The following is a 55,769-nucleotide window of genomic DNA, read 5'->3' as shown; positions in this document are numbered from 1 at the left end:
GGGCGGCGGCGCGCTTGGGCGAACCGACCGCCAGCGGCACCAGCTGGCCGTTGCGGATCTGGCCGATCACCGGCGCGATCGGCGAGAAGTAGTAGTCGACGCGGCCGGCCATGACTTCACTCACGGCTTCGGCCGAGCCCTTGAAGGGGATGTTCTGGGCATCGATCTTCGCGGCCAGCTTGAACTTCTCGGCGTTCAGGTGGGTGGCGCTGCCCTGGCCGGCGGAGGCGAAGTTCATGCTGCCCGGCTTGCTGCGGGCGGCGGCCAGCAGGTCGGCCAGGGTCTTGATGTTCTTGGCCGGCGAGATCACCAGGACGTTGGGGGTGCTGGAGATCGGCGTGACGCCCGCGAAATCGCCCAGCGTGTCGAACGGCAGCTTGGCGAAGGTGTGCGGGCTCACCGTGTGCGACGACGAGTGGATCATGATCGTGTAGCCGTCCGGGGCAGCCTGCGCCACCGCCGCCTGCCCGATGGTGCCGCTGGCGCCGCCACGGTTGTCGATGACCAGCTGCTGGCCCATGCTCTGGCCCATCTTGTCGGCGATCGCCCTCGCGATGATGTCCGTGGTGCTGCCGGCGGCGAACGGAACGATCACGCGGATCGGCTTGTTCGGGTAGGCGCCTTGCGCCATGGCGGCCAGGGGCGCGAGCAGGGCCAGCGAGAGGGTGAGGGCGCGGCGGGTCGGGTGCATCGTTGTCTCCTTGTGTTGGATCGTCTCAATTCACTGCCTGGTGAATTATAGGCAGCGGGCTCTGGCCCGCAAGCTCTGCGGTGGCGCGTTGGCGCCTCAGTCCCTCAGGACATACCCGAGGATGACGTCGCACATGTGGGACAGCCTTTCTTGGCGCGCCTTCGCCGCCATCAGGTCGCGGCCGAAGATGGCCGACAGGGTGTGGTTGTTCGAGAGGTAGAAGTAGGAGAGGCCGGCGATCGAGATGTACAGCTGGACCGGGTCGACGCCGCCGCGGAAGCTGCCGTCCTTCCTGCCGCGCTCCAGGATCTGCGCGAGCAGCTCGATCAGCGGCGAGTTGAGCTCGCGGGCCCGTCGCGACTCCTGCAGGTGCCGGGCCCGGTGGAGATTGGCGCTGTTCAGCAGGGTCAGGAACTCGGGATGTTCGAGGTAGTAGCTCCAGGTGAACTCCACCAGCCGGCGCAGTGCGTCCGCTGGCGTGAGCTCCTGCAGGTTCAGCTGCTGTTCGGCCTCCCGGATGTCGCGGTACGACTGCTCCAGCACCGCCTGGAACAGCTTCTCCTTGTCCTCGAAGTAGTAGTAGATCAGCCGCTTGTTCAGGCCGGCCCGCTCCGCGATGCGGTCCATGCGCGCGCCGCCCAGGCCGAAGAGGGCGAACTCGTCGCGGGCCGCCGCTAAGATCGTGCCCTGGGAGCGGTCGGCGTCGCGCAGCCGCTCCTCGGCGGCCGGTGCAGGTTCCCGTCGGGTGCCTCGGGTCATGGCCGAATAATTCACTGAATGGTTAATTAAGTCAAGGTCGCCATGTCAGCTCCACGCGCTCCCCGGCTTGCCGGACATCTGATCGTCGAATGCCTGGTCGCGCAGGGCGTGACCCACGCCTTCGGCGTCCCCGGTGAAAGCTACCTTGCCGTGCTCGACGGCTTCCACGCGTTCCGCGAGCAGATCCGCTTCGTGGTCAACCGGCAGGAAGGCGGAGCGGCCTTCATGGCCGAGGCGGTCGGCAAGATGACGGGCCGCCCTGGCGTCTGCTTCGTGACCCGCGGTCCCGGGGCGACCAACGCGTCCATCGGGGTGCACACCGCCTTCCAGGATTCGACGCCGATGGTGCTGTTCGTCGGCGACGTGGCGTCGGACCAGCGCGACCGCGAAGCCTTCCAGGAGGTCGAATACACCAGCTTCTTCGGCCCCAGCACCAAAGGCATGGCCAAGCGGGTGGAGCGCATCGACGAAGCCGACCGGATTCCGGAATACATCGCCCGCGCGTTCGCCACTGCGATGAACGGCCGGCCCGGTCCGGTGGTGCTCGTCCTTCCCGAGGACATGCTCACCCGGATGACCAGCGCCGAGCCGCTGGCCCGCGTCGACCCTGCGGAGGCCTGGAGCGATCCCGGGTCGCTGCGCCGCCTGCGCGAGATGCTCCTGGCGGCCCAGCGCCCCTTCGTGATCGCGGGCGGGGGCGGCTGGACGCCGCAGGCCGCCCAGGCCCTGCAGCGCTTCGCCGAGAACTGGAAACTGCCGGTGGGCAACGCCTTCCGCTTCCAGGACACCTTCGACAACCACCATCCGCTCTACGCCGGCGACGTCGGCATCGGCATCAATCCCAAGCTGGCCGCGCGCATCAGGGAGAGCGACCTGGTGCTGGCCATCGGCCCGCGGCTGGGCGAGATGACCACCGGCGGCTACACGCTGCTGAAGGCGCCGCGCCCGACCCAGAAGCTCGTGCACATCCACGCCAGCGCGGAGGAGCTGCACCGCGTCTACCAGCCCGACCTCGCCATCAACGCGACGATGAACGCGGCGGCCCGCTCGCTCGAGGTCCTCGCGGCGCCGCCGGAAGTGCCGTGGCAGGCGTGGGCCGAGGCGGTGCATGCCGACTACGAGGGCAACCTGGTGCCGCAGCCGCTGCCCGGCGAGGTCGACATGCCGGCAATCGTGGCCCTGCTGCAGAAGCACTTGCCGCCCGACGCGGTGCTCACCAACGGTGCTGGCAACTTCGCCAGCTGGGTGCACCGCTTCTTCCGCCACCACGGCCTGGCCAAAGGGCACAAGACGCAGCTGGCTCCCACCGTGGGGTCCATGGGCTATGGCGTTCCGGCCGGCATCGCCGCCAACCTGGTGAGCGGGCGCACGGCCTTCACCATCGCGGGGGACGGCGACTTCCTCATGAACGGGCAGGAGCTGGCCACCGCCTCGCAGTTCGGGGCCAAGAGCATCATCGTCCTGCTGAACAACGGCATGTACGGGACGATCCGCATGCACCAGGAGCGCGAGTACCCGCAGCACGTGCACGGCACGCACCTGGCCAACCCCGATTTCGCGGCGCTCGCCCGTGCCTATGGCTACGAGGGGGTGCGCATCACGCGGACGGCCGAATTCGAGCCGGCCTTCCTGGCGGCGCTGGAACGGCGGCAGGGCACGCTCATCGAGGTGATGCTCGATCCGGAGGTCATCACGACCCGGGGCACGCTCGGCGCCATCCGCGAGGCGGCTCTCAAGCGCAAGTGATGCCGCGCGCCGGCCGGCCGCAGCGCCACCGCACCACGCGGGGGGAGAAATGAAAAAGGGCCGCTGATCGCGGCCCTTCCACTTGGCGCAGGCGCCGATTACTTGACGTGCTTGCCGATGAGGCCGGCCATCTCGAACATCGAGACCTGCGACTTGCCGAAGATGTCCTTCAGCTTGGCATCGGCGTTGACCATGCGCTTGTTGGTCTGGTCCTGCAGCTTGTTCTTCTTGATGTAGGCCCACAGCTTGCTGACCACTTCGGTGCGGGGCAGCGGCTGCGAACCGACCACGGCAGCCAGTTGCGGGCTGGGGGTCAGGGCCTTCATGAAGGCGGCGTTCGGGGTGCGCTTCTTGGCGGGAGCCTTCTTCGCAGCCGCCTTCTTGGCGGGAGCGGCCTTCTTCGCCACTGCCTTCTTTGCGGGAGCAGCCTTCTTGGCCGGTGCCGCCTTCTTCGCCGGCGCCTTCTTGGCGACAACCTTCTTCGCCGGAGCCGCCTTCTTGGCGGGCGCTTTTTTCGCCGCCGCTTTTTTCGCAGTTGCCATGACTATTTCCTTCTAGAAGTTGAGTGATCGCCAGAGGACAACGCGCATCCACTGGCAGAGCGGATGCTAATGGAGAAAAAACGCGTTTCCAAGGGGAAAACGGCTTTTTTCATTGGGGCGTGTTGTTTTTTTCGGGGTGGTTTGGCGCCTGTCGCGACGCCCTGCGCGGGCCCGTTTTCCCTCTGAGGATCAGCACGACGCCGAGCAGCACCACCGCACAGGCGGCCCATTCGGCGAGCGAGACGCGTTCGCCGCCGAAGCCGACGCCGAGCAGCAGCGCGATCACTGGGTTCACGAAGGCGTAGCTGGTGGCCACCGCAGGGGAGGCATGCCCGAGCAGGTACAGGTAGGCACTGAAGGCCACCAGCGATCCGGCACCCACCAGGTACAGCCACGCCAGCGACGCAGCCCTCGAGGGCGGCCACTGCGGCTGTTCACCCAGCACGAGAGAAACCAGCATCAACGCCGCGCCACCGCACAACATTTCGCTTGCGAAGCCGGCCGCGCCGGGCGCCAGCGGAAGGCGCGTGGCCGACAGCACCGACCCCAGGGACCAGGCGAGCGTGGCGCCGGCCATGCAAGCCAGTGCACCCGGGGCGGCCGCGAAGCTGGCGCCCTGCACGAGCAGCAGCACCCCACCGAGCCCCACCAGCATGCCGGCCAGCTCGAGCCGGCCGGGTCGCTCGCCCACGAGCAATCCCCACAGGCACACCAGGATGGGCACCACGGCGATGAAGGCGGCCACCAGCCCCGACCCGACGTGCTGCTCCGCGCTCGCCGTGAGGCCCATGCCGGCGCCGAGCATGAGGGTCCCGACGATGGCGGCGTTGCGCCAGTGCCGCCGTCCCGGCCAGGTGCCACCCCGCAGCAAGGTCCAGGTGAGCAGCAGGGCGCCGGCGGCCAGGAAGCGCGTTCCCATCTGGAAGAACGGCGGAAAGCTGGCCAGCGCCAGCCGGATCGCCAGGTAGGTGGATCCCCAGACGAGATAGCAGGCGAGCAGCGCGGGCACCACCAGATCGGTGCGGCGCCGGGAGAATGCGGGTTGGCGGGCGTCCATGGTCGGGCATCGTAGGTGGCGCGCCCGGTACGCGCCATGCAGAATTCACGGTCCGCCCGGTACACGGGCTTTGAAAATCAAGGTCATCTTCCATGGCAGCCGAAATTCCTGAAGTCGATGCCTACGACAGCCGGATCCTGGCCGAACTCCAGGCCGATGCCCGGATCAGCATGGCGGAACTTGGCCGCCGGGTGCATCTGAGCCAGCCTGCCGTCACCGAACGTGTGCGCAAGCTCGAGATGCAAGGCGTGATCCGGGGCTACCGGGCGGCCGTGGACCTGCAGCGACTGGGCTACGGCATCCGGGCGATCGTGCGGGTCGGCCGCGCCGACTACGCACGCGTCGTCAAGCTGATCGGGCAGACGCCCGAGGTGATCAATGCCTTCAACGTCACCGGCGAGGACAGCTGGATCCTGGAGATCGCCGTGATCGACGTCGAACACCTCGACGCGGTGGTCACCCGGTTCTGCCTGCTGGCCGACACGTCGACGTCGATCGTGCTGAACATGCCCCGCGAGCACGCGCCCGTGTCGCCGGCGCGCCGTGAGAACATCAGGCCCGCCATCCGAAAGGTCACCGGAAAATGAGCCAGCGCGACTTCAGCACCTGCGATCTCTGCGACGCCCGCGAGAACGATGCCCAGCCAGTCCTGTGGGTGCTCGCACCCGTGTTCCGCGACTTCGGCGCCGCACGACGCTTCGCCGGCCCGATCGCCACGGTGCGGTGCTTCGAGGACAACAGCCGCGTCAAGGAGGCGGTCGAGTCGCCTGGGCAGGGTCGAGTGCTGGTGGTCGACGGGGGAGGATCGGTGCGCCGCGCGCTCGTTGGCGGCAACCTTGCCGCGGCGGCGGCGCGCAACGGTTGGGCCGGTCTGGTGGTCGACGGCGCCGTGCGCGATGCCGCCGAACTCATGGCGGCCGGCGTCGGCGTGAAGGCGCTGGCCCTGATGCCGCAGCGCTCGGTCAAGCGCGACGAAGGGCAGCGCGACGTGCCGGTGACGATCCAGGGCACGGCCGTGCGGCCCGGCCAGTGGCTCTATGCGGACGAGGACGGGATCGTGGTCAGCGACCAGCCGCTGCTCTGACCGGCACCGTGGCGAGCAGCACGCCGGCCAGCGCCAGGGCAAAGGCGGCGAGCTGGCGGTGGCCGAAGGGTTCGCCGAGGGCCGCCACACCCACGGCGGCCGCGGTGACCGGCAGCATCACGGTGAACACGCCGCCCAGCGCGGCCGGAAGACCACGCAAGCCGGTCATCCACAGCCACACGCTCCAGACGCTGGCGGCCAGCGAGTAGAACAGCAGCAGCAGCCAGGTGCCGGGGGCGACGGCGCCGAAGTCGAAGTTGCGGGCCTGCCACAGCCCGAACGGCGTCATCAGGGCCAGGCCCCACAGGTTGACCAGGGCCGTGATGCGGCGTGGGCCCAGCGCACCGGTGAGCTTCTTGCCGATGACCGCATAGGACGCCTCACACACGACGGCCCCCACCACCAGGAGGTTGCCGACGAGGGACGGCGGGGCGCCATCGCGGGCCTTGCCGGTTGCAAGCAGGGCGATCCCGGCCACGGCGCAGCCAACGGCGCCCCACACGCGACCGGGAACGTGCTCTCGCAGGAAAGCCCAGCTGAGCACCGCCACGGCGGCCGGGATGGCCGCCATGATCACGCCCGCCGACACGGCGCTGGTCTGGCTCACGCCCGCGAGCATGCAGATGGAAAACAGGAAGTTGCCGAGGAACGACTCGAGGAAGAGCAGCCGGTGGGTCGCTCCCGTGATCGGGATCTCCGCCGGCGGAGGCCGCAACCAGTGCAGCATGGCCAGCGCGCCGATCGCGAACCGCAGCCACGCCAGCAGGAAGACCGGAAAGGTGGCGACCAGCGGTTTGGACAGTGCCACATAGCTGCCGACGAGCGACATGCTCAGGGCCAGGCAGGCGCAGGCGAGGAGGCGAGGGGAGGCGGTGGGCACGGTCGGCTGGCAAAAGCGCCGATCTTGCCGCAGTGGTCCTCCGCGTTTCACGGAAGCTAAACGTCGTTCCACGATGCGGGATCTCGCGATGCTGCGGCGCGCCATTTTTTCTCGATACGAGAAAAATGTTTTCTCATCGCGAAATGAACTAGCTAAGCGATTGATTTTCAAGAGAAACAAAATGGGTCTTCTATAAGACACAAGATCACATCAAGGTCTTGTAGAAGACTACAGTTGGTTCCAGCGGCAAGAACCTGCCGGCCCCCTCAACAACCTAGGAGTGAACGCCATGAGCAACTGGACCCACCTGACCCGCGACCAGCAGATCGCCCAGCTCGAGAAGGACTGGGCGGAGAATCCGCGCTGGAAGGGGATCAAGCGCGGCTACAGCGCCGCCGACGTGGTGCGCCTGCGCGGCTCGCTGCACATCGAGCACACCCTGGCCCGTCGCGGCGCCGAGAAGCTCTGGACCCTGATCAACACCGAGCCATTCGTCAACACGCTCGGCGCCCTGACCGGCAACCAGGCCATGCAGCAGGTCAAGGCCGGCCTGAAAGGCATCTACCTGTCCGGCTGGCAGGTGGCGGGCGATGCCAACAGCAACGGCGAGATGTACCCCGACCAGTCGCTGTACTCGGTCGATTCGGTGCCCAAGGTCGTCAAGAAGATCAACAGCACCTTCGCCCGCGCCGACCAGATCCAGTGGAGCGAAGGCAAGGGCCCGGGCGACGAGGGCTACATCGACTACTTCGCGCCCATCGTGGCCGACGCGGAAGCCGGCTTTGGCGGCGTGCTCAATGCGTTCGAGCTGATGAAGGCCATGATCGAGGCGGGTGCCGCCGGCGTCCACTTCGAGGACCAGCTCGCCTCGGTCAAGAAGTGCGGGCACATGGGCGGCAAGGTGCTGGTGCCGACCCGCGAGGCGGTGGCCAAGCTCGTGGCGGCGCGTCTGGCGGCCGACGTGATGGGCGTGCCCACGATCCTGCTCGCCCGCACCGATGCCGAGGCGGCAGACCTGGTCACCAGCGACGTCGACCCGATCGACCAGCCGTTCTGCACCGGCGAGCGCACAGTCGAGGGCTTCTACCGCACCAAGAAGGGCCTGGACCAGGCCATCAGTCGCGGCCTGGCGTATGCGGAGTACGCCGACCTGATCTGGTGCGAGACCGGAACGCCCGACCTGGCCTTCGCCAAGGCGTTCGCGGACGCGATCCACGCCAAGTTCCCGGGCAAACTGCTGGCCTACAACTGCTCGCCCTCGTTCAACTGGAAGAAGAACCTGGACGACGCCACGATCGCCAAGTTCCAGAAGGAGCTGGGCGCCATGGGCTACAAGTTCCAGTTCATCACCCTGGCCGGCTTCCACAGCCTCAACTACTCCATGTTCGAGCTCGCCTACGGCTATGCCCGCAACAACATGAGCGCCTTCGTCGAGCTGCAGCAGAAGGAGTTCGCGGCCGCCGACAAGGGCTTCACCGCCGTGAAGCACCAGCGCGAGGTGGGCACGGGCTACTTCGATGCCGTGACGACGACCATCGAAGCCAACGCCTCGACGGCAGCGCTGAAGGGCTCGACCGAGGATGAGCAGTTCTTCGACGAGAAGAAGGCCGCCTGATCGGACTGCACGCCCGGCCGGACGTTCCGAACGGCCGACGAGGGCCCGGGGGCTTGCGCCTGCGGGCCCTTTTCCGTTGCGGTGAGGGTTAGCATCGGACGCGCCTGCCGTCCGATTGCCGCGTGTCCGCTCCTGCCCGTCCCCCTGCATCCGATCGCCGTCCCAGGTCGCTGTGGATGGCGCCGGCGTTCGTGTTCGCCCTGGCCCTGGTGGTCACGGCGCTCCTGCTCGTCTCGACGACGCGGTCGATCCGTGCCAAGGACCAGGCGGCCTTCGAGACCGAGGCCACGCGCACGGCAGACGCGGCGCGTGAGCGAATCGAAACCACGGTGACCCTGCTGTACGGGGTGGCAGGGCTGTTCGCCGCCAGCGACCATGTCGGGCAGCAGCAGTTCTCGGCCTATGTGGGACAACTCGATCTGCGCCGGCGCTATCCGGGCATCCAGGGGATCGGCTGGAGTGCGCGCTTCATGCCGGCACAGGTGCCCGGTGCGGTGGCGCGTCGGCGGGCCGAAGGTCTTGGTGATTTCCATGTCTGGCCCGAGGAGCCGCGCGACGAGTACCACAGCATCCTCTACCTGGAGCCGCAGGACGCACGCAACGTGGCGGCGATCGGCTACGACATGTTCACCGACCCCGTCCGGCGTGCCGCCATGGCCAACGCGCGCGACGCCGCCCGGGCCGTGGCATCCGGCCAGGTGACACTGGTGCAGGAGATCAATGCGGGCAAGCAGAGCGGCTTCCTCATCTTCCTGCCCGTCTACCGCGGTCGCACGGCACCACCCGACCTGGAGGCCCGCCGTCGCAATCTGGCCGGCTTCGTCTACTCGCCGCTGCGCGCGGGCGATCTGCTGGAGGGCATCCGCGGCGCAGGAGCGCGGGAGCTCGACTACGAGCTGTACGACAGCGCGGAACTCGGCCCTGAATCCCTGCTGCGCTCCACGCGCGAAGCGGGCTCCCCCGTGCCCGAGTACTCGACCGTCCGCGAATTCAACGTCGCCGGCCGCCGCTGGCACATGCGGATGAGCAGCCGGCCCGCCTTCGAAGCGCTCTCGCAACGGCGGCTGGTGCCATGGCTCGGCGGCCTGTCGTTCGGCGCCAGCGTGTTGCTCGCCTGGGTCACCCTGGTGCAGGTCCGCGCGCGGCGCGATGCGGAACTGGCGTCGTCCGAACGCCGACGCAACGAGCTGGCCCTGCGTGCCAGCCAGGAGCAGGCGCTCGAGCGGGCGAGCCGACTGCAGCAGCTCTATGCGGAGCTGCGGGAAGGGGATCGGCGCAAGGATGAATTCCTGGCGATCCTGGCGCACGAATTGCGCAACCCGCTCGCGCCGATCCGCAACGCGCTCGAGATCCTGAACCGCACGCCGGACCCGGAACCGGCTCGACGGGCGCGCGACATCCTCGGGCGGCAGGTGCGCCACATGGTGCGGCTCATCGACGACCTGCTCGACGTCTCCCGCATCTCGCGCGGCAAGATCGTGCTGCAGCGCCAGTCTGTCGCCCTGGTCGCCGTGGTGGACGCCGCCGTCGAGACCAGCCGGCCCCTGATCGATGCACGCGGGCACCGCTTCACGGTGGTGCCGGTCGATCCGGACATCCACCTGCATGTCGACCCGACGCGCATCGGGCAGATTCTCACCAACCTGCTGAACAACGCGGCCCACTACACGCCGCCCGGCGGGAGGATCGACCTCGCGGCCCGTCAGGATGGCGACACCGTCCGCATCTCGGTGCGCGACAGCGGCGTTGGCATCGAGCCTTCGCGGCTGCAGCAGGTGTTCGGCCTGTTCGAGCAGGTCGATCGCCACGCGGGGGGCGGGGGCCTGGGCATCGGCCTGAACCTCTCGGCTGGCCTGGCGGCACTGCATGGGGGGCGCATCGAAGCGCACAGCGAGGGCCTCGGCCGGGGCTCCGAGTTCGTGCTGGTTCTGCCGCTGGCCAACGCAGCGGCAGCGGCCGGCACCGCAGACGCCCAGCACGGTCCGGGTGAGCAGGCCACGGTCGATCGGTGAGTTTGCACCCCGGCCACGGGACGGTTTGCCGGCCACGGGTTAAAATGGCCGCGTCTCACACCCACAAGAGCGAGAAAGGCAGCTTCGGTTATGACACCGCGAACTACTCCGGAAGGATTCACGGCCCTCTAGCGGCCGGGTAGTCGCGCATCCCGAACGGACCCAGATCCCAGCAAGAGCGCGGCGACAGGCCGCGCTTTTCGTTTGTCCCGCTGGAGTTGCATCCCATGATCCACATCACGCTTCCCGACGGCTCGCGCCGCGAGTACCCCGCCCCCGTCTCTGTGGCCGAGGTGGCCGCCTCCATTGGCCCGGGCCTGGCGAAGGCCGCCCTGGCCGGCAAGGTCGATGGAAAGGTGGTCGACACGGCCTACACCATCGACCATGACGCGCCCGTCTCCATCATCACGGCCAAGGACCCGGACGGCCTGGACGTGATCCGGCACTCGACCGCCCACCTGCTGGCATACGCCGTCAAGGAGCTGTTCCCCGACGCGCAGGTCACGATCGGCCCGGTGATCGAGAACGGGTTCTACTACGACTTCGCCTACAAGCGGCCCTTCACGCCCGAGGACTTGGCGGCCATCGAGAAGCGGATGGCCGAACTCGCCGCCAAGGACGAGCCGGTGCAGCGGCGGGTGCTCCCGCGCGACGAGGCGGTGGCGCACTTCAAGTCGATCGGCGAGAACTACAAGGCCGAGATCATTGCGAGCATCCCGTCCAACGAGGAGGTCTCGCTGTACCGCGAGGGCGGCTTCGAGGATCTGTGTCGTGGCCCGCATGTCCCCAGCACCGGAAAGCTCAAGCATTTCAAGCTGATGAAGGTGGCCGGCGCCTACTGGCGCGGCGACCACCGCAACGAGATGCTCCAGCGCATCTACGGGACGGCCTGGTCCACCAAGGAGGAGCTGCAGCAGTACCTCACGATGCTGGAGGAAGCCGAGAAGCGCGACCACCGCCGGCTCGGGCGCGAGCTCGACCTGTTCCACATCGACGATGTCGCGCCGGGCGTCGTGTTCTGGCACCCCAAAGGCTGGGCCATCTGGCAGCAGGTCGAGCAGTACATGCGCCAGGTCTACAAGGACACGGGCTACCAGGAAGTCAAGGGCCCGCAGATCCTCGACCGCAGCCTCTGGGAGAAGACGGGGCACTGGCAGAACTACCGCGAGAACATGTTCACCACGGAGAGCGAGAAGCGGGACTACGCGCTCAAGCCGATGAACTGCCCCGGGCATGTGCTGATCTTCAAGTCGCAGCTGCGCAGCTATCGCGACCTGCCGCTTCGCTATGGTGAGTTCGGGCAGTGCCACCGCAACGAGCCTTCGGGCGCGCTGCACGGGATCATGCGTGTGCGCGGGTTCACCCAGGATGATGGCCACGCGTTCTGCACCGAGGACCACATCCTCGAGGAGTGCGTCGCGTACACGGCCCAGCTGCAGAAGGTCTACCGCGACTTCGGCTTCACCGACATCCTGTACAAGGTCGCGACGCGGCCGGAGAACCGCGTCGGCTCCGACGAGCTGTGGGACAAGGCCGAGCATGCCTGCATGGAGGCGCTGCGCCGGTCCGGCGTCGCGTTCGTGGTCGCCCCCGGCGACGGCGCCTTCTACGGTCCGAAGATCGAGTACACGCTCAAGGACGCGCTGGGGCGGCAGTGGCAGTGCGGCACGATGCAGATCGATTTCAACACGGCCGAGCGTTTGGGCGCGGAGTACGTCACCGAGACCAGTGGCCGCGCCCATCCGGTGATGCTGCACCGGGCGATCGTCGGCAGTCTGGAGCGGTTCATCGGCATGCTCGTCGAGCACCATGCGGGCGCTTTGCCGGCGTGGCTCGCACCGGTGCAGGTCGCGGTGCTCAACATCACGGACGGCCAGGCCGACTACGCCCGCGAAGTGGCCAAAGCTCTGCAAAATCAAGGGCTTAGGGTCGAGCTGGATCTGCGCAACGAGAAAATCACGTATAAAATACGGGAGCATTCGTTGCAGAAGCTGCCCTACATCCTGGTCGTCGGCGACAAGGAAAGGGCGGCAGGTGCCGTCGCAGTGCGCGCCCGGGGCAATCAGGACCTCGGTGCGATGCCCCTCCAGGCGTTCTCCGAAAGGATCGCCAGGGACATCGCCAGCAAGAGCTGACCTTCCACGGAAGGTCTCTTGCCAGAGCGGGCTGGGGCGGCGTTGCTACTTTTTTTGTAGCTTACATGTCATTGAAGGATCGAGACCATCGCTACTGACTTTCGCGACCGCCGCCACCGCGAGGAACGCAAGCACCGCCTGAACCGGGAAATCATGGCCCCGGAAGTCCGCCTCTCCGGCCCCGAGAACGAGCCGCTGGGCATCGTGAGCCTCCAGGAAGCTCTGCGCATGGCAGGCGAACTCGACGTCGATCTGGTCGAGATTGCGGCCACCGCCAATCCGCCGGTGTGCCGGCTGATGGACTACGGCAAGTTCAAGTACCAGGAACAGAAGAAGGCGGCCGAGGCGAAGTCCAAGCAGACGGTCATCGAGATCAAGGAAATCAAGTTCCGCCCCGGCACCGACGACGGTGACTACAACATCAAGATGCGCAACATCAAGCGCTTTCTTGCCGAGGGCGACAAGTGCAAGATCACGCTGCGCTTTCGCGGCCGCGAGATCACGCACCAGGAGATCGGGATGGCGCTGCTGCAGCGCATCCGGGACGAGCTGGGCGACACCATCCTGGTGGAGCAGTTCCCCAAGCTCGAGGGGCGGCAGATGATCATGATGATCGCGCCGAGCCGCAAGAAGGCGGGAACTGGTCAGGCCAAGCCCGCCGCCGAGGCCGCAGGGACGGCCACGGCCTAGCAGGAGTTCACGGACACGCATCGGTTGGTCGCCGGGGCGGGTCCGGCGAGGGAAGGCTTCGGCCTTCCGGACCGTGGCGCAGGTCGCCACGACAGCGGCGGCTTCGAAGACGCCGCACAAGTGGCTCGGGGCCATCAAGACGCGAAGGATTCGCGGCGCCTCACGAGCACAAGAAGAGAAGGAGCAGTCACATGCCCAAGATGAAGACCAAGAGCGGCGCGAAGAAGCGTTTCCGCGTTCGTCCCGGCGGCACCGTCAAGCGGGGCCAGGCCTTCAAACGTCACATCCTGACCAAGAAGTCCACCAAGAACAAGCGCCACCTGCGCGGTGCGGTGACCGTCCACGAGACCAACATGGACTCGATGGCCGCCATGCTGCCGGGCCGGGGCCTCTGATCACCGACGAACAAGGAGAACACACATGCCTCGCGTCAAACGTGGTGTAACGGCACGCGCCCGCCACAAGAAGGTCCTCGCCCTCGCCAAGGGCTTCCGCGGTCGCCGCGGCAACGTCTTCCGCATCGCCAAGGAAGCGGTGATGAAGGCGGGCCAGTACGCCTACCGCGATCGCCGCGCCAAGAAGCGCGTCTTCCGCCAGCTGTGGATCGCCCGTATCAACGCCGCCGCGCGTGAATGCGGCCTGACCTACAGCCAGTTCGCCAACGGCATCCGCAAGGCCGGCATCGAGATCGACCGCAAGGTGCTGGCGGACATCGCCGTGCACGACAAGGCCGCTTTCGCCGGCATCGTGGAGCAGGTCAAGGCCAAGCTGGCGGCTTGACTCCCGGTGGGCGCCGCCAGCCGCGGCGCCCGGTGCAACCCACTGGAACAGGGCTAGGGCTGGCAGGCACTAGCCCTGTTTTTCTTCGCATGAGCAACGAACTGGATTCCATCGTCGACGCTGCGCGCCGTGCGTTTGCCGCGGCGGCGAACCCGGCCGACCTCGAGAACGCCAAGGCGCAATTCACCGGCAAGTCCGGCCGCATCACCGAGCTGATGAAGGGGATGGCGGCGCTGTCGGTCGAGGAGAAGAAGACCCGCGGCGCGGCAATCAACCTTGCCAAGCAGGCGATCGAGGCGGCGCTGGGCGAGCGACGGCAGGCCCTGGCCGACGCCGAGCTCGAACTGCAGCTCAAGGCCGAGGCGCTCGACGTCACGCTGCCCGGCCGGCTGCGCGAGCCGGGCGGATTGCATCCCGTGAGCCTGACGCTCGAGCGCATCGAGCAGATCTTCGCCAGCATGGGCTTCGACGTGGCCGACGGTCCCGAGGTCGAGAGCGACTGGCACAGCTTCACGTCGCTGAACAACCCGCCGAACCACCCGGCGCGCTCGATGCAGGACACGTTCTACGTCGACATCCAGGGTGAGGACGGCATCCACTACAACCTGCGGCCGCACACCAGCCCGATGCAGGTGCGCTATGCCCACCAGCACATCAAGAAGTTCGCCGACGCCGTGAAGGCGGGGCAGCCGATGCCGGAGATCCGCGTGATCGCCCCGGGCCGCACCTACCGGGTCGACAGCGACGCCACCCACTCGCCGATGTTCCACCAGTGCGAAGGCCTGTGGCTGGGCGAGAACGTGAGCTTCAAGGACCTGAAGGTCGTGTTCACCGACTTCTGCCGCACCTTCTTCGAGAGCGACGACCTGGCGCTGCGCTTCCGCCCGAGCTTCTTCCCGTTCACCGAGCCCAGCGCCGAGATCGACATCCAGTTCCAGAGCGGGCCGCTGGCGGGCCGCTGGCTGGAGGTGGCCGGCTCCGGCCAGGTGCACCCGACCGTGGTGCGCAACATGGGACTGGACCCCGAGAAGTTCATCGGTTTCGCCTTTGGCATGGGCCCGGACCGGCTGACCATGCTGCGCTACGGCGTGAACGACCTGCGGCTGTTCTTCGACGGCGACGTCCGTTTCCTGCGCCAGTTCCGCTAACCCGCCCGCCGACGACAAGCCATGCAATTTCCCGAATCCTGGCTGCGCGAGTTCTGCAACCCGCCGCTGTCCACGACCCAGATCGCCGACGTGCTCACCATGGGTGGGCTGGAGGTGGAAGACCTGCGCCCGGTGGCGCCCCCGTTCACCAAGGTGGTGGTCGGCGAGATCAAGGAAGCCGTCCAGCATCCGAACGCGGACCGCCTGCGCGTGTGCCAGGTGGACGTGGGGCAGGGCAGCCTGCTGAACATCGTCTGCGGGGCGCCCAACGCGCGCGCCGGCATCCGCGTGCCCTGCGCGCTGGTGGGGGCCGAGCTGCCGCCCGGCGAGGACGGCAAGCCGTTCGCCATCAAGCTGGGCAAGCTGCGCGGCGTGGAAAGCCAGGGCATGCTGTGCTCGGCGCGTGAACTGCAGTTGAGCGACGACCATGGCGGCCTGCTCGAACTGGCCGGCGACGCGCCGGTGGGGCGGGACGTGCGCGAAGTGCTGCGCCTGGACGACCACGTGTTCACGCTCAAGCTCACGCCGAACCTGGCGCACGCGCTGAGCGTCTATGGGGTCGCGCGCGAGCTCTCCGCGCTGACCGGCGCCCCCCTCAAGACGCCCTCGTTCCCGCCTGTGCAGCCCGTTCATGACGACCGCCTGCGGGTGCAGGTGAGCGCCCCCGACCTGTGCGGCCGCTTCTCGGGGCGCGTCGTGCGCAACGTCGACACCAAGGCCAAGACGCCGCAATGGATGGTCGACCGCCTGGCGCGTTGCGGGCAGCGCAGCGTCACTGCATTGGTGGACATCTCGAACTACGTGATGTTCGAGTACGGCCGGCCTTCGCACATCTTCGATCACGACAAGCTCCACGGGTCGCTCGACGTGCGCTGGGGCCGCGCCGGTGAACAGCTCAAGCTGCTGAACGGCACCACCATCGTGGTGGACGAGAAGGTCGGCGTGATCGCCGATGACCGCCAGGTCGAGTCGCTCGCGGGGATCATGGGCGGCGACGCCACCGCCGTTTCCGACGACACGCGCAACGTCTACGTCGAGGCCGCTTTCTGGTGGCCGCAGGCCGTGCAGGGTCGCTCGCGCCGCTACAACTTCTCCACCGACGCCGGGCACCGCTTCGAGCGTGGTGTCGATCCCAGCCTGACCGTCGAACACATCGAGCACATCACCCGCCTGATCGTGGACATCTGCGGCGGCGAAGCCGGGCCGATGGACGACCAGGTGCTGAACATGCCGCCGTCGCGGCCGGTGACCCTGCGCGTGGGCCGTGCGGCCCGGGTGATCGGCATGCCGGTGACCACGGTGCAATGCCTGGACGCGTTCCGGCGTCTGGGCCTGCCGGCGAAAGAGCAGGGCGAGGGCCTCATCGTGGTGACGCCGCCTGCCTACCGGTTCGACATCGCCATCGAGGAAGACCTCGTCGAGGAGGTCGCCCGGATCGTCGGCTACGAGAACCTGCCGACCACGCCGCCGCTGGCGCCGATCACCGCCAAGCTGCCGCCCGAATCCCGCCGGTCCCGGTTCGCGGTGCGGCGGCTGCTGGCCGCACTGGGCTACCAGGAGACGATCAATTTCAGCTTCGTCGAGGCGCAGTGGGAGAAGGACCTGGCGGGCAATGCCGACCCGATCCGCCTGCTGAACCCGATCGCCAGCCAGATGGGCGTGATGCGCTCGTCGCTCCTCGGGTCGCTGCTGCAGGTCCTGCGTTTCAATCTGGACCGCAAGGCCGAGCGGGTGAGGGTGTTCGAGCTGGGACGCGTGTTCATGCGTGACGCTTCGGTGGCCACCACCGACACGACGGTCCGGGGCGTTCGCCAGCCCATGCGCGTGGCGGGGCTGGCCTATGGCGACCCCGAGGGAGCGCAGTGGAGCCGCAAGTCGCCCGGCGCGGACTTCTTCGATGCCAAGGGCGACGTCGAGGCGCTGCTCTCGCCGCTGCGCGCCACGTTCGAGGCGGCACCGCACCCGGCGATGCACCCCGGCCGCTGCGCCCGCGTGCTGCTGGACGGCCGCGAAGTCGGCTTCGTCGGCGAACTGCATCCGCGCTGGCGCCAGGTCTGGGACTTGCCCCAGGCGCCCGTGCTGTTCGAGCTCGATCTCGACGTCGTCCTGTCGCGCGCAGTGCCGGTGTTCCAGCCCGTGCCGCGGTTCCAGCCGGCCGAGCGAGATCTGGCGGTGATCGTGGCCGACGGCGTCACGCATTCGCAACTGATGGCCGCGATCTCGGGCGCGGACACCGGTGGCCTGCTGCGCGACGCGACGCTGTTCGATGTCTACAAGCCCAAGCAGGCTGGTGCCGGGCTGGGTGCCGGCGAGAAGAGCATGGCCGTGCGCTTGACGCTCGCCAGCCCCGACGCGACACTGACCGACGACCAGATCGAAGGCGCTGTCGCCGCCGTGGTCGCGCGCATCGGCCAGCAGGTCGGCGGCCGCCTGAGGGGTTAGGAGGAACCCATGCTCACCACAACAACGAAGGACGAGGCCACGATGGAGTTCACGGTGGAAAGCCTGGAGACGCCGGCGCTGACCAAGGCGCAACTGGCGGAACTGCTGTTCGAGCAGATCGGGCTGAACAAGCGCGAATCCAAGGACATGATCGACGCCTTCTTCGACCTCGTGGCCGGCAGCCTGGTCGAGGGCAAGGACGTGAAGATCTCGGGCTTCGGCAACTTCCAGATCCGCACCAAGGCGCCGCGTCCGGGGCGCAATCCGCGCACCGGCGAGGCCATCCCGATCCAGGCGCGCCGGGTGGTGACCTTCCATGCCAGCCACAAGCTGAAGGAACAGATCCAGGGACACGGCAACGGCGAAGGCGGCGCCTGAAGGCCAGGACGGCAACGCCCTCTTTGCGCCGCGCCGGTCTTAGAGTAACCTTGGAACTTTCTCTCCTACAACATTGATTTCAGTGGAGAAAGCCCTCCCATCCATCCCGGCCAAGCGCTACTTCACCATCGGCGAAGTCAGCGATCTGTGCGGCGTGAAGCCGCACGTGCTGCGGTACTGGGAACAGGAATTCACGCAGCTTCGCCCGATGAAGCGGCGCGGCAACCGGCGCTACTACCAGCACCACGAGGTGTTGATGATCCGCCGGATCCGGGACCTGCTGTACGACCAGGGGTTCACGATCAGCGGTGCCCGCAACAAACTGCAGGAGCTGGTGCAACTGGAGCGGGACAAGCGCCGTGCCGGTGAAGTGATGCTGGATGGCGTCGAGGTGCTCGAGGTGGAGGACTCGCGTCTCGAAGATTCCCGCCTGGACGATTCGCGACTCGAGGATTCACGCCTGGAGGAGTTCGAGGACACCGTGAGCGAACCCGAACACAGCGCCATGTCCGAGAAGCTGCTGCTGCTGCGCCGCGAGCTGTTCGAAATTCGCGACCTGCTGTCCGCGGGGCACTGAACCGCAGGCTATAATCGCGGGCTCGGCGTGTAGCGCAGCCTGGTAGCGCACTTGCATGGGGTGCAAGGGGTCGCGAGTTCGAATCCCGCCACGCCGACCAACAAAGACGAATCCGGCCGGGTCCCGCAAGGGCCCGGCCGGATTTTTTTCACGGAGAGCCCCCTACAATGCCTGCCATGGCGACCGTGGTTTTCGCCGACCTGGTCGGCAGCACCGGCATTTTCGAGCGGCTCGGCGACGCAACGGCCGGGCGCTTTGTGACGCAGCTCACGGCCGATCTCGCCAGGACCTTCGAGGCCCACAACGGACGCGTGGTCAAGCTGCTCGGCGACGGCCTGTTCACCGTGTTCCCGCGTGAAGCCGACGCGCTTTCCGCCTGCATCGCCATCCAGAAGCATCTGGCCGACCGCCCGGTCCTGCCTGGAGGCAGCGGCCAGCCGGTGCAGATGCAGATCGGCGTGGAGTCCGGCGAGGTGGTGGAGATCGATGGCGATTGCTACGGCGATGCCGTCAACAGCGCTGCGCGGCTGGCCGATCTTGCCGGGGCCCAGCAGATCCTGGCGAGCCAGCGCGTGCGCGATGCGTTGCCGGCCGAACTGCAGCAATTGATGCGATCGCTCGGGCCCATGTACCTGCGCGGCAAGAGCGAAGCGACCGAGGTGTACCGCGTGCAGTGGCAACCGGAGCGCGACAGCGACGCCACGGTGATGGGCGCGAGCCTGTTCCGGGCCGACGCCAACGCCGAACTCGAGCTGGTCGGAGGCGGCCAGACTCTCCGGCTCGCGCCGCGGGGACAGCCGGTCACCCTGGGGCGCTCCATCACCGCTTCCTTGAGCCTGAACGACTCGCGCGTGTCGCGCGTTCACGCGACGATCGAATGGCGTGGCGGTCACTTCATCCTGAACGACCAGTCCAGCTTCGGCACCTGGGTCTACGTGGGCGGCGAGACCGCCACCCCGCTGGTCCTGCGTCGCACGGAGTGCTGGCTCGTGGGGCAGGGCCTCATCACCCTTGGCTGCGGCCGCGAGGTCAGCGACGCGCCGGTGGTCACGTTCCGGATCTGCCACTGAGGCGCCGGCGCCGGGGACCCCGGCAAGTGTCGGGCGCAGCCAACGCAGACGCCACCTGCATCGCGCCAAACACATCGGTCCGTTGCGCAACCCCATCGGGCAGCGACCCGGGGCATAGAATGTGTTTCCCGGGTAACAGGTCTTTGCCGTGAGTTTGAAGAAGCTTGGCCGCTATGAGCTGGTGCGCGTGCTCGGCAAAGGTGCCATGGGCATCGTGTACGAGGGCCGTGACCCGAACCTTGATCGCCGGGTGGCGATCAAGACGGTCAAGGTGGAGAACCTGTCCGACGAGGCGGCCGCCGAATACGAGGCGCGCTTCCGCACCGAGGCGCGGTCCGCCGCCCGCCTGCAGCACCCGAACATCGTCAGCGTCTACGACTCCGACCGCGACGGCGACACCGCGTTCCTGGTGATGGAGTACATCCAGGGCGACGACCTGAAGCACCACCTGGACAAGGGCGTGCGCTATTCGCTGCAGCAGGCGTTCGCGATCGTGCGCGACCTGTTGTCGGCTGTCGACTACGCCCATCGCCAAGGCATCGTCCACCGGGACATCAAGCCGGCCAACCTGCTGCTGGAACCCGATGGACGGGTGAAGCTCACCGACTTCGGCGTCGCCCGCATGCAGGACTCGGGCGAAGCCACGCGCACGCAGGGCAACATGGTCGGAACCCTGAAGTACATGTCGCCGGAGCAGGTGCAGGGCCAGAAGATCGACGCCCGGGCCGACCTGTTCTCGGTGGGTGTCGTGCTCTACCAGCTGCTCACCGACAAGCGGCCCTTCGATGGTGACAACGACTTCACCATCATCCACCAGATCATCGGACACACGCCTCCGCCGCCGAGCTCGTTCAATGCGCGGCTGCCGGCGGCGGTGGACGGTGTCGTGGCGCGCGCGCTTGCCAAGAACCGCGAAGACCGCTTCGCCACGGCGGGCGACTTCTCGAACGCGCTCCAGTCGGCGCTGCAACTGGCCGAGGACGCCACCATCCTGCCGCCGGTGAACCCCGCCCGCGCACGCGACGGGGCCGCCTTCACCGTGCCCCCGGGCAGCGGCAGCATCGCCGGCATGACCTCGGGCGGCACCGGCAGCGCCGTCACCCAGGAACTCGAGCTGGTCTACTGGAAGGACGTCAAGGAATCCACCGACCCCGACGAGCTGCGCGGCTTCCTGGCCCGTTTCCCGGAAGGCATCTATGCCGACCTCGCGCGCCGGCGCCTGCGGCGACTGGCCACCGATCCGGCGCACGACGACCCCGATGCCACGCGCCTGCCGGGTGAGATGACCACCCTCCCGCTGGCTCAGCCGCCCGCGCCTGCCGTGGCTCCGCCGCCTCTGCCCGCCACGGCGACCGAAGCGCCAAAGGCACCGCGCGCGCCCAAGGCGGCGCGGCCGGCCGATGCCGCACCGGCGGCGGCCAAGTCCGCCAGGCACGCCAGGAGCACCAGCACGGCGAAAGCGCCCCCGCGGGATGCCAAAGCGACCAGAAAACTGCCCATGGCGGTCCTGGCCGGGATCGCCCTGCTGGTGCTGGCAGGTGGCGGCGCCGCGCTGATGGCGTCGCGCAAGGGCGCCCCCGACGTGGCGGCAGCGGCCAGCCCGGCGGCGCCCCTCGTCGCCGCGCCATCCGCATCCGTCGCGGTGGCGCCGGCGCCCGTGCCGGTCGTGGCGGCCGCCGTGCCGGCCCCGACCCCGGCTCCGACCCCGGACAACGCAGCCGCTGCGGCGGCCAGCAAGCCGGCGGCGTCGATCGCCGCGGCAGCCTCCGCGCCGGCCGTGCGGATCGGCCAGGCACCACTTGCCGCCGCGTCCGCCGCGCGCAAGCCGCAGCCGGAGTCCAGGGCGAGACCGAAACCCTCGGCCGTGACGGCCGCCGCGGCCCCGGCGCCCGGCGCAGGCGAGGCTGCTGCGCAGGCGGCTGGCGCGGCAGCCGCGCAGCCAGTGGCGCAGGCGGACGACGCGCGCAACGGCGGCGGGCGTCTGGCATCCCCGTCCGAGACCTGCAAGGACAAGATGTTCATCGCCAAGCAGTACTGCCTCTACACCGAGTGCAACAAGCCCGGGTTCCAGAACTTCCCGGCCTGCGTCCGCCTGCGCGAAGAGGCCAAGATGCGCGAGACGAACAAGTACGGCAACTGAGCCCGCCGGGCGGGCCGTGCGGTCACCGCGGCGTCAGGTCACCTCGAGGTTGTGGACGCCGAACTGGCCACGGCGGCGATCCTCGAAATAGCACAGCAAGGTCTCGCGCACGGTCTTGAACGCGATCTCCTCCCATGGGATCTCGTTTTCGGTGAACAGCCTGGCCTCGATGGTCTCGTGTCCCGGCGCGAACCGGTCGCTGCGCAACCTGGCCAGGTAGAACAGGTGCACCTGCCCCACGCGGGGCACGCTCACCACGGTCAGCAGGCCCTGCATCTCGACGTCGGCGCCGGCTTCCTCGTCGGTTTCTCGTGCGGCGCCCTGGAGCGTGGTCTCGCCGAGTTCCATGAAGCCGGCCGGCAGCGTCCACTTGCCCCAGCGGGGCTCGATGTTGCGCTTGCACAGCAGCACCCTGTCGCCAAGGTAGGGAACGGTGCCCACGACGTTCAGCGGGTTCTCGTAGTGGATGGTGCCGCAGGCGGGGCAGACCGCGCGCTCGCGGATGTCGCCATCGTCCGGCACGCGGTAGACCACGCCCTGTCCGCAATTGCGGCAATGCTTGATGGGGGTGCGAAAGGGCATCACCCGAGTGTAAACAGGGCCTGCGGTCCGGCGCGGCCGGGCGCAGGATCCTGCGCCGGCGTCAGGCCTTGGTGCCCCTGGTGTGCTTCTCGATCAGGCCGCGGGCGCCTTCGAGGAGCTTGCGCCCGTCGAAACCGCGCTTGTTCATGTCCTCCACCCACTCGACCTCGATCTGGCGCGAGCGGCGGCGGAATTCCTGGGCCTCGGACGCGCTCACGGTGAAGACGTTGTTGCCCCGGTCGGCCGCGGCCTTGCGGCCGGCGACGTCGCCACCCTGCTGGACCTTGCCGAGCCAGGCCGAGGTGGCCATGCCCGAGTTGGCGTCGATCACCTTCTTCAGATCGGGTGGCAGCGAGTTGTACTTGGCCTTGTTCATCGCCATCACGAAGGTGGTGGTGTAGAGCGAGCCACCGGCCGGATCGAACTCGGCGTGGAACTTGGTCAGCTCGTGCACCTTGACCGACGGCACGACCTCCCAGGGAATGACGCAGCCCTGGATGGTGCCCTTGGACAGCGCATCCGGGATCTGCGGCAGCGGCATGCCCACCGGCGTGGCGCCCAGCGCCGCCACCAGCTTGGTCACCTGGCGCGTCGGGGCGCGCATCTTCAGGCCGCGCATGTCGTTGACCGTGCGCACCGGCTTCTCGGCGGTGTGGATCACCCCCGGCCCATGCACCTGCAACGCGATGACCTGCGTGTCCTTGAACTCGTCTGCCGCGAGCGTCTGCACGTAGTCCCAGTACGCCTTGGACGTCGCCTCGGCGTTGGTCATCATGAACGGCAGCTCGAACACCTCGACCCGCGGGAAGCGGCCGGCGGTGTTGCCCGGCAGGGTCCAGACCACGTCGACCACGCCGTCGCGCGCCTGGTCGTACAGCTGCACGGGAGTGCCGCCGAGCTGCATGGCGGGATAGCCCTCGAACTTGATGCGGCCGCCGGAGTCCTTCTCGACCTTGTCCATCCAGGTCTTGTGCATGTTCAGCCAGACGTTGGACTGCGGCGCCATGAAGGTGTGGAACTTCAGGGTGACGCTCTGCTGGGCGAAGCCGCCCAGGGCGGGCGTGGCGAGTGCCGCGGCGGCCGTGGACTTCAGGAGGGTGCGGCGCTGGATCATCGTGGGGAGCTCCGGAGGTGAACTCCGGAAGGTACTTCAGTGCCGAGCCTGCGCGCTTCGGTGCTTTCCCGCAAGACGCGGACGCGCCGTTCAGGACACGTACTTGACCAGCCAGAGCGAGATCGCCGGGAAGAACAGCAGCAGCAGCGTGCGCAGCGTGTCGCTCAGGAGGAAGGGCAGCACGCCGCGGTAGCTCTCGGCGATCGGCACGTCCCGGGCCATCCCGTTGACCACGTACACGTTCAGGCCGACCGGCGGCGCGAGCAGGCCGAACCCGACCGTCATCAGCACCATGATGCCGAACCAGATCGCCACCGATTCCCTGGGCAGGCCGAAGTCCAGGCCCATCACCATCGGGAAGAAGATCGGGATGGTCAACAGGATCATGCTGAGCTCGTCCATCACGGCGCCGAGCACGACGTAGAACAGCAGGATCGCCGAGACGACCATGAGGGGCGAGAGGCCCCAGCCGCCGACCACCGAGGCAAGCTGGTTCGGCACCTGCGTCAACGCCAGCGAGGCATTCATCAGGTCCGCCCCGATGAAGATCAGGAAGATCATGGCCGAGCTCTCGGCGGTCGCATAGAAGCACTGCTTGAACTTGGCCCAGGTGATCTCGCGCTTGATGAGCGCGGCCACGAAGGTGGACGCCGCCCCGACCGCGGCGCCTTCGGTGGGCGTGAACAGGCCGCCGTAGATCCCGCCGAACACCAGCAGGAAGATCAGCACGATCGGCACCACGCCGGACAGCGCCTCGGCCGTCAGGCGCGGCGCGTCGTCGGTGTCGGGCGCCTGGCCTGGGACCAGGCGCACGTAGATCGCGATGGCCACCATGTAGCCCACCATGGCGATCAGGCCCGGCACCATGGCGGCCGCGAACAGCTTGGCGATGTTCTGCTCGGCCAGGATGGCGTAGATGACCAGCGGCACCGAAGGCGGGATCAGGATGCCCAGCGTGCCGCCGGCTGCCAGCGTGCCGGTGGCCAGGCGGCCCGAATAGCCGTGGCGCTTCATTTCGGGCAGCGCCACCGAGGTGATGGTCGCCGCCGTCGCCACCGACGATCCGCAGATCGCCCCGAACGCCGCGCATGCCAGCACCGACGCCATGGCCAGGCCCCCCTTGAAGCGACCCATGACGGCGGCGGCGAAGGAGAACAGCGCCTTGCTGATGCCACCCTGGGTGGCGAAGTGCCCCATCAGGATGAACAGCGGAATGACCGACAGGTCATAGCTGGCGAAGCGCGCGAACGCCTGCGTGTTGAGGAAGCTCGCCAGCGGCAGCCAGCCGGTCTGCACCACATAGCCGATCGCGCCCGCAGCGAACATCGCCACCGAGATCGGCACGCGCACCGCCATCAGCACCAGCATGATGGCGAAGATGCCGAGCGTGAGCAGCAGCGGGCTCATGCGTGCGCCTCCGGTGCGTCGCCCAGTCCGAAGGCCGCCTGCCACAACCCGATCGCCGCGGTCAGCACGAAGCCGGGCACCATGGTGGCGTGCACGATCCACTCGGGGAACCCGAGGATCTGCGTTTCCGAGTGGCCGGCCAGCGCGCTCATCGCGCCCAGGGTGGTGCGCCAGGCGAGCAGGGCGAACACCACCGCGAGGAGCAGGCAGCCGAAGCGGTCGAGCAGGGCGTTGGTGCGGGCGCTGTTCCGGGCTGTGAAGAAGTCGACGATGATGTTCCCGTGCCGAACCTGGCACCACGGCATGAAGAGGGCGATGGCGGCCCCGGTCGCGACGCCCGTGAGTTCGAAGTCGCCGACCAGCGTCGTGCCCACCGTGTTGCGGCCGATCAGGCTGGCGCAGGTCATCAGGGTGATGCCTGTCAAGAGGATGCCGGCCAGGATGGCGCACAGCCTGGCAAGGAGGTCGAGCAGCTTCACACCGGCCTTTCTTCGGATTCTTGTCGGATGCCGCAAGCGGCCTGCGGCCGCTTCAGGTTGAGCGCCGCGCCCGCGCCGATGGCGGGGCGCGGCCGGCGTCAGGCGACGCGCACGCGCAGCGTCTCGAGCCCGTCGACCGCGCCCACCAGCGTGTCGCCGGCCACCACCGCAGCGACGCCCTCGGGCGTGCCGGTCATGATCAGGTCGCCGGGTGCGAGCTCCCAGGCCGCCGAGAGGTGCTCGATGATCTCGCCCAGGTTCCAGATCAGCTTGGAGACGTTGCTGCGCTGGCGGTCCTGGCCGTTCACCTGCAGCCAGATCGCGGCGTTCTCGATGTCACCGGCCTGCGCTGCGGGCGTGACCGGCCCGATCGGCGCGGACTGCTCGAACGACTTGCCGATCTCCCAGGGACGGCCCTGCTTCTTCATCTCGCCCTGCAGGTCGCGGCGCGTCATGTCCAGGCCCACGGCATAGCCCCAGATGTGCTTGCGCGCGTCGGCGGCCTTGATGTTCTTGCCGCCCATGCCGATGCAGGCCACCAGTTCGATCTCGTGGTGCAGGTCCCTGGTCAGGCTGGGGTAGGCGATGGTGCCGGTGTCCCCGGCGGCCACCGGCACGACGGCGTCGGCGGGCTTGAAGAAGAAGAACGGCGGCTCGCGGCCGGTGAAGCCCATCTCCTTGGCGTGCTCGACGTAGTTGCGGCCGACGCAGTAGACGCGGCGCACCGGGAACCGCTCGCCGCGGCCGACGACCGGCAGCGAAACCTGGGCCGGCGCAGTGATGACGAAACTCATGACAACCTTTCTTCTCTGTGGATGGCCAGTGCCTGGTGGACCGGCCGGTCGGAGTAGCTGAAGAGGACGCAGCCGGCCTGCGAACTCAGCCGCGCAGTGTGCCACGAGGGCACAACGAAATGGTCGCGTGGCGCGAAGTCGAACCGCCAGCGCTGCTCGCCCGCCTCGATCTCCACGCTGCCGGATCCTTCGACGACGCTGTAGACCGCGCCGTCGGTCTGGCGCCAGCCGCGGCCCGAGAAACCAGCCGGCAGCTTCTGCATGAAGGTCGCCATGGTGGGCATGGGGTAGCCGCCGGTGAGCGGGTTCACGTAGCGCAGCTTGACCCCGTCCCAGGCGTCCACCGGCGCATCACGTTCCAGCCGGTCGAGCGCCTCGCGGCTGCGCTCGTAGGGATAGCTGAAGATCGGCGAGGTGGCGCCGAACGGCGCGTCGTGGCGCACCGGCACCATGTTGTGGCCGAAGCGGGCCAGGCTCGTGCCCTCCGCCCGGGCCACCGCCTGCGAGCGCGACGTGTCGTTCTCGGCGAAGCCGGCGTCGAAGAATCGGATCGTGGGGATGTCCAGGCCGTCCAGCCAGACCACCGGGCCGTCGGCCTCGCTGCCGTGGTCATGGAACGTCCAGCTGGGCGTGATGATGAAGTCGCCGGGGCGCATCGTGGTGCGCTCGCCGTCCACCGCCGTGTAGGCGCCGCTGCCTTCGACGATGAAGCGCAAGGCGCTCTGCGTGTGGCGGTGGCTGGGCGCGACTTCGCCGGGCAGGATCAGCTGCAGGCCGGCATAGAGCGACTGGGTGACGGCCGATTGGCCGGGCAGGCCGGGGTTCTCGAGGATGAGCACCCGGCGCACCGCCTCCTCGGCGGTGATCGCCTGGCCGGCGCGCATCAGGAACGGGCGCACCTGGTCGTACGCCCAGTGCGCGGGCACGCACGGCGTGGCGGGTGTTTTCGGCACCAGCGCATGCAGCACCTCCCACAGCGGGGTGAGATGGTGCGGAGCCATGTCGCGGTAGAGCTGCTGCCGCGCGAGCAAGGTGGCATCGGGGCCGTTCATGCGGTCTCCTGGAGTGGACTCATGCTTCGTGGCCGAGGAACACGCCGCCGGCGGCAAGCCGCTCCTGCAGCGTGGCCACCGGGACATTCTCCGCGCTGCAGCCGCTGCCCAGCGCCAGGTCCGCTGCCGTGCCGGCCGCCTCGCCCATCACGAAGCAGGCGCCCGTGACCCGGGCGGCCGATTGCGCTTCGTGGCTCATCGAGGCGCAACGGCCGGCGATCCAGAGATTGTCCACGCCGACCGGCACGACCATGCGATAGGGCAGGTGGTTGAAGCCGCGGCTCTGCGGAATCGGCGGCCAGCGGAATTCGACGTCGCCGCGCAGGTGCAGCTCGAGTGGCCATCCGTTCACGCCCACCGTGTCGTCGAAGCTCGCGCAGCCCAGCACGTCGGCCTCCGTCAGCTGGTACAGCCCGTGCATGCGCCGCGTCTCGCGAATGCCCACCTGGGGCGCGATGTCGACGATGTAGGAGCGCTCGAAGCCCGGCACCTCCTTCAGGAATCCGGCCACCGAGGCGATCTGTCGCCGGCCGAGCAGCTCGGCCTGGGTCAGTTCGTCGGCGTCGGTGCCATCCATCGCGTTGCCCTGCGCATTGGCCAGCTGGGTGAGGTTGACGCGCCATTCGATGCCGCTCTTTTGCGGCCGCACGATCGGCGTCTTGCGCGGGAACCGGTAGCGGCCCTCGGCCTGCGCCTGCAGCATCAGCCCGGGGATCACCTCCCAGGCCTTGCCGGCCCGTTCGGGGTCGATCCCGTTCAGGCGGAACATGGTGGACGGATAGAGCATGTTGCCCGCGCCGTCGCCCTTGTCGAAGGGCACGCCGGCCCAGGCCGCGAGGTCGCCGTCGCCGGATGCGTCGATGAAGCTGCGGCCGATCACGGCGCGGCGCCCCGACCGGGTTTCCACCAGCAACGCGTGCACGTGTCGCGGCGCCGCCATCACGACCCCGACCGCCAGCGCGTGGAACAGCAGCTGCACGCCGGCACTGGCGACGAGTTCGTCGGCGGCGATCTTGTAGGCCGCCGTGTCGTAGGCCTGCGCGACGGTCTTGCCGAACAGGGCGTGGGGCGCATTCAGTCCGCCGAGCCGGTCGATGCGCTCCAGCAGCTCGCTCGCGACGCCGTGCACCACGCGCCGGATCTCGCCGTGGACGTTGGCGTGCAGCCCGCAGAAGTTGGTGACACCGGCAGCCGTGCCCATGCCGCCGAGGAAGCCGTAGCGCTCCACCAGCAGCGTCGACAGGCCCGCACGGGCGGCGGCGACGGCGGCAGCGATGCCGGCCGGCCCGCCGCCGAGCACCACGACGTCGTACTCGCCGTAGACCTCGGTCCGGCGCTCGGGTTCGGTGATCGTCGAATTCTTCATCAGCTTCATCAGAACAGGTGGTCCGGGTCGATGCCCTCGTACATCCATTTCAGGCCGGCGAATCCGGCCGACTCCTGGCCGCCCTGGAACATCCGGTTGCGCAGCTCGCGGGCCACGCCGCCGGCATGGTAGATGTCGCCGTAGAAGCGGGCGGTCAGCTGCACCCGCCCGGTGCGCAGGTACCGCGCCTGCTGGTACAGCCGGAACGCGGCCGGCCAGTCGCCCGCGGTGTGGCGGATCGCCTGGCCCAGCACCACGGCATCCTCGATGGCCTGGCCAGCGCCCTGGGCCAGGTACTGGAGCATGGGATGCGCCGCGTCGCCCAGCAGCGTGACCCGGCCGCGGCTCCAGTCGGCCACCGGTTCGCGGTCGCACAGCACCCACATCTTCCAGGTCTCGATCTTGCCGAGCAGTTCGCGCACCGGCGCGACAGCCTGCGCGAAGCGCTCGGTGAGTTCGGCCGTGTCGCCGAAGGTGTTCCAGCCCTCGTCGTACCGGTTGCTGTGGAACACCGCCACCAGGTTGAACAGCTCGCCCCGGCGCAGCGGGTAGTGCACCAGGTGCGTCTTCTCGCCGCCCCACAGCAGCACGTCGTCGCTCCACAGGTGCGGGGGCACGTCCTCGCGCCGCAGCACGGCCCGGTAGGCCACGTGTCCCGACACGCGCGGCTTCCCATCGCCGACGATGGCTTCGCGCGCGCGGCTCCAGAGCCCGTCGGCGCCAACCAGCGCCGCGCCCTCGATCGCCTCGCCATCGGCCAGGTGGACCTGCACGCCTGCCGCGTCCTGCGTGAAGCGCTCGATCCTGGCGCCCGTGCGCAGCGTCACCGTCGGCAGGCCGCGGCACGCGTCCAGCAACACCTGGTGCAGGTCGGCCCGGTAGATGACGCCATAGGGGAAGCCGTAGGTTGCGACCGCCGTTTCGCCGAGCGGCACCCGCACGACGCGCTCACCGGTGCGCACGTCGTTCATGCCCAGGCCGGGCGGGAAGTACGCCACCTGGTGGATGGCGTCGGTCAGCCCGAGGTGCCCGAACATCCGGAAGATGTTGGGTCCCAGCTGGATGCCGGCGCCGATCTCGCCGAAGGCCTGGGACTGCTCCAGCACCGTGACCGGCAGGCCCTGCCGGCCGAGGACGAAGGCCGCGGCCAGCCCGCCGATGCCGCCGCCGGCCACGATCACGGGAGAGGGATGGGGCATGGCGGGTGTCCGGGCGGTGCGAGTGGAAAACTAAGCATACATATGATCGGGTGCCGCCGCAACGGGGCCGACCCCGGAGCCGTGGCTACACTCGCGCCATGCCCAAGAGCTTCGACTTCCAGCAGGCGCCGGGCCACCTGATCCGCCGCGCCCACCAGGTGGCCGTGGCGGTGTTCATGGAGGAGACCGGCGCGCACGACGTCACGCCGGTGCAGTTCGCGATCCTGCATGCGCTCATCGACGATCCGGGCGAGGACCAGGTCACGCTGGCGGGCAAGGTGGCCTTCGATGCGGCCACCTTCGGCTCGGTCATCGGCCGGCTGGAAGCCAAGGGCTGGGTGCGCCGCGAGCCGGACCCGGACGACCGCCGTCGCAAGCTGCTGTGGGTGACGCCCGCGGGTGAACAGGCCGCTTCCGGCATGCGGCGCGCCGTGGCCCGGGCGCAAAGGCGCATCCTCGGGCCGCTCGAGCCGCACGAGCAGGACCAGCTCGTCGCGCTGCTCGGCAAGCTGGTCGACGGGCATGCCGCCGGACCCTGACCCGGCCTTGGCGTGGGAAACGTCCTGCAACGATCTTCGGCGGACCACGTCTTCCGACGCTCGACGGCAGGCGTTCAATGGAACCTTGCACTGAAAAGAGGACTGTCATGCTGCAACGCATTCAACACAAGCTGTCGTTCATCGCGCTGGGCGCCGCCATCCTGGCGAGCGGTTGCGCCAACATGAACATGCCGGAGGTGAGCCCCACGGCGCGCAACGCCGCCATCGGCGCCGGCATCGGCACGGTCGCCGGTGCGGCCATCGGACGCGATGCCAAGGGCGCGGCGATCGGCGCCGGACTGGGCGCGCTCGGTGGCTATGTCTGGTCGCAGCAGATGGAGCAGAAGAAGCAGGCGATGCAGCGGGCCACGGTCGGCACCGGCGTCGCGGTCACCCAGACGGCCGACAACCAGCTGAAGCTGAACATCCCGAACGACATCTCGTTCGACACCGGCCGGGCCGACATCAAGCCCAACCTGCGGCCGATCCTGGACCAGTTCGCCACCGGCCTGTCGAGCCAGCCCAACACGGAGGTGCGCATCATCGGCCACACCGACAGCACGGGCAACGACGCCATCAACGACCCGCTCTCGCAGCGCCGGGCCGATGCCACGCGGGACTACCTGGCGGCGCGCGGGGTCGACCCCCGGCGCATCCTCACCGCCGGGCGCGGCTCGCACGAACCGGTGGCCGAGAACAACAGCGACGCGGGCCGGGCCCAGAACCGGCGCGTGGAGATCTTCCTGGGCGAGCGCTCCAACGTGGCGGGCGGTGGCCAGGGCCAGGGCATTCCGGCCACCCAGGTGCGCTGAGCTCAGGTCTGCGTCGGCGGCAGGTCGACGGTGAGTCCGTCGACCGCCGCCGAGAGGTCGATCTGGCAGGACAGCCGGCTGTTCGGCCGCCGGGGCGACGCGGTGAATTCGAGCATGCCGAGTTCATCGCTGCCGGCCGGCGGCAGCGACGAGGCGAACGGCTCGCGCACGTAGACGTGGCAGGTGGCGCAGGTCAGCAGGCCGCCGCATTCGGCCTCGATGCCGTGCACGTTGGCGGCCACGGCCGCCTGCATCAGGCTCTGGCCCGGCTTGCAGGAGAGGGACATCGGCTGCTCGGCGCCGTGGGGCACCAGGTGGATCGTGATCATCGGTCTCAGATGCGCGAGAAGTACTCGCGGCGATGGAAGTCGGTCTTGTCCGGTGCTTGCTCGAACCGTGCCATCTCGGACCGCTTGACCGTCGTGAGGTAGTTGCAGAAGCCCGCGCCGAACCGCTCGGTCAGCAGGGCGTCGTCGTGCAGTGCCTCCAGCGCCTCCCCCAGGCCCGTGGGCAGGCGCAGCGCGGCGTCGCCGTACGGTGCCTCCGTGGCCCTGGGAGCGCGCAAGCCGCGCTCGATGCCGTCGAGCCCCGCATGCACCTGCGCAGCCATGTAGAGGTAGGGGTTGGCGGCCGGTTCGCCGATGCGGTTCTCGATGCGGGTGCCGCCGTCGCCGCACTGGCCGATCACCCGCAGCATCGCACCCCGGTTGTCGCGGCCCCACAGCACCGACTGCGGCGCCAGCGCATTCGGCCGGAAGCGGCCGAAGCCGTTGACCGTGGGCGTGCAGAACACCGCCATCCCCCTCGCGTGCTCCAGCAGGCCCGCCAGGTAATGCTCGCCGGTGTCCGACAGCGTGTGGCTCGCATCCGCGGGCGTGCTGCCCTGCGCCGGTGCATCTCGCACGAAGACGTTGCGTCCGCCGGCGACTTCGACCAGCGACTGGTGCAGGTGCCAGCCGCTCGACATGATCTCGGGGAAGGGCGGGCGGCACATGAACGTGGCGTGGTAGCCGGCCCGCCGCAGCGCCTGGCGCACGCCGTTGCGGAACAGCACCATGTTGTCGGCCGCCGTTAGGGCATCCGTGACGTCGAACACCGCCTCGATCTGGCTGGGACCGAGCTCGACCTCCAGCGACAGCAGCGGCAGCCCGAGCGCCTGCGCGGTGTGCTGCACGACGCGCAGCGGCGCTTCGGCCTGGTCGGCCCAATGCTCGGCGAGCAGGTTGTAGCCCGGGTGCACCAGTTCCACCGCCGGTGGCAGGCCGGGCCAGCCGGCACGCTCCGGATCGAGGCAGGCGCTCTCGCCGGTGATCCGGTACACGTGGAACTCGACCTCCAGGCCGCAGCGCAGCTGCCAGCCGGCCGAGGCCAGACGGGCGAGCGCCTGCTGCAGGATGCGGCGTGTGTCCAGCAGCACCGGGCGGCCCTCCTGGAACCAGGGCTGCGCGCGCATCCAGCCGGTGCCCGCCGCCCACGGCAGTTGCCGGTAGCTCTCCGGCTCGGGCAGCAGCACCAGGTTGTTGGCGAAGCCGAAGCCCGCCAGGCCGGCAGTGCCGCCGGGCTCGAAGACCTTGAACGCGGTGCGGTCCGAGGTGTCCTTGAGCATCAGCGTGCTGACCATGCCCAGGCCTTCGTCGATCGCCCGGCGGACGGCGCCTGCCGCCAGGGTCTTGGCCCGGGTCACGCCGTGCAGGTCGCACCAGGCGATCCGCACCAGTTCCACGCCGGTCCCCTCGATCAGGTCAAGCGCCTGCTGCGCGGCCTCTTCACGTGCGGCGTCGTGCACGCCGCAGCGCTGGGCGAAGGTGCTCACCGGCCGGTCCCCGCGCGCCGCTGCGCAAGGCGCGCTGCGCCCGGGCGGGCGATCCGCCTCATGCGGTGACCGCGGCGGCGGCGGCCTTCGCGATCCAGGGCGCGCCGTCCCGCTTGGCCTGCACGCGGGCTTTCCACCAAGTCGGCCACTCGCCGGCCGGCGCGATGCCGTCCACCGTGTCGGGCCCCTGCATCTGCGGGGCCAGCGCCGGGTCTGCCACGCCGGGTGCGCGGCCGCCGGCCTGGACGGTGTCGATCGCCTTGAGCAGCATGCGGCGGTTGGCCATGATGACCTTGTCGCTGGTGCCCAGGTGCTCGCGCGTGCGGTCCTGGATCGGGCCCATGCTCTCCACCGCCCACTGGTCGTGCACGTTGATGTCCTCCTCGCCCATGCCGAGGTAGGTCTGGGAGCGCTGCTCCTCGGGGTCGAAGCCCCACTGGTTGTGGCGGCCGGCCTTGGGCACGTAGTCGGGCAGCGAGATGAACTGCAGCCGCTGCCGCCGCATCGCATCCTGGTCGACCGGCTGCGCGAAGCTGGTGAAGATGGAAAACCAGTAGGTGTGCGTGTCGTCCACGGGGAGATGCATCTGCGTGATCGTGAGCGTTTCCGACAGCGGGATCACGAAGGTGTGCGGGAAGATGGCGTTGGTGATCCGCACGTGCGTGAGGTCCGGCGTCATCGGCCGCAACGCGGTGAGCTGCAGGCCCCAGGGCGTGGGCTCGAAGCTGATCTCGGGCTGGTGGAACTCCCGCATGATGCGCGTCATGGGCCAGCGCTCGCCGCCGGCCGCTTCACCCGCGCTGGCGCTGCGGAACTGCCGCCCGGCGGCGTTGTCGCCCACGGACTCGAGCGGCGCGTCGCCCAGGAAGCGGTGCAGGAAGGACGGATGCGCCGGATCGATCCCGACCTCGAACGCCTGCAGCCAGTTGCAGTGCCACAGGCCCTTGAAGGCGAAGGTGTGGGTGGACGGCGCTGCGAAGCAGTCGAAGGCCGGGAAGGGCGGCGGCTCGCTGCCGGCCTCGCCGAACCAGCCGAACAGGACGCCGCTGCGTTCGACCACCGGGTAGCTGCGTTGCCGCACGCGCTCGCACAGGCGGCTGCCGGCCGGCTCGGCGGGCGTCTCGAGGCAGGCGCCGGTCGCATCGAACTTCCAGCCGTGGAAGGGGCAGCGCAGGCCGTCGCCTTCGTGCCGACCGAACGCCAGGTCGGCGTTGCGGTGCGGGCAGTCGCGGTCGAGCAGACCCCAGCGGCCGGCGCCATCGCGAAAGAGGACCAGGTCCTGGCCGAGGACGCGCACCGCCTTCACCGGCCGCGACGCCATGCGCGGATCCAGGCGGGGATCGAACTCGTCCACGAGCGCCACGGGCTGCCAGTACTGGCGCATCACGGCGCCGCACGGGGTGCCGGGCCCGATGCGCGTGACCAGTTCGTTCTGCTCGGCTTTCATCGTCGCTCCTTCGGGATCGCTGCCCGGACGCACGGTCCAGTGTAGCGGTGGGCGAGGGCGCCGCGAGGCAGGCGCCACCCCGGGTTTATCCTTGCGTGCCATGAAGCTGCACAACTACTTCCGCTCCTCCGCGTCGTTCCGCGTGCGCATCGCCCTGGAGCTCAAGGGCCTGTCCTACGAGTACCTGCCGGTGCACCTGGTCAAGGGCGAACACAAGCAGCCCGCCTATGCCGCCGTGTCGCCCTCGATGCTGGTGCCCACGCTGGAAACCGACGACGGCCAGGCGATCGGGCAGTCGATGGCGATCATCGAATACCTGGACGAGACCCATCCCCAGCCGCCGCTGCTGCCAGCCGACCCGCTGGGGCGCGCGCACGTCCGGGCACTGGCACAACTGATCGCGTGCGAGATCCACCCGCTGAACAACCTGCGGGTGCTGCGGTACCTGGTGCGCGATCTCAAGGTCGACGAGGAGGCGAAGAACACGTGGTACCGCCACTGGGTGCGCGAGGGGCTGCTCGCCCTGGAACGCGAACTGGCGCGGCTGCCCCGCGGCACGTACTGCTACGGCGACGCGCCGACACTGGTCGACTGCTGCCTGGTGCCGCAGATCTTCAATGGCCAGCGGTTCAACGTCGACTTCTCGGGGCTGGACAGGACCATGGCGGCCTTCGAGGCATGCATGCGCCACCCCGCGTTCCAGAAGGCGCAGCCCGCCAGCTGCCCCGACCACGAGGCCTGAGGTCGATGGAACCCGATCACTGGCTGGTGCCGGACTGGCCCGCGCCCACCCGCGTGCGCGCGGCCTGCTCCACCCGGTCGGGCGGCGTTTCGGCAGGGTCCTACGCCAGCTTCAATCTCGGCGACCACGTGGCCGACGAGCCCGCGGCCGTGGCCGAGAACCGGCGCCGCTTCGCCGCGGCGCTCGGGGCCCGGCCGGTCTTCCTGCAGCAGGTGCACGGCACCGGCGTGGTCCGGCTGGACCGTGGCAGCCGCGACGGCGCCGCAGCCGACGCCTGCTGGACCGGCGAGGAAGGGATCGCCTGCACGATCATGGTCGCCGACTGCCTGCCGGTGCTGATGACCGATCGCCAGGGCCGGGTGGTCGGTGCCGCGCACTGCGGCTGGCGCGGCCTGGCGGGGGTGGATGGCACCGGCGCGCTGGAGACGCTGTGGTCGTCGCTGTGGCCTCGTGTCGCCTCGTCCGAGGGCGCAGCCGCCCGCGACATGCTGGTCTGGCTGGGCCCCTGCATCGGCCCGGCCGCCTTCGAGGTCGGGGCCGACGTGAAGGCGGCCTTCGAAGCGGCGCAGCCTGACGCGGCGCGGCGGTTCGAGCAGTCCGCCGGGGGCAAGTGGCTGGCCGACCTGCCCGGTCTGGCGCGCGACCGGCTGCAGGCCCTCGGCCTCGTGCACGCGTGGGGCAACGACGGCAGCGCCGCGTGGTGCACCGTGGGCAATCCCTCAAGGTTCTTTTCGCATCGGCGCGACCGGGTCAGCGGCCGGTTCGCCGCCGCGATCTGGCTCGCCTGACGCGGCTGTTTCGCGCTCCCGCTGCTCAGCCATCTCGCGCGCGCGGATCGCCTTCTTGCGCGCGGGGGTGCCCATGATGTACATCAGCAGGGCGAGCGGCACGACGCCGTACAACAGGAAGGTGAAGATGGCGCCCAGGACGGTGCCGTTGCGACTCGTGGCCTCGGCCACGGCCATCATCACCACCACGTACATCCAACCGATCGCGATGAGGTACATCCGAGAAGTCCGGGAGACGATGTTGCAACGCAACATCAAAGCTGGAACACTCCGAGGTGCACCGGCACGAAGCAGAACACCAGGAGACAACGATGCATTCTGAAGCAGACTGGCCGGCCGCGGCCCGACAGTTCCAGCAGCAGCTCGGCGAAGGCTGGACGCAGGCGATGAAGTCCTTCTCCGGCCTGGGCGCCTCGGCCCAGCCGGCCAACCCCTTCGGACCGGCGCTGACGTTCTCGCCCGAGAAGCTCGCCGCGCTCCAGAAGGCCTACCTGCAGGAAGCGGCCGAGCTGTGGAACCACGGCCTGTCGGGCGTGGCGGCCGGCGACAAGCGTTTCGCCTCGGAGGCGTGGGGCACCAATCCGGTCGCCGCCTTCTCCGCCGCCACCTACCTGCTCAACGGCCGCACGATGCTGGGCCTGGTCGAGGCGGCGGAAGCCGATGCCAAGACCAAGAAACGGCTGCGTTTCGCGGTGGAACAGTGGATGGCGGCCACCGCGCCCAGCAACTTCATGGCGCTGAACGCCGAGGCGCAGAAGAAGGCCATCGAGACGCGCGGCGAGAGCATCGCCAAGGGCATCCAGAACCTGTTGCACGACCTGCGCCAGGGCCACGTGTCGATGACCGACGAGACCCAGTTCGAGGTCGGCCGCAACGTGGCGACCACCGAAGGCGCGGTGGTGTTCCAGAACGCGCTCATCCAGCTCATCGAATACAAGCCGACCACGGCCAAGGTGTTCGAGCGGCCGTTCCTGGTGGTGCCGCCCTGCATCAACAAGTTCTACATTCTCGACCTGCAGCCGGAGAACTCGCTGGTGAAATACCTGGTCGACCAAGGCCACCGCACCTTCGTGGTCAGCTGGCGCAATCCCGACGACGCCCTGGGCGAGAGCACCTGGGACGACTACGTCGGGCACGGTCCGATCGAGGCGATCCGCGTGGTGCAGGAGATCACCGGGGCTCCCACCATCAACGCGCTCGGCTTCTGCGTTGGCGGCACGCTGCTGGGCACCACGATGGCGGTCCTGGCCGCGCGCGGCGAGAAGCCGGTCGCGTCGGCCACCTTCCTCACCTCGCTGCTGGACTTCGCCGAAACCGGCGTGCTGGACCTGTTCATCGACGAGAACTTCGTCAAGTTCCGCGAGATGCAGATGGGCAAGGGCGGGCTGCTCAAGGGGCAGGAGCTCGCCTCCACCTTCAGCTTCCTGCGGCCGAACGACCTGGTCTGGAACTACGTGGTCGGCAACTACCTCAAGGGCGAGACGCCGCCGCCGTTCGACCTGCTGTACTGGAACAGCGACTCGACCAACCTGCCCGGGCCGATGTACGCCTGGTACCTGCGCAACACCTATTTCGAGAACAACCTCGTCAAGCCCGGCAAGTGCACCGTCTGCGGCGAGAAGGTCGACCTGCGCAAGGTCGACGTTCCCGTGTACGTGTATGGATCGCGCGAGGACCACATCGTGCCCATCGGCGGCGCCTATGCAAGCGTGAACCACCTGCCCGGCAGGAAGCGCTTCGTGATGGGTGCCTCCGGCCACATCGCCGGCGTCATCAATCCCCCGGCCAAGAACAAGCGTTCGTACTGGACCGGCGACAAGCTGCCGCGCACGCACGCCGAGTGGCTGCAGGGCGCCACCGAGCATCCAGGCAGCTGGTGGACCGACTGGGCCGCCTGGCTCAAGCCGCACGGCGGCAAGCAGGTGGCGGCACCGCGCCGCTACGGCAAGGGCACGGCCTACCAGCCGATCGAGCCGGCCCCCGGCAGCTACGTCAAGGCGCGGGCCTGATGCGCCGCACCTGAATCCCGTCGCGCCGGCAGCGCCGGCGCGCTCCAAGCGTTTTTTTCCCCATCCCAAGGAGTCCTCCATGGAAGACATCGTCATCGTTTCCGCCGTGCGCACCGCCGTCGGCAAGTTCGGCGGCAGCCTCGCCAAGATCGCTGCCCCGGAGCTCGGCGCCATCGCCGTCCGCGAGGCGCTCGCACGCGCGAAGGTCGACCCGGCGCAGGTGGGCGAGGTGATCATGGGGCAGGTGCTTGCTGCCGGGTCCGGGCAGAACCCGGCCCGCCAGGCCCTGCTGAAGGCGGGCCTGCCCAAGGAAGTGCCGGGCCTGACCATCAACGCGGTGTGCGGTTCGGGCCTGAAGGCCGTCATGCTCGCGGCCCAGGCCATCGCGTGGGGTGACGCCGAGATCGTGGTGGCGGGCGGGCAGGAGAACATGAGCGCGGCGCCGCACGTGCTCCTGAACTCGCGCGACGGGCAGCGCATGGGCGACTGGAAGATGATCGATTCGATGATCGTCGACGGTCTGTGGGACGTCTACAACCAGTACCACATGGGCATCACGGCCGAGAACGTCGCCAAGCAGTACGGCATCGACCGCGGCGCGCAGGATGCCCTGGCCCTGGCCAGCCAGCAGAAAGCCGCGGCGGCGCAGCAGGCCGGCAGGTTCAAGGACGAGATCGTGCCGGTGACCATCTCGCAGAAGAAGGGCGACCCGCTGGTGTTCGCGGAGGACGAGTTCATCAACAAGAAGACCAGCGCGGAAGCCCTGGGCGGCCTGCGCCCGGCCTTCGACAAGGCCGGCACCGTGACCGCGGGCAACGCCTCGGGCATCAACGACGGCGCCGCGGCGGTGGTGGTCATGAGCGCGAAGAAGGCCGCATCGCTCGGGCTCCAGCCACTGGCACGCATCGCCGCCTTCGGCACCTCGGGCCTCGATCCGGCCACCATGGGCATGGGCCCGGTGCCCGCCTCGCGCAAGGCGCTCCAGCGGGCGGGCTGGAGCATCCAGGACGTGCAGCTGTTCGAGCTGAACGAAGCCTTCGCCGCCCAGGCCTGCGCGGTGAACAAGGAGCTGGACATCGATCCTGCACGGGTCAACGTCAATGGTGGCGCGATCGCCATCGGGCACCCGATCGGTGCGTCGGGTTGCCGCATCCTGGTGACCCTGCTGCACGAGATGCAGCGCCGCGAGGCGCGCAAGGGGCTCGCGGCCCTGTGCATCGGCGGCGGCATGGGGGTTTCCCTCGCGGTCGAACGGGCCTGAGTGACTAGAGTGGATCGAACGTCCCCGCTGCCGGCCCGGAGCGGACGGATTTGTCGCTAATTGCAAGGAGAACATCGATGGCTCAGAAGGTTGCATACGTCACCGGCGGCATGGGCGGCATCGGCACGGCGATCTGCCAGCGGCTGCACAAGGAAGGCTTCACGGTCATCGCCGGCTGCGGCCCGACGCGCGACTACACCAAATGGCTGGACGAGCAGAAGGCCAAGGGGTTCACCTTCCATGCCTCGGTCGGCAACGTGGGGGACTGGAACTCCACCGTGGAGGCGTTCAGCCGCGCCAAGGCCGAGCATGGACCGATCGACGTGCTCGTCAACAACGCAGGCATCACGCGCGACCGCATGTTCCTGAAGATGACCCGCGAGGACTGGGACGCGGTCATCGAGACCAACCTGAACTCGATGTTCAACGTGACCAAGCAGGTCGTGGGCGACATGGTCGAGCGGGGCTGGGGCCGCATCATCAACATCTCGTCTGTCAACGGCGAGAAGGGCCAGGCCGGCCAGACCAACTACTCGGCCGCCAAGGCCGGCATGCACGGCTTCACGATGGCGCTGGCGCAGGAACTGGCCAACAAGGGCGTCACGGTCAACACCGTCAGCCCGGGCTACATCGGCACCGACATGGTCCGCGCGATCCGCCAGGACGTGCTGGACAAGATCGTCGCCACGATCCCGGTCAAGCGCCTGGGCGAGCCCGGCGAGATCGCCTCCATCATCGCGTGGCTGGCCTCGGACGAGAGCGGCTATTCGACCGGCGCCGATTTCTCCGTGAACGGCGGCCTGCACATGGGCTGACGTTCCCGGCGCGCGGCCCTGCCGCGCTGCACGCCGTCACAGTTGTCACACGGCCGAGGCGCGCCCAGCGCCGCCTTGCCGCATCGTCCGGGGCTTCTGCAACGAAGCCGCGAAGGGCGCCCGCCGAGCGCTCGACGACTCCGAACCGTGAACGACACCACCCGAAGAATCCTCATCGTCGACGACGACGCGCGCGCTGCCGCGCTGCTCTCCGATTACCTGCAGGGGCAGGGCTACGCGCCCTCCGTGGTGACCAACGGGCTGCACGTCGAGCCCGAAGTCCGCCGCGTCGACCCCGCAGTGGTGCTGCTGGACGTGACGCTGCCGGGCCTGGACGGCCTGGAGGTCTGCCACCAGCTGCGCCGCTTCAGCACGGTGCCGATCATCATGCTGAGCGGGCGCGTCGACGAGATCGACCGCACGCTGGGGCTGGAGGTCGGGGCCGACGATTACGTCTGCAAGCCGTTCAGCCCGCGCGAGATCGTGGCCCGGATCAAGGCGCAGCTGCGTCGCGCCGAGGGCAGGGTCGGGTCGGCGGCCACGCAGCATGGCTTCCGGATCGACGAGAGCAGCCGCCGGATCGCCTGGGAGGACGCGTGGCTGCCGCTCACGCCGCAGGAGTACCGGCTGCTGCGCAAGCTGCTGTCGCGGCCGGGGCATGTCTTCACGCGCGAGGAGCTGATGGACGCCAGCGACGAGGCGGGCCGGGGCGGCAGCGAGCGAGCGGTCGACAGTCACGTGAAGAACCTGCGGCGCAAGATCTCGGCCGTGCGCGCGGTCGGCTGCGGCATCGTCGCGGTGTACGGCGCCGGCTACCGCTTCGATCCCGAGTGCGAACTGGCGGCCTGAGCTCGGCTGCAGGGTGAGGCCGCGCTGCGGCCTTCCTCCTCGATTCCTCCACAGTCGGTTCCAAGAATGCGCTTCCCGTCATCAAGGAAGTGCATGAAGTTCCGGAAGCAATTGCAACATGTTCCCGCGGCCCTCGCCGCTGCCGCCGTGCTGGCCGGCTGCGGAGGCGGCGGCGGCGCGGCGGCGCCGGGCAACGCGCCCGGCACGCTGGTGCTGTCGCCGCAATCGCAGTCGCTGCTCGCGCTGGACGCCGCCAACCTGCCGGACTACACCCCGCAACTGCCGCCGCACTATGCCGGGGCCGCCGAGAACACGCCCCCCGGCGCGGTGGGCAGCCCGGTGGTCGCGGCGCTCGGGCGGGTGCTGTTCCACGACCGCCAGCTGAGCGTCAACGGCGCGGTGTCGTGCGCCTCCTGCCACAAGCAGACGGAAGACTTCGGCGATGGCCGGCGCTTCTCGACCGGCTTCGATGGCGGCTTGACCACCGCCCACGCCATGCGCCTGGCGAACATCCGCTTCTTCCAGCCGGGGACGATGTTCTGGGACAAGCGCGCGCCGTCGCTGGAGGCGCAGGCGTCGCTGCCGATCCAGCACCCGGTGGAGATGGGCTTCGATGCCGCCCATGGCGGCATGCCGGCCCTGGTGCAGAAGCTTCAGGCGGTCCCGTACTACGCGGACCTCTTCACCGGCGCGTTCGGCGACCCGGCGGTGACCGAGGAGCGCATGCAGCAGGCGCTCTCCCAATTCATGCGCGCGATGGTCTCGACCAACAGCCGGTGGGACGACGCGTTCGCCCAGGTGTTCGATCCCACGCTGCCCGACAAGGGCGTGAACAAGCCGCTGCCGGGCTTCACCGAGGAAGAGAACCGGGGCCGGGCGTTGTTCATGGCCAGCCGCGCCGAGGGTGGCCAGGCCTGCGCCGCCTGCCACCAGCCACCCAGCTTCGCGCTCGGCAACTCGGGCAGCAACGGCCTGGACGCCGGCGAGGCCCGTCGTTTCAAGTCGGCGTCGCTGAAGAACGTCGCGCGCTCGTCGGCCTTCATGCACGACGGGCGTTTCTCCACCTTGGAGGACGTCGTCGAGCACTACAGCACCGGGGTGCAGGACGGTCCGGGGCTGGACGGCCGGCTCAAGGGCGCCGACGGGCAGCCGCTGCGGCCGTCGTTCAGCCCCCAGGACAAGGCGGCCCTGGTCGCCTTCCTGCGCACGCTGAGCGACCCCGTCCTCGCGGCCGATCCGCGCTTCGCCAGCCCGTTCCGGGCCGATGCGGTGCCGTCGGTCGCTGCGCGCTAGGCGAGATCCTCGATGACCAGCATGCGGTACTTCTGCGCGTGCGACACCTCGTGGCCCTGGATCGCCTGCATCACGCGTTCGCTGTCGTCGTTGTCCGGTGCCCGCACCATCAGGGCGTAGTGGCCCTTGCTGGCGAAGTCGGCGTAGCGGCGGACGGTGTCCGCTTCCGTGCCCGGCGAAGGCAGCGGGATGTCCGAGGTGCCGACCGTGCGGGCGATGTCCCGCATCATGACCTCGGGCGTGATGAGAGCCACGTCGTCGTCGGCCAGCCCGGCGTCGGACAGGGCCCGGGCCGCTGCCTGGGCGGTATCGGCGCTGGGGAACATCGCGACGATGTGCCCCGTGGGGTAGAACTGCCCGCGCAGGTTCAGCATGTCTTGGCTGAGCTGGAAAGTCTTCATGTGGATGTCCCGTGGATGCCGATGCGCCATTCGAACCGGGCCGTGCCGCCGTGGCTGTCGGTCGTCGAGGTTTGCCCCTGTAGGAAGGGTCCTCGGTGCCTGCGCTTACGATCACGCCCGTGACCGACTTTCCCGCTGCCAGCCGCTGGCGCCTTTCGGTGGCGCCCATGATGGACTGGACCGACCGCCACTGCCGCCATTTCCACCGCCTGCTGAGCCGGCATGCGCTGCTGTACACGGAGATGGTGACCACCGGCGCCCTGATCCACGGCGACGTGGCCCGCCACCTGGACTTCGGCGCGGACGAACATCCCGTGGCGCTGCAGCTGGGCGGCAGCGAGCCGGCCGACCTGGCGCACTGCGCACGGCTCGGCCAGCGCTGGGGCTACGACGAGATCAACCTGAACTGCGGCTGCCCCAGCGAACGCGTGCAGCGTGGCGCGTTCGGCGCCTGCCTCATGGCCGAGCCGGCCCTGGTGGCCGATTGCGTCCGGGCGATGGTCGACGTGGTCGACGTCCCGGTGACGGTGAAGCACCGCATCGGGATCGACCGGGACGAGAGCTATGCCTTCGTCCGGGATTTCGTCGGCACCGTCGGCGAGGCCGGCTGCCGCGTGTTCATCGTCCATGCACGCAACGCCTGGCTCAAGGGCCTGTCGCCGAAGGAGAACCGCGAAGTGCCGCCGCTGCGGTACGACACCGTCCATCGGCTCAAGCGCGATTTCCCGCAGTTCCTGTTCGCGGTCAACGGCGGCATCACCACCACGGGACAGGTGGAAGGTGAACTGCAGGAGGTCGACGGCGTGATGGTGGGGCGCGAGGCGTACCACAACCCCTGGTGGCTCGCGTCCTGGGACCGCGCCTTCTTCGGCGCCGAACCGCCGCTCGGGACGCGTGAGGAGGTCGAGACCCGCATGGTCGATTACATGGTGGAGCAGGGCGCCCGCGCCGGCACCCCGTGGTCGTCCGTCGCCCGCCACATGCTGGGCCTGTACAACGGCCTGCCGGGCGCGCGTCGCTGGCGACAGGTCTGGAGCGACCACCGCCTGAAGGGGCACGATCCGCGCGACGTGATGGCGCTGGCGCACCAGCCGCTCGCCCGCGCCGCCTGAGCAACCGCCGCACGTCCGGCGCCTCATCGGCCATGCAGGCGGCACGCCGGACGTGCGGCAGCCGTCCCGCTCCCGACGCACCGCATGGTGCAACCACTTGCCGGAAGCGCACTCAAATACTTTAAACTTCAACTATCCAGGCTTGGAGAATTCGATGAAGATCGTCTGCATCGGCGGCGGCCCGGCCGGCCTGTACTTCGCGCTCCTGATGAAGCGGCAGGACCCGCGCCACGAGATCACGGTGGTCGAGCGCAACAAACCCTACGACACCTTCGGCTGGGGCGTGGTGTTCTCCGACCAGACGCTGGGCCACCTGCAGGCAGCCGACCCCCAGACGGCCGGCGAGATCCTGGGCGCGTTCAACCATTGGGACGACATCGAGGTCAACATCCGTGGCGAGCGCATCCGCTCGGGCGGGCACGGCTTCTGCGGCATCGGGCGCAAGCGGCTGCTGAACATCCTGCAGCGGCGTTGCGAAGAGCTGGGCGTGCGGCTCGTGTTCGAGACCGAAGCGCAGGGTGACGAGCAGTTTCCCGATGCCGATCTCATCATCGCCAGCGACGGCCTGAACAGCCGCATCCGCAGTCGCTACGCGAGCACCTTCCAGCCCGACATCGACCTGCGCCACTGCCGCTTCGTCTGGCTGGGCACGCACAAGCGCTTCGACGCCTTCACCTTCGCTTTCGAGGAAACCGAGCACGGCTGGTTCCAGGCGCATGCCTACCAGTTCGATGGCGACACCTCCACCTTCATCGTCGAGGCGCCCGAGGACGTGTGGCGCAAGGCGGGCCTGGACACCATGGACAAGGACGAGGCGATCGCGTTCTGCGAGCGGCTCTTCGCCGGCACGCTCGACGGGCACCGTCTCATGTCCAACGCCGCGCACCTGCGCGGCTCGGCCCAGTGGATCCGGTTCCCGCGCGTCGTCTGCCGCACCTGGGTGCACCACAACGGCCGCGCGCCGGTGGTCCTGATGGGGGATGCCGCGCACACCGCGCATTTCTCGATCGGCTCGGGCACCAAGCTGGCGCTGGAGGACGCGATCGAGCTGGCGCGCTGCATCGGGCGTTCGGCCGGCGACCTGACCCGTGCGCTCGCCGACTACCAGGCCGTGCGCAGCGTCGAGGTGCTGAAGATCCAGAACGCGGCCCGCAATTCCACCGAGTGGTTCGAGAACGTGGCGCGGTACGTCAACCTGCCGGCGCCGCAGTTCGCGTATTCGCTGCTCACCCGCAGCCAGCGCATCAGCCACGAGAACCTGCGGCTGCGCGATCCCGCGTACGTCGCGCAGTACGAGGACTGGATCGCCCGCGCCTGCGGGATCCAGCCGCGGGAAGGCCTGCCGGTCCCGCCCATGTTCACGCCGTTCCGGCTGCGCGGGCTCACGCTGCCCAACCGCGTGGTGGTGTCCCCGATGGCGCAGTACTCGTGCGTCGAGGGCGTGCCGGCCGACTACCACCTGGTGCACCTGGGCGCGCGCGCGCTGGGCGGCGCCGGCCTGGTGTTCGCCGAGATGACCTGTCCCTCCGCCGACGCCCGCATCACCCCGGGCTGCCCGGGGCTGTGGAACGAGGAGCAGCTGGCCGGCTGGAAGCGCATCGTCGACTTCGTGCATGCCCGCTCGGGCGCCCGGATCGCGCTGCAGCTGGGCCACGCCGGCCCCAAGGGATCGACCCGCGTGCCGTGGGAAGGCGAAGACCTGCCGCTGCCGACGGGCAACTGGCCCCTGCTGTCGGCGTCCCCCCAGCAGTACGTCGATGGCGTGAGCGACTGGTCGCGCGCCATGTCGCGGGCCGAGATGGAGCGGGTCCGGGACGACTTCGTGCGCAGCACCTGCCATGCGGCGCGGGCCGGGTTCGACTGGCTGGAGCTGCATTGCGCCCACGGCTACCTGCTCTCGAGCTTCATCTCGCCGCTGACCAACCAGCGCACCGACGAATGGGGCGGATCGCTGGAGAACCGGCTGCGCTTCCCGCTGGAGGTGTTCCGCGCCATGCGGGCGGCTTGGCCGGCGCACCTGCCGATGTCGGTGCGGATCTCGGCCCACGACTGGGTCGAAGGCGGCATCACGCCGGACGATGCCGTGCAGATCGCGCGGGCCTTCCAGGCCGCCGGCTGCGACCTGATCGATTGCTCGTCGGGGCAGGTGAGCAAGCGTCAGCGCCCCGTGTACGGCCGGATGTACCAGACGCCGTTCGCCGACCGCATCCGCAACGAGGTCGGCATCGCGACCATGGCGGTGGGGGCGATCACGGACGCCGACCAGGTCAACAGCATCATTGCCGCCGGCCGCGCCGACCTGTGCGCGATCGCGCGCCCGCATCTGGCCAACCCGGCCTGGACGCTGACCGAAGCGGCCAAGCTCGGCTACCGTGACGTCGCCTGGCCGCGCCAGTACCTGTCGGGCAAGTCGCAGCTGGAACGCAGCCTGGAACGCGAGAAGTCCGCGGCCGTGCAGGCTGCCGGGCTGTCGCCGCTGGAGCAGGCCAACCAGGCGCAGGGCGTCTGAACCACCAACGAGGAGACCTCGATGAACCAAGAGAGTGCAGCCGGGCTGGACCCGGCGCTCGCCGCCGGCAACCGCCAGCAGCTCGCCGGGTACGTGGCCCGGCATTTCGGCTGGTCGGTGCAGGCAAGCGTGGCCACCGTCACGCTGAACCGGCCCGAACGGAAGAATCCGCTCACCTTCGACTCGTACGCCGAACTGCGCGATCTGTTCGGTCGACTGCGGTACGCCACCGACGTGCATGCCGTCGTGGTGACGGGCGAGGGCGGCAATTTCTGCTCGGGCGGCGACGTGCACGAGATCATCGGGCCGCTGGTGCGGCTGGCGGCGCCCGAGCTGCTGCTGTTCACGCGCATGACCGGCGATCTGGTCAAGGCAATGCGCGCCTGTCCGCAGCCGATCGTCGCTGCCGTCGATGGCGTGTGTGCCGGCGCCGGCGCGATCGTGGCGATGGCCTCCGACCTGCGCCTGGGAACGGCCCGCAGCAAGACCGCCTTCCTGTTCAACCGCGTCGGCCTGGCCGGCTGCGACATGGGTGCCTGCGCCATCCTGCCGCGCATCATCGGCCAGGGCCGGGCCAGCGAGCTGCTCTACACGGGGCGGTCCCTCGGCGGCGAGGAGGGCGAGCGCTGGGGCTTCTTCAACCGGCTGTGCGAGCCTGAGGCCGTGCTGCAGCAGGCCCAGCAGCTGGCCGCCGAACTGGCGGCCGGACCGACCTTCGCCAACGGCATCACCAAGACCATGCTGCACCAGGAATGGGCCATGACGCTGGAGCAGGCGATCGAGGCCGAGGCCCAGGCCCAGGCGATCTGCATGCTGACCGGCGACTTCCGGCGGGCGTACGAGGCGTTCGTCGGGAAGCGCCGGCCGGTGTTCGAGGGCAACTGATGGCCATCACCTGCAACCGGGCGGCCAGGCGCCGCGCCCCGATCCGCTGCCGAAGGAGCGCGCCATGAGTGACTGGAACTACCTGGACTGGCCGTTCCTGGACGACCGCCACCGGGACCTGGCCCGCTCGCTGGACGCCTGGGCCGGCGCGCACGTGCCGCATGCGCATGGCGACGACGTCGACGCCGAATGCCGGGCGCTGGTGCGGGCGCTGGGCGCCGGCGGCTGGTTGCGGCACGCGGTCGGCGGTGACCACGGGGCCACCGGCGTGATCGACACGCGGGCCATCTGCCTGATCCGCGAAACGCTGGCCAGGCACAGCGGGCTGGCGGATTTCGCCTTCGCGATGCAGGGCCTGGGATCGGGCGCCATCAGCCTGCAGGGAACACCGCAGCAGAAGGAACGCTATCTCGCCCCCGTGGCCGCCGGCGAAGCGGTTGCCGCGTTCGCCCTGTCCGAGCCCGAGGCCGGCTCCGATGTCGCCGCCATGCAGTGCGCGGCCCACCTGGAAGGCGACGTGGCGGTTCTCAACGGCGAGAAGACTTGGATCTCCAATGGCGGCATCGCCGATTTCTACGTCGTGTTCGCCCGCACCGGCGAGGCGCCCGGTGCACGCGGCATCTCGGCCTTCATCGTCGACGCGGGCACGCCGGGCTTCGAGATCGCCGAACGCATCGAGGTGATCGCCCCGCATCCGCTCGCGCGGCTCCGGTTCACCGACTGCCGCGTGCCGCTGTCGCAGCGCATCGGCGGGCCCGGCGAGGGCTTCAAGGTCGCGATGCGGACGCTCGACGTGTTCCGCACCTCGGTGGCGGCCGCGGCGCTGGGGTTCGCGCGGCGCGCGCTCGACGAGGCGCTGCACCGCGCCACCACGCGCCGGATGTTCAACCAGGTGCTGGCCGACTTCCAGCTCACCCAGGCCAAGCTCGCGCAGATGGCCACCACCATCGACAGCGCGGCCCTGCTCGTGTACCGGGCCGCGTGGCAGCGCGACCAGGGACGCGGCGTCACGCGCGAGGCGGCGATGGCCAAGCTCACCGCCACGGAGGGCGCGCAGCAGGTGATCGACGCGGCCGTGCAGCTGTTCGGCGGCCTCGGTGTGGTGAGCGGCCAGCCGGTGGAGATGCTGTACCGCGACATCCGCGCACTGCGCATCTACGAAGGCGCGAGCGAGGTGCAGCAGCTCATCATCGCGCGCGAGCTGCTCAAGGACGTCCGCAGTGCCGACGAGGCGGGCCGGTGACGCGTTCCAACCATCAGGAGATGACCCCATGACCCAGCACCAGGTGGTGTTGCCCGAGGGCTGGCCGCGTCCGCGCGGCTATGCCAATGCCGTGATCGCGCGCGGCCGGCTGCTGTCGATCGCCGGAATGATCGGCTGGGACGCCCAGGGACAGTTCCACAGCGACGACTTCGCCGCCCAGGCCTGGCAGGCGCTGCGCAACGTGGCCGACGTGCTCGCGGCGGCCGGCGGCAAGCCCGAGCACATCGTCCGGATGACCTGGTACGTCACCGACAAGCGGGAGTACCTGGCCGCCGGGCAGCGGGTCGGCCAGGCCTTCCGCGAACTCATCGGCCACTACGACGTCGCGATGACCGCGGTCGAGGTGAAAGCCCTGATCGAGGACCGGGCCAAGGTCGAGATCGAGGTCACGGCGGTGTTGCCGGACTGACGCCGGCGGGCCACCCGGCCCCTCTCCGGGCGCGCGCGGCCGAACCGTCGCCGCCACCGCGCCTCACGCCATCGACCGTGCCTTGGCCAGCAGGAAGTCGATGCAGGTGCGCACCGCGCGGATCTGGTGCCGGTCGGGCATGTACAGCAGGTACATGCTGGTGCCGAAGATGCTGAGCCGGTAGGCATCGAGCGTGGTCACCACCTCGCCGGTCGCCACCGCATCCTGGATCACGTAGTCCGGCACCAGGCCGATGCCCAGGCCGGCGAGGATGCCCTTGCGCAGGAAGGGAAAGTGTTCCGAGATCAGTGTCGGCTCGAGGATCACGTCTTCCCGCTCGCCGCCCTGGTAGGCGCGCAGCCGCAGCTGGCGCCCGATCACCCCGGAGGTGATGACCGGCGCCGTGGCCAGCCCGGCCAGCTGCGTCGGCAGGCCGTGCGCCTGCGCGTACTCGCGCGAGGCGCAGGCCAGCCAGCGCACGTTGCCCAGGTCACGGGCCACCAGCGAGGGCGGCGGCTCGGCCATCACCCGCACCGCGACGTCGACCTCGTCGCGCAGCACGTCGGCCCGGTTCTCGAACAGCACGTCCAGCACGATGCCGGGGAACTGGCGCTTGAACTCGATCAGCCAGTCCGACATCACCAGCTCACCGAACCCGCTGGGCACGCTCAGGCCCACCCGGCCCTGCAGGCCCTGGCCGAAGGTCGAGATGGTCTCGCGCGCCGCCTGCATCTCGTTGCGCAGCCGCCGCCCGTGCTCGTAGAGGCGGCGCCCGACCTCGGTCGGCTCGACCCGCCGGGTGGTGCGCCGCACGAGCTGGACGCCGGCGTCCTTTTCCAGCTGGCTCAGGTGGTAGCTGACGTTCGCGCGGGTCATCCGCAGCTTGCGCGCGGCCAGGCTCAGGTTGCCCGCGTCGATGATCTCGACGAGGAGGGTGAGGGACGAAGGATCCATGTCGCTGTCAAAATTCCTTTGACGGTCTGTCAATCAGGCGCTGGATTGTCAAGGAAGATTGATCCACCCAGAATCCGGGGCGCCCCCTCCACCCCCAAGGCCTCGACCGACATGAGTTCTCCCGCCGCGGCCCCCGCGGTCCAGACCGCGCGCCACGGCGCCGTTCTCGTGGCCACCCTCCACAACCCGCCCGTGAACGCGCTGAGCGTCGAGGTCCGGCGCGGCCTGCTGCAGGCGGTCGAGCAGGCCGAGGCCGACCCCGAGGTGCGCGCACTGCTGCTGGTGGGCGCCGGCCGCGGATTCATCGCCGGCGCCGACATCCGCGAGTTCGGCAAGCCGCCGCAGCCGCCCAGCCTGCCGGACGTGTGCAACCGGATCGAGGCCTGCAGCAAGCCGGTGATCGCAGCCATCCACGGCGCGGCGCTGGGCGGGGGGCTCGAAGTGGCCATGGCTGCGCACTACCGGCTGGCGATGGCCGATGCCAGGCTGGGTTTGCCCGAAGTGCAGCTGGGGCTGATCCCGGGCGCCGGCGGCACGCAGCGCGCACCTCGGCTGATGGGCCTGAAGCCGGCGGTCGAGCTGATGCTGAGCGGGCGCCACCTCGGTGCCGCGCAGGCGCTGGAGACGGGCCTGGTGGACCGGCTCGGGGAGGGCGGCGACGCGGCCGCGGCGGGGCTGGCCTACGCGCACCAGTTGCTGGCGGCCCGCGCCGTGGTGCGTCGCACCTGCGACGGCAGCCTGGCCGACGACGTGGAGGCCGCCCGCGCGACGCTCCAGCAGATCCGGGCCGAGACCGCGACGAAGACCCGCGGCCTGTTCTCGCCGCTGAAGATCGTGGAGGCCGTGGAAGCCGGGCTGGACCTGCCGTTCGAGGACGCCCTGCGCCACGAACGCCAGCTGTTCCTGCAGTGCATCGACAGCCCGCAGCGCGCCGGGCTGATCCACGCGTTCTTCGCGGAACGCGAGGTGGTGAAGGCGCCCGAGACGCGCGACCACGCGCCGCGGCCGATCGCCTCGGTCGGGGTGGTCGGCGGCGGCACCATGGGCGCCGGCATCGCGGTGGCCGTGCTCGACGCCGGCCTGCCGGTCACCATGGTCGAGCGCGATGCGCAGGCGCTGGCGCGTGGCCGCGCCAACGTCGAGAAGGTCTACGACGCGCTGGTGGCCAAGGGCCGCCTGAGCGCGCAGGCCAGGGCCGCCGTGCTGGCGCGCTTCCAGGGCAGCACCGCCTATGCCGACCTCGCCGGCGCCGACCTCGTGATCGAGGCGGTGTTCGAGGACATCGCGGTCAAGCACGCCGTGTTCGCCGAACTCGACCGGGTGTGCAAGCCCGGCGCCGTGCTCGCCACCAACACCTCCTACCTCGACATCGACGCCATCGCCGCCGGCGTGTCGCGGCCGCAGGACGTGATCGGCCTGCACTTCTTCTCGCCGGCCAACATCATGAAGCTGCTGGAGATCGTGGTGCCGGCGCGGGTGTCGCCCGAAGTCGTCGCCACCGCCTTCGACCTGGCCAGAACACTGGGCAAGGTGCCGGTGCGCGCCGGCGTCTGCGACGGCTTCATCGGCAACCGCATCCTGGCCCGGTACCGCCAGGCGGCGGACTTCCTGATGGAGGATGGCGCCAGCCCCTACGAGATCGACGAGGCCGTGCGTGCGTTCGGCTATCCGATGGGGCCGTACCAGGTGTCCGACCTGGCCGGCGGCGACATCGGCTGGGCCACGCGCAAGCGCCGCGCACCGACCCGCGATCCGCGCGCCCGCTACGTGCAGATCCCCGACCGGCTGTGCGAGCGCGGCTGGTTCGGCCAGAAGACCGGGCGCGGCTACTACCTGTACCCGCAGGGCTCGCGCACCGGCGTGCCGGACCCCGAGGTGCTCGCCATCATCGACGCCGAGCGGCAGCGCGCCGGCATCCGCCCGCGCCGCTTCACGCCCGAGGAGATCCAGCGCCGCTACCTGGCGGCGATGGTCAACGAAGGCGCGAACGTGCTGCGGGAAGGCATCGCACTGCGGCCGCTCGACATCGATGTGACGTTCCTGCACGGCTATGGCTTCCCGCGCTTTCGCGGCGGCCCGATGAAGTACGCCGACACGGTCGGCCTGGACCGCGTGCTGGCAGACATCTGCGAATTCGCGCAGGACGACCCGCTCTTCTGGCAGCCGTCGCCGCTGCTGGTCGAGCTGGTCGGCCAGGGCCGGAACTTCGACAGCCTGAACCGCCTCTGACACGGCTCCCGCGCGCCGTCCCGGCGCCGGGCGCCGGGACACTCCTCTTCCCAACCGATCCCATCCGATGGACCTGAACTTCACTCCCGAGGAGCAGGCGTTCCGCACCGAGGTGCAACGCTTCCTGCGCGACGAGGTGCCGCAGCGACTGACCGACAAGGTCCGCGGCGGCAAGCGCCTGACCAAGGCCGACCTGGAGGAGTGGCACGCGCTGCTCAACGCCCGGGGCTGGCTGGCCAACCACTGGCCCCGGGAGTGGGGCGGCCCGGGCTGGAACGCGGTCGAGAAGTTCATCTTCGAGCACGAGTGCGCGCTGGCGTACGCGCCGCGGACGATCCCGTTCGGCGTCAACATGCTGGGCCCGGTGCTGATCAAGTACGGCAACGAGGCGCAGAAGCGCCACTGGCTGCCGCGCATCCTGAGCGGCGCCGACTGGTGGTGCCAGGGCTATTCGGAGCCGGGTGCCGGCTCCGACCTCGCCTCCGTCAAGACCAGCGCAGTGCGCCAGGGCGACCACTACGTCGTCAACGGCCAGAAGACCTGGACCACCCTGGGCCACCACGCGAACATGATCTTCTGCCTGGTGCGCACCGACCGGGAGGCCAAGCCACAGGAGGGCATCAGCTTCCTGCTGGTCGACATGCAGTCGCCCGGCGTCGAGGTGCGGCCGATCATCACGCTGGACGGCGAGCACGAGGTCAACGAGGTGTTCTTCACCGACGTGAAGGTTCCGGTGGAGAACCTGGTCGGCGAGGAGAACAGGGGCTGGACCTGCGCCAAGTACCTGCTGACCTACGAGCGCACCAACATCGCCGGGGTCGGCTTCTCCGTCGCGGCCTTGGAGCGGCTGAAGCTGATTGCCGCGCGGGTGCGCAAGAACGGTCGCCCGCTGGCCGAGGATCCGCTGTTCGCCGCCCGCATGGCCAAGGTCGAGATCGACCTCGAGAACATGAAGACCACCAATCTGCGCGTGATCGCGGCCGTGGCCGGCGGTGGCGTGCCCGGGGCGGAAAGCTCGATGCTCAAGATCCGCGGCACCGAGATCCGCCAGGAGCTGAACTCGCTGATCCGCCGCGCCATGGGACCGTACGCGCTGCCGTTCATCGAGGAAGCGCTGGAGGATGGCCATGCCGGCGAGCCCGTCGGTCCGGCGGAGGCGAGCTTCGCGGCCGTGCAGTACTTCAACAACCGCAAGCTGTCGATCTTCGGCGGCTCCAACGAGATCCAGAAGAACATCATCTCCAAGATGATCCTGGGCCTCTGAGATCCAGCGAGACACCATGGACTTCAACCACACGGAAGACCGCCGCATGCTGGCGGACCTGCTCACGCGCTACGTCGCCGAGCAGTACCCGATGGAGGCGCGGCATGCCATTGCTGCCTCCCCGCAGGGCTACAGCCCGCAGCAGTGGGGCCGCTTCGCCGAGCTGGGCGTGATCGGCGCGCTGTTCGGCGAGGAGCATGGCGGCTTCGGCGGCACCGGCTTCGACCTGGCGGTGGTGTTCGAGGCGCTCGGCGCGGGCCTGGTGCTCGAGCCGCTGCTGGCCAGTGCCGTGCTGGCCGGCAGCGCCATCGCCCACGCGGCGGCAGGACCGCAGGCGGACACGCTGGCCGCCCTGGCGGACGGCAGCCGGATCGCGACGCTGGCCCACGAGGAGCCGGAATCGCGCTACGACCTGCAGCGCGTCGCCACGCTCGCGCGCCGCGACAGCCAGGGTTACGTGCTCGACGGCCGCAAGGCCGTGGTCGGCTTCGGCGCGCAGGCGCAGCTGCTGGTGGTGTCGGCCCGCACGTCGGGCGAGGTCGCCGATCCGGCCGGCATCTCGCTCTTCCTGGTGCCCGCGGGCACGCCGGGCGTGCACGTGCGGGCCTATCCCAACATCGACGGCACCCGCGCCGCCGAAATCGTGCTCGACCAGGTGCGCCTGCCGGCGACCGCCCTGCTGGGCGCCGAAGGGCAGGGCCTGGCGAGCCTGGAGCACGCGGCCGGCCGCGGCATCGTCGCGCTCTGCGCCGAGGCCCTGGGTGCGATGGAGGCGGCGAAGAAGGCGACCATCGAGTACCTGCAGACCCGCCGGCAGTTCGGCAAGCCGATCGGCAGCTTCCAGGCCCTGCAGCACCGGATGGCCGACGTGCTGCTGGAGATCGAGCAGGCACGGTCCGCGGTGATCAACGCCGCCGCCGCGCTCGACGCCGACCGCGTCACGCGCGAGCGCGCGCTGTCGGCGGCCAAGTACACCATCGGCCGGGTCGGTGCCCTGGTGGCCGAGGAGTGCATCCAGCTGCATGGCGGCATCGGGATGACCTGGGAGCTGCCGCTGCCGCACTACGCCAAGCGGCTGGTGATGATCGACCACCAGCTGGGCGACGAGGACCACCACCTGGCGCGCTTCATCGCTCTGGGCGCGCAGGCCGCCAAGGAGGCCGCATGACGGGCGCGACGATGGCGCTGCCGCTGGCCGGCGTGCGCGTGCTGGACCTGTCGCGCGTGCTGGCCGGCCCGCTGTGCGGCCAGGTGCTGGGCGACTTCGGCGCTGAGGTGATCAAGGTCGAGCATCCCAAGCGCGGCGACGACACCCGGGACTGGGGACTGCGCGTCGGCAAGACCGAGACCGCGTACTTCAACAGCATGAACCGCAACAAGCGCTCGGTCACCGTCGACCTGCAGGCGCCCGAGGGCCAGGCACTGGTGCGCGAGCTGGCCAAGCAGTGCGACGTGGTGCTGCAGAACTTCAAGTTCGGCGGCGCCGAGAAGATGGGCCTGGGCTACGAGCAGATCCGCGCGGTCAAGCCCGACATCGTCTACTGCTCGGTGTCGGGCTACGACCGCCATGGCCCCGAGGCGGCACGCCCGGGATACGACCTGGTCATCCAGGGCGAGGCCGGCCTGATGGCGATCAACGGCGAGGCCAGCCAGCCGCCACTCAAGTTCGGCGTGGCGGCCGTGGACATGTTCACCGGGATGTACGCGGCGCAGGCGGTGCTGGCGGCCCTGTTCGAGCGCCAGCGCACCGGCCGCGGCCGCCACGTGGAGATGGCGCTGTTCGACTGCGGCGTGATGATCACCGCGTACTACGGCCTGGAGGCGCTGCTGATGCAGCGTGACCCCCCGCGCTACGGCAACGCGCATCCGTCCATCGTGCCCTACGGCGTGTTCGACGCGCAGGATGGTCCGCTGATCATCGCCGTGGGCAACAACGCGCAGTTCGAGCGCTTCTGCACGGAGGTCATCGAGCGGCCCGACATCGTCGCCGACGAGCGCTACAGGACCAACCTGGTGCGCGGGCAGAACCGCGACACCCTGGTGCCGCAGCTCCTGAAGGAACTGCGGGCGCGCCCGCGGGCCCTGCTGCTGGAGCGCCTGAGTGCCGCCGGCATTCCGTGCGGCGAGGTGCTGGGGCTGCACGAGGCGCTCACCTCGCCGCGCGCCGTCGCGGCCGGGGTGGTCACCCAGCAGCCGCATCCGGTGGCCGGCCACACGCACGTGATGGCCCCGCCGTACCGCCTGGACGGCGAGCGGCTGCCGGTGCGGCACGCGCCGCCAGTGCTGGGCGAGGCGACCCGGGACGTGCTGGGCGAACTGCTCGGCCTGGACGAAGGCCGCCTGGCGGCCCTGAAGGAACAAGGCGTCATCTGACGCGACGCCACCAAGACATGCACGAGCCCGGCGCGGCCGGGCGGCCGACGCGCCGCCTTCCGGCCGACACGGGGCAAGTCCGAGCGAACAAGCAACCAGGAGCACAACCATGAAGATCCTCGTCCCGGTCAAGCGGGTGGTCGACTACAACGTCAAGGTCCGAGTCAAGTCGGACGGCACGGGGGTCGACATCGCCAACGTCAAGATGAGCATGAACCCGTTCGACGAGATCGCGGTGGAGGAGGCGGTGCGGCTCAAGGAG

General features: G+C 69.3%; 52 protein-coding genes, 1 tRNA gene and 1 pseudogene (1 of these 54 running past the window's edge). 35 read left to right on the top strand and 19 right to left on the bottom strand.

The window, feature by feature from the left end:
- Together VFE82_RS12650 and VFE82_RS12645 are read right to left on the bottom strand one after the other, a co-directional pair.
- Window positions 1-691: the 5' portion of a tripartite tricarboxylate transporter substrate binding protein gene (locus VFE82_RS12650; protein WP_325000674.1), read on the bottom strand. It extends 281 nt beyond the left edge of the window; 691 of the gene's 972 nt are visible here — the first part of the coding sequence; it begins with the start codon at window positions 689-691; the stop codon falls past the left edge of the window.
- 96 nt (window positions 692-787) lie between these two features.
- Entirely contained in the window at window positions 788-1,450 is a 663-nt protein-coding gene (locus VFE82_RS12645; protein ID WP_325000673.1) for a TetR family transcriptional regulator, read from the bottom strand.
- Window positions 1,451-1,492: 42 nt separating this feature from the next.
- Here VFE82_RS12645 and VFE82_RS12640 point away from each other — a divergent pair, with 42 nt between their 5' ends.
- Window positions 1,493-3,196: a thiamine pyrophosphate-binding protein gene (locus VFE82_RS12640; RefSeq protein ID WP_325000672.1), complete on the top strand. Its 1,704-nt coding sequence runs from the start codon at window positions 1,493-1,495 to the stop codon at window positions 3,194-3,196.
- A 98-nt stretch (window positions 3,197-3,294) separates the two neighbouring features.
- On the opposite strand, the gene VFE82_RS12635 is transcribed toward VFE82_RS12640, so the two are convergent.
- The gene (locus VFE82_RS12635) at window positions 3,295-3,738 is read right to left on the bottom strand and encodes an SWIB/MDM2 domain-containing protein (RefSeq protein WP_325000671.1); all 444 of its coding nucleotides are present in this window, start codon (window positions 3,736-3,738) and stop codon (window positions 3,295-3,297) included.
- 109 nt (window positions 3,739-3,847) lie between these two features.
- Window positions 3,848-4,795, bottom strand: coding sequence for a drug/metabolite exporter YedA (yedA, locus tag VFE82_RS12630; protein ID WP_325000670.1), 948 nt, complete (start codon window positions 4,793-4,795; stop codon window positions 3,848-3,850).
- A 92-nt stretch (window positions 4,796-4,887) separates the two neighbouring features.
- On the opposite strand from yedA, the gene VFE82_RS12625 reads away from it, so the two are divergent.
- Together VFE82_RS12625 and rraA are read left to right on the top strand one after the other, a co-directional pair.
- Window positions 4,888-5,382 carry an Lrp/AsnC family transcriptional regulator gene (locus VFE82_RS12625; protein ID WP_325000669.1) on the top strand — a complete coding sequence of 165 codons (495 nt, stop codon included), beginning with the start codon at window positions 4,888-4,890 and terminating at the stop codon, window positions 5,380-5,382.
- The gene (gene rraA, locus VFE82_RS12620; protein ID WP_325000668.1) at window positions 5,379-5,879 is read left to right on the top strand and encodes a ribonuclease E activity regulator RraA; all 501 of its coding nucleotides are present in this window, start codon (window positions 5,379-5,381) and stop codon (window positions 5,877-5,879) included. Before VFE82_RS12625 ends, rraA begins: the two co-directional genes overlap by 4 nt.
- On the opposite strand, the gene VFE82_RS12615 is transcribed toward rraA, so the two are convergent.
- On the bottom strand, window positions 5,857-6,708 hold the full coding sequence (locus VFE82_RS12615; RefSeq protein WP_414708761.1) for a DMT family transporter: 852 nt from the start codon (window positions 6,706-6,708) through the stop codon (window positions 5,857-5,859). The genes rraA and VFE82_RS12615 overlap by 23 nt on opposite strands.
- 340 nt (window positions 6,709-7,048) lie before the next feature.
- On the opposite strand from VFE82_RS12615, the gene aceA reads away from it, so the two are divergent.
- The 13 genes from aceA to VFE82_RS12550 all read left to right on the top strand — a co-directional run bounded on the left by aceA (window position 7,049) and on the right by VFE82_RS12550 (window position 21,746).
- A complete protein-coding gene (aceA, locus tag VFE82_RS12610) occupies window positions 7,049-8,374 on the top strand; it encodes an isocitrate lyase (RefSeq protein WP_414708755.1) in 1,326 nt (441 codons plus the stop codon).
- 176 nt (window positions 8,375-8,550) lie between these two features.
- Window positions 8,551-10,386 (top strand): CHASE domain-containing protein, encoded by a 1,836-nt coding sequence (locus VFE82_RS12605; RefSeq protein ID WP_325000666.1) that lies wholly within the window; start codon window positions 8,551-8,553, stop codon window positions 10,384-10,386.
- Between the two features lie 227 nt (window positions 10,387-10,613).
- Window positions 10,614-12,521: a threonine--tRNA ligase gene (gene thrS, locus VFE82_RS12600; protein WP_325000665.1), complete on the top strand. Its 1,908-nt coding sequence runs from the start codon at window positions 10,614-10,616 to the stop codon at window positions 12,519-12,521.
- A gap of 78 nt (window positions 12,522-12,599) precedes the next feature.
- Window positions 12,600-13,211: a translation initiation factor IF-3 gene (gene infC, locus VFE82_RS12595; protein ID WP_325001017.1), complete on the top strand. Its 612-nt coding sequence runs from the start codon at window positions 12,600-12,602 to the stop codon at window positions 13,209-13,211.
- 191 nt (window positions 13,212-13,402) lie between these two features.
- Complete coding sequence (rpmI, locus tag VFE82_RS12590) at window positions 13,403-13,606, top strand: 50S ribosomal protein L35 (protein ID WP_325000664.1); 204 nt, start codon at window positions 13,403-13,405, stop codon at window positions 13,604-13,606.
- A 25-nt stretch (window positions 13,607-13,631) separates the two neighbouring features.
- Window positions 13,632-13,991: a 50S ribosomal protein L20 gene (rplT, locus tag VFE82_RS12585; RefSeq protein WP_157396403.1), complete on the top strand. Its 360-nt coding sequence runs from the start codon at window positions 13,632-13,634 to the stop codon at window positions 13,989-13,991.
- Window positions 13,992-14,080: 89 nt separating this feature from the next.
- Window positions 14,081-15,139 carry a phenylalanine--tRNA ligase subunit alpha gene (gene pheS / locus VFE82_RS12580; protein ID WP_325000663.1) on the top strand — a complete coding sequence of 353 codons (1,059 nt, stop codon included), beginning with the start codon at window positions 14,081-14,083 and terminating at the stop codon, window positions 15,137-15,139.
- A gap of 21 nt (window positions 15,140-15,160) precedes the next feature.
- Entirely contained in the window at window positions 15,161-17,581 is a 2,421-nt protein-coding gene (gene pheT, locus VFE82_RS12575) for a phenylalanine--tRNA ligase subunit beta (RefSeq protein WP_325000662.1), read from the top strand.
- 42 nt (window positions 17,582-17,623) lie between these two features.
- Entirely contained in the window at window positions 17,624-17,959 is a 336-nt protein-coding gene (locus VFE82_RS12570) for an integration host factor subunit alpha (RefSeq protein ID WP_325001016.1), read from the top strand.
- Between the two features lie 82 nt (window positions 17,960-18,041).
- Window positions 18,042-18,536 (top strand): MerR family transcriptional regulator, encoded by a 495-nt coding sequence (locus tag VFE82_RS12565; RefSeq protein ID WP_325000661.1) that lies wholly within the window; start codon window positions 18,042-18,044, stop codon window positions 18,534-18,536.
- A gap of 23 nt (window positions 18,537-18,559) precedes the next feature.
- A tRNA-Pro gene (locus VFE82_RS12560) sits at window positions 18,560-18,636 on the top strand.
- Window positions 18,637-18,712: 76 nt separating this feature from the next.
- A complete protein-coding gene (locus VFE82_RS12555; protein WP_325000660.1) occupies window positions 18,713-19,606 on the top strand; it encodes an adenylate/guanylate cyclase domain-containing protein in 894 nt (297 codons plus the stop codon).
- A gap of 148 nt (window positions 19,607-19,754) precedes the next feature.
- A complete protein-coding gene (locus VFE82_RS12550) occupies window positions 19,755-21,746 on the top strand; it encodes a serine/threonine-protein kinase (protein ID WP_325000659.1) in 1,992 nt (663 codons plus the stop codon).
- Between the two features lie 33 nt (window positions 21,747-21,779).
- Here VFE82_RS12550 and VFE82_RS12545 read toward each other — a convergent pair whose 3' ends face one another.
- The 8 genes from VFE82_RS12545 to VFE82_RS12510 form a co-directional block, all read right to left on the bottom strand.
- Window positions 21,780-22,328, bottom strand: coding sequence for an NUDIX hydrolase (locus VFE82_RS12545; protein WP_325000658.1), 549 nt, complete (start codon window positions 22,326-22,328; stop codon window positions 21,780-21,782).
- Between the two features lie 61 nt (window positions 22,329-22,389).
- Window positions 22,390-23,442: a TRAP transporter substrate-binding protein gene (locus VFE82_RS12540; protein WP_325000657.1), complete on the bottom strand. Its 1,053-nt coding sequence runs from the start codon at window positions 23,440-23,442 to the stop codon at window positions 22,390-22,392.
- 90 nt (window positions 23,443-23,532) lie between these two features.
- Window positions 23,533-24,849 carry a TRAP transporter large permease gene (locus tag VFE82_RS12535; protein ID WP_325000656.1) on the bottom strand — a complete coding sequence of 439 codons (1,317 nt, stop codon included), beginning with the start codon at window positions 24,847-24,849 and terminating at the stop codon, window positions 23,533-23,535.
- Window positions 24,846-25,328, bottom strand: a complete 483-nt coding sequence (locus VFE82_RS12530) for a TRAP transporter small permease (protein WP_325000655.1) — start codon at window positions 25,326-25,328, stop codon at window positions 24,846-24,848. Before VFE82_RS12530 ends, VFE82_RS12535 begins: the two co-directional genes overlap by 4 nt.
- Window positions 25,329-25,426: 98 nt before the next feature.
- Complete coding sequence (locus VFE82_RS12525; protein WP_325000654.1) at window positions 25,427-26,122, bottom strand: fumarylacetoacetate hydrolase family protein; 696 nt, start codon at window positions 26,120-26,122, stop codon at window positions 25,427-25,429.
- Window positions 26,119-27,174 (bottom strand): gentisate 1,2-dioxygenase, encoded by a 1,056-nt coding sequence (gtdA, locus tag VFE82_RS12520; RefSeq protein ID WP_325000653.1) that lies wholly within the window; start codon window positions 27,172-27,174, stop codon window positions 26,119-26,121. Before gtdA ends, VFE82_RS12525 begins: the two co-directional genes overlap by 4 nt.
- A 19-nt stretch (window positions 27,175-27,193) precedes the next feature.
- Window positions 27,194-28,540, bottom strand: coding sequence for an FAD-dependent oxidoreductase (locus VFE82_RS12515; RefSeq protein WP_325000652.1), 1,347 nt, complete (start codon window positions 28,538-28,540; stop codon window positions 27,194-27,196).
- 8 nt (window positions 28,541-28,548) lie between these two features.
- On the bottom strand, window positions 28,549-29,739 hold the full coding sequence (locus tag VFE82_RS12510) for a 3-hydroxybenzoate 6-monooxygenase (RefSeq protein WP_325000651.1): 1,191 nt from the start codon (window positions 29,737-29,739) through the stop codon (window positions 28,549-28,551).
- Between the two features lie 98 nt (window positions 29,740-29,837).
- Between VFE82_RS12510 and VFE82_RS12505 the strand changes: the two genes are divergently transcribed.
- On the top strand, window positions 29,838-30,278 hold the full coding sequence (locus tag VFE82_RS12505; protein WP_325000650.1) for a MarR family winged helix-turn-helix transcriptional regulator: 441 nt from the start codon (window positions 29,838-29,840) through the stop codon (window positions 30,276-30,278).
- A gap of 107 nt (window positions 30,279-30,385) precedes the next feature.
- Window positions 30,386-31,090, top strand: coding sequence for an OmpA family protein (locus VFE82_RS12500; RefSeq protein ID WP_325000649.1), 705 nt, complete (start codon window positions 30,386-30,388; stop codon window positions 31,088-31,090).
- A gap of 2 nt (window positions 31,091-31,092) precedes the next feature.
- Here VFE82_RS12500 and VFE82_RS12495 read toward each other — a convergent pair whose 3' ends face one another.
- From VFE82_RS12495 to VFE82_RS12485, 3 genes are read right to left on the bottom strand one after another with little or no spacing between them, the layout of a single operon-like run.
- Window positions 31,093-31,419 (bottom strand): 2Fe-2S iron-sulfur cluster-binding protein, encoded by a 327-nt coding sequence (locus VFE82_RS12495; protein WP_325000648.1) that lies wholly within the window; start codon window positions 31,417-31,419, stop codon window positions 31,093-31,095.
- Window positions 31,420-31,424: 5 nt separating this feature from the next.
- Window positions 31,425-32,903, bottom strand: coding sequence for a glutamine synthetase family protein (locus tag VFE82_RS12490; protein WP_325000647.1), 1,479 nt, complete (start codon window positions 32,901-32,903; stop codon window positions 31,425-31,427).
- 58 nt (window positions 32,904-32,961) lie between these two features.
- Window positions 32,962-34,350, bottom strand: a complete 1,389-nt coding sequence (locus tag VFE82_RS12485; RefSeq protein ID WP_325000646.1) for a Rieske 2Fe-2S domain-containing protein — start codon at window positions 34,348-34,350, stop codon at window positions 32,962-32,964.
- A gap of 100 nt (window positions 34,351-34,450) precedes the next feature.
- Here VFE82_RS12485 and maiA point away from each other — a divergent pair, with 100 nt between their 5' ends.
- Together maiA and pgeF are read left to right on the top strand one after the other, a co-directional pair.
- Window positions 34,451-35,092 carry a maleylacetoacetate isomerase gene (gene maiA, locus VFE82_RS12480; RefSeq protein ID WP_325000645.1) on the top strand — a complete coding sequence of 214 codons (642 nt, stop codon included), beginning with the start codon at window positions 34,451-34,453 and terminating at the stop codon, window positions 35,090-35,092.
- Between the two features lie 5 nt (window positions 35,093-35,097).
- A complete protein-coding gene (gene pgeF, locus VFE82_RS12475) occupies window positions 35,098-35,880 on the top strand; it encodes a peptidoglycan editing factor PgeF (RefSeq protein ID WP_325000644.1) in 783 nt (260 codons plus the stop codon).
- Here pgeF and VFE82_RS12470 read toward each other — a convergent pair.
- Window positions 35,812-36,099: a hypothetical protein gene (locus VFE82_RS12470; protein WP_325000643.1), complete on the bottom strand. Its 288-nt coding sequence runs from the start codon at window positions 36,097-36,099 to the stop codon at window positions 35,812-35,814. The two genes, pgeF and VFE82_RS12470, sit on opposite strands and share 69 nt — an antisense overlap.
- Window positions 36,100-36,191: 92 nt before the next feature.
- Here VFE82_RS12470 and VFE82_RS12465 point away from each other — a divergent pair, with 92 nt between their 5' ends.
- The 5 genes from VFE82_RS12465 (at window position 36,192) to VFE82_RS12445 (ending at window position 42,107) form a co-directional block, all read left to right on the top strand.
- The gene (locus VFE82_RS12465; protein WP_325000642.1) at window positions 36,192-37,889 is read left to right on the top strand and encodes a class I poly(R)-hydroxyalkanoic acid synthase; all 1,698 of its coding nucleotides are present in this window, start codon (window positions 36,192-36,194) and stop codon (window positions 37,887-37,889) included.
- 79 nt (window positions 37,890-37,968) lie between these two features.
- Window positions 37,969-39,150, top strand: coding sequence for an acetyl-CoA C-acetyltransferase (locus tag VFE82_RS12460; protein WP_325000641.1), 1,182 nt, complete (start codon window positions 37,969-37,971; stop codon window positions 39,148-39,150).
- A 77-nt stretch (window positions 39,151-39,227) separates the two neighbouring features.
- On the top strand, window positions 39,228-39,965 hold the full coding sequence (phbB, locus tag VFE82_RS12455; protein ID WP_325000640.1) for an acetoacetyl-CoA reductase: 738 nt from the start codon (window positions 39,228-39,230) through the stop codon (window positions 39,963-39,965).
- A 147-nt stretch (window positions 39,966-40,112) separates the two neighbouring features.
- On the top strand, window positions 40,113-40,814 hold the full coding sequence (locus VFE82_RS12450; protein WP_325000639.1) for a response regulator: 702 nt from the start codon (window positions 40,113-40,115) through the stop codon (window positions 40,812-40,814).
- Between the two features lie 93 nt (window positions 40,815-40,907).
- Complete coding sequence (locus tag VFE82_RS12445; RefSeq protein WP_325000638.1) at window positions 40,908-42,107, top strand: cytochrome-c peroxidase; 1,200 nt, start codon at window positions 40,908-40,910, stop codon at window positions 42,105-42,107.
- Here the strand turns inward: VFE82_RS12445 and VFE82_RS12440 are convergent.
- Window positions 42,104-42,508 (bottom strand): RNA-binding protein, encoded by a 405-nt coding sequence (locus VFE82_RS12440; RefSeq protein ID WP_325000637.1) that lies wholly within the window; start codon window positions 42,506-42,508, stop codon window positions 42,104-42,106. The genes VFE82_RS12445 and VFE82_RS12440 overlap by 4 nt on opposite strands.
- Window positions 42,509-42,627: 119 nt before the next feature.
- On the opposite strand from VFE82_RS12440, the gene dusA reads away from it, so the two are divergent.
- The 5 genes from dusA to VFE82_RS12415 all read left to right on the top strand — a co-directional run bounded on the left by dusA (window position 42,628) and on the right by VFE82_RS12415 (window position 48,687).
- Window positions 42,628-43,620 (top strand): tRNA dihydrouridine(20/20a) synthase DusA, encoded by a 993-nt coding sequence (gene dusA, locus VFE82_RS12435; RefSeq protein ID WP_325000636.1) that lies wholly within the window; start codon window positions 42,628-42,630, stop codon window positions 43,618-43,620.
- A 154-nt stretch (window positions 43,621-43,774) separates the two neighbouring features.
- Window positions 43,775-46,129 (top strand): bifunctional salicylyl-CoA 5-hydroxylase/oxidoreductase, encoded by a 2,355-nt coding sequence (locus VFE82_RS12430; RefSeq protein WP_325000635.1) that lies wholly within the window; start codon window positions 43,775-43,777, stop codon window positions 46,127-46,129.
- Between the two features lie 21 nt (window positions 46,130-46,150).
- Window positions 46,151-47,014: an enoyl-CoA hydratase family protein gene (locus VFE82_RS12425; protein WP_325000634.1), complete on the top strand. Its 864-nt coding sequence runs from the start codon at window positions 46,151-46,153 to the stop codon at window positions 47,012-47,014.
- 64 nt (window positions 47,015-47,078) lie between these two features.
- Window positions 47,079-48,257: an acyl-CoA dehydrogenase family protein gene (locus VFE82_RS12420; protein ID WP_325000633.1), complete on the top strand. Its 1,179-nt coding sequence runs from the start codon at window positions 47,079-47,081 to the stop codon at window positions 48,255-48,257.
- A 28-nt stretch (window positions 48,258-48,285) separates the two neighbouring features.
- On the top strand, window positions 48,286-48,687 hold the full coding sequence (locus VFE82_RS12415) for a RidA family protein (protein WP_325000632.1): 402 nt from the start codon (window positions 48,286-48,288) through the stop codon (window positions 48,685-48,687).
- A gap of 63 nt (window positions 48,688-48,750) precedes the next feature.
- Here the strand turns inward: VFE82_RS12415 and VFE82_RS12410 are convergent, their stop codons facing one another.
- Window positions 48,751-49,641, bottom strand: coding sequence for a LysR family transcriptional regulator (locus tag VFE82_RS12410; RefSeq protein ID WP_325000631.1), 891 nt, complete (start codon window positions 49,639-49,641; stop codon window positions 48,751-48,753).
- A 111-nt stretch (window positions 49,642-49,752) separates the two neighbouring features.
- Here VFE82_RS12410 and VFE82_RS12405 point away from each other — a divergent pair, with 111 nt between their 5' ends.
- The 5 genes and pseudogenes from VFE82_RS12405 to VFE82_RS12385 all read left to right on the top strand — a co-directional run.
- Window positions 49,753-51,870, top strand: coding sequence for a 3-hydroxyacyl-CoA dehydrogenase NAD-binding domain-containing protein (locus VFE82_RS12405; RefSeq protein ID WP_325000630.1), 2,118 nt, complete (start codon window positions 49,753-49,755; stop codon window positions 51,868-51,870).
- A gap of 67 nt (window positions 51,871-51,937) precedes the next feature.
- Window positions 51,938-53,134 carry an acyl-CoA dehydrogenase family protein gene (locus tag VFE82_RS12400; RefSeq protein ID WP_325000629.1) on the top strand — a complete coding sequence of 399 codons (1,197 nt, stop codon included), beginning with the start codon at window positions 51,938-51,940 and terminating at the stop codon, window positions 53,132-53,134.
- A gap of 16 nt (window positions 53,135-53,150) precedes the next feature.
- Complete coding sequence (locus VFE82_RS12395) at window positions 53,151-54,302, top strand: acyl-CoA dehydrogenase (RefSeq protein WP_325000628.1); 1,152 nt, start codon at window positions 53,151-53,153, stop codon at window positions 54,300-54,302.
- A complete protein-coding gene (locus VFE82_RS12390; RefSeq protein ID WP_325000627.1) occupies window positions 54,299-55,507 on the top strand; it encodes a CaiB/BaiF CoA-transferase family protein in 1,209 nt (402 codons plus the stop codon). Before VFE82_RS12395 ends, VFE82_RS12390 begins: the two co-directional genes overlap by 4 nt.
- Window positions 55,508-55,616: 109 nt before the next feature.
- Window positions 55,617-55,769 (top strand): annotated as a pseudogene (locus VFE82_RS12385) (electron transfer flavoprotein subunit beta/FixA family protein); the annotation flags it as partial.

The organism is Ramlibacter sp., assembly GCF_035655895.1.
In the GTDB taxonomy this organism is placed as follows: Bacteria; Pseudomonadota; Gammaproteobacteria; order Burkholderiales; family Burkholderiaceae_C; genus Ramlibacter.
The sequence above is the reverse complement of the archived record's forward strand: the minus strand, read 5'-3'. Positions and strand labels throughout refer to the sequence as shown.

Excerpts from the sequence above, each read along its gene's own strand:
- VFE82_RS12645 (WP_325000673.1), bottom strand. The coding sequence starts at position 1,450 with ATGACCCGAGGCACCCGACGGGAACCTGCACCGGCCGCCGAGGAGCGG.
- VFE82_RS12640 (WP_325000672.1), top strand. The coding sequence starts at position 1,493 with ATGTCAGCTCCACGCGCTCCCCGGCTTGCCGGACATCTGATCGTCGAA.
- VFE82_RS12635 (WP_325000671.1), bottom strand. The coding sequence starts at position 3,738 with ATGGCAACTGCGAAAAAAGCGGCGGCGAAAAAAGCGCCCGCCAAGAAG.
- yedA (WP_325000670.1), bottom strand. The coding sequence starts at position 4,795 with ATGGACGCCCGCCAACCCGCATTCTCCCGGCGCCGCACCGATCTGGTG.
- VFE82_RS12625 (WP_325000669.1), top strand. The coding sequence starts at position 4,888 with ATGGCAGCCGAAATTCCTGAAGTCGATGCCTACGACAGCCGGATCCTG.
- rraA (WP_325000668.1), top strand. The coding sequence starts at position 5,379 with ATGAGCCAGCGCGACTTCAGCACCTGCGATCTCTGCGACGCCCGCGAG.
- VFE82_RS12615 (WP_414708761.1), bottom strand. The coding sequence starts at position 6,708 with ATGTCGCTCGTCGGCAGCTATGTGGCACTGTCCAAACCGCTGGTCGCC.
- aceA (WP_414708755.1), top strand. The coding sequence starts at position 7,049 with ATGAGCAACTGGACCCACCTGACCCGCGACCAGCAGATCGCCCAGCTC.
- VFE82_RS12605 (WP_325000666.1), top strand. The coding sequence starts at position 8,551 with ATGGCGCCGGCGTTCGTGTTCGCCCTGGCCCTGGTGGTCACGGCGCTC.
- thrS (WP_325000665.1), top strand. The coding sequence starts at position 10,614 with ATGATCCACATCACGCTTCCCGACGGCTCGCGCCGCGAGTACCCCGCC.
- rpmI (WP_325000664.1), top strand. The coding sequence starts at position 13,403 with ATGCCCAAGATGAAGACCAAGAGCGGCGCGAAGAAGCGTTTCCGCGTT.
- rplT (WP_157396403.1), top strand. The coding sequence starts at position 13,632 with ATGCCTCGCGTCAAACGTGGTGTAACGGCACGCGCCCGCCACAAGAAG.
- pheS (WP_325000663.1), top strand. The coding sequence starts at position 14,081 with ATGAGCAACGAACTGGATTCCATCGTCGACGCTGCGCGCCGTGCGTTT.
- pheT (WP_325000662.1), top strand. The coding sequence starts at position 15,161 with ATGCAATTTCCCGAATCCTGGCTGCGCGAGTTCTGCAACCCGCCGCTG.
- VFE82_RS12570 (WP_325001016.1), top strand. The coding sequence starts at position 17,624 with ATGGAGTTCACGGTGGAAAGCCTGGAGACGCCGGCGCTGACCAAGGCG.
- VFE82_RS12555 (WP_325000660.1), top strand. The coding sequence starts at position 18,713 with ATGGCGACCGTGGTTTTCGCCGACCTGGTCGGCAGCACCGGCATTTTC.
- VFE82_RS12545 (WP_325000658.1), bottom strand. The coding sequence starts at position 22,328 with ATGCCCTTTCGCACCCCCATCAAGCATTGCCGCAATTGCGGACAGGGC.
- VFE82_RS12540 (WP_325000657.1), bottom strand. The coding sequence starts at position 23,442 with ATGATCCAGCGCCGCACCCTCCTGAAGTCCACGGCCGCCGCGGCACTC.
- VFE82_RS12535 (WP_325000656.1), bottom strand. The coding sequence starts at position 24,849 with ATGAGCCCGCTGCTGCTCACGCTCGGCATCTTCGCCATCATGCTGGTG.
- VFE82_RS12525 (WP_325000654.1), bottom strand. The coding sequence starts at position 26,122 with ATGAGTTTCGTCATCACTGCGCCGGCCCAGGTTTCGCTGCCGGTCGTC.
- gtdA (WP_325000653.1), bottom strand. The coding sequence starts at position 27,174 with ATGAACGGCCCCGATGCCACCTTGCTCGCGCGGCAGCAGCTCTACCGC.
- VFE82_RS12515 (WP_325000652.1), bottom strand. The coding sequence starts at position 28,540 with ATGAAGAATTCGACGATCACCGAACCCGAGCGCCGGACCGAGGTCTAC.
- VFE82_RS12510 (WP_325000651.1), bottom strand. The coding sequence starts at position 29,739 with ATGCCCCATCCCTCTCCCGTGATCGTGGCCGGCGGCGGCATCGGCGGG.
- VFE82_RS12505 (WP_325000650.1), top strand. The coding sequence starts at position 29,838 with ATGCCCAAGAGCTTCGACTTCCAGCAGGCGCCGGGCCACCTGATCCGC.
- VFE82_RS12500 (WP_325000649.1), top strand. The coding sequence starts at position 30,386 with ATGCTGCAACGCATTCAACACAAGCTGTCGTTCATCGCGCTGGGCGCC.
- VFE82_RS12495 (WP_325000648.1), bottom strand. The coding sequence starts at position 31,419 with ATGATCACGATCCACCTGGTGCCCCACGGCGCCGAGCAGCCGATGTCC.
- VFE82_RS12485 (WP_325000646.1), bottom strand. The coding sequence starts at position 34,350 with ATGAAAGCCGAGCAGAACGAACTGGTCACGCGCATCGGGCCCGGCACC.
- maiA (WP_325000645.1), top strand. The coding sequence starts at position 34,451 with ATGAAGCTGCACAACTACTTCCGCTCCTCCGCGTCGTTCCGCGTGCGC.
- pgeF (WP_325000644.1), top strand. The coding sequence starts at position 35,098 with ATGGAACCCGATCACTGGCTGGTGCCGGACTGGCCCGCGCCCACCCGC.
- VFE82_RS12470 (WP_325000643.1), bottom strand. The coding sequence starts at position 36,099 with ATGTACCTCATCGCGATCGGTTGGATGTACGTGGTGGTGATGATGGCC.
- VFE82_RS12465 (WP_325000642.1), top strand. The coding sequence starts at position 36,192 with ATGCATTCTGAAGCAGACTGGCCGGCCGCGGCCCGACAGTTCCAGCAG.
- VFE82_RS12460 (WP_325000641.1), top strand. The coding sequence starts at position 37,969 with ATGGAAGACATCGTCATCGTTTCCGCCGTGCGCACCGCCGTCGGCAAG.
- phbB (WP_325000640.1), top strand. The coding sequence starts at position 39,228 with ATGGCTCAGAAGGTTGCATACGTCACCGGCGGCATGGGCGGCATCGGC.
- VFE82_RS12445 (WP_325000638.1), top strand. The coding sequence starts at position 40,908 with ATGAAGTTCCGGAAGCAATTGCAACATGTTCCCGCGGCCCTCGCCGCT.
- VFE82_RS12440 (WP_325000637.1), bottom strand. The coding sequence starts at position 42,508 with ATGAAGACTTTCCAGCTCAGCCAAGACATGCTGAACCTGCGCGGGCAG.
- VFE82_RS12430 (WP_325000635.1), top strand. The coding sequence starts at position 43,775 with ATGAAGATCGTCTGCATCGGCGGCGGCCCGGCCGGCCTGTACTTCGCG.
- VFE82_RS12425 (WP_325000634.1), top strand. The coding sequence starts at position 46,151 with ATGAACCAAGAGAGTGCAGCCGGGCTGGACCCGGCGCTCGCCGCCGGC.
- VFE82_RS12420 (WP_325000633.1), top strand. The coding sequence starts at position 47,079 with ATGAGTGACTGGAACTACCTGGACTGGCCGTTCCTGGACGACCGCCAC.
- VFE82_RS12415 (WP_325000632.1), top strand. The coding sequence starts at position 48,286 with ATGACCCAGCACCAGGTGGTGTTGCCCGAGGGCTGGCCGCGTCCGCGC.
- VFE82_RS12410 (WP_325000631.1), bottom strand. The coding sequence starts at position 49,641 with ATGGATCCTTCGTCCCTCACCCTCCTCGTCGAGATCATCGACGCGGGC.
- VFE82_RS12405 (WP_325000630.1), top strand. The coding sequence starts at position 49,753 with ATGAGTTCTCCCGCCGCGGCCCCCGCGGTCCAGACCGCGCGCCACGGC.
- VFE82_RS12400 (WP_325000629.1), top strand. The coding sequence starts at position 51,938 with ATGGACCTGAACTTCACTCCCGAGGAGCAGGCGTTCCGCACCGAGGTG.
- VFE82_RS12395 (WP_325000628.1), top strand. The coding sequence starts at position 53,151 with ATGGACTTCAACCACACGGAAGACCGCCGCATGCTGGCGGACCTGCTC.
- VFE82_RS12390 (WP_325000627.1), top strand. The coding sequence starts at position 54,299 with ATGACGGGCGCGACGATGGCGCTGCCGCTGGCCGGCGTGCGCGTGCTG.